Annotated in this window: 44 protein-coding genes and 1 riboswitch (2 of these 45 cut by a window edge); of the genes, 21 read left to right on the forward strand and 23 right to left on the reverse strand. The window is 66.9% G+C overall.

Annotated features, from left to right (window positions below; all coding sequences use genetic code 11):
- The 9 genes from ESP57_RS13385 to ESP57_RS13430 form a co-directional block, all read right to left on the reverse strand.
- Positions 1 to 176, reverse strand: the 5' end (the start) of a protein-coding gene (locus ESP57_RS13385) for an MFS transporter (RefSeq protein ID WP_129231929.1). 1144 nt of this gene lie to the left of the window's left edge; only the first 176 of its 1320 coding nucleotides appear in the window; its start codon is at positions 174 to 176; the stop codon falls past the left edge of the window.
- A complete protein-coding gene (locus ESP57_RS13390; protein WP_129231930.1) occupies positions 173 to 1762 on the reverse strand; it encodes a bifunctional hydroxymethylpyrimidine kinase/phosphomethylpyrimidine kinase in 1590 nt (529 codons plus the stop codon). The genes ESP57_RS13385 and ESP57_RS13390 overlap by 4 nt, the downstream gene beginning before the upstream one ends.
- Entirely contained in the window at positions 1759 to 2421 is a 663-nt protein-coding gene (gene thiE, locus ESP57_RS18745) for a thiamine phosphate synthase (protein WP_129231931.1), read from the reverse strand. Before thiE ends, ESP57_RS13390 begins: the two co-directional genes overlap by 4 nt.
- Positions 2418 to 3329 (reverse strand): hydroxyethylthiazole kinase, encoded by a 912-nt coding sequence (gene thiM / locus ESP57_RS13400; protein ID WP_207904547.1) that lies wholly within the window; start codon positions 3327 to 3329, stop codon positions 2418 to 2420. The genes thiE and thiM overlap by 4 nt, the downstream gene beginning before the upstream one ends.
- Positions 3320 to 3432, reverse strand: a riboswitch (TPP riboswitch). Its footprint overlaps the gene before it by 10 nt.
- Positions 3433 to 3494: 62 nt before the next feature.
- Positions 3495 to 4214 (reverse strand): hypothetical protein, encoded by a 720-nt coding sequence (locus ESP57_RS13405; protein ID WP_129231932.1) that lies wholly within the window; start codon positions 4212 to 4214, stop codon positions 3495 to 3497.
- 119 nt (positions 4215 to 4333) lie between these two features.
- Positions 4334 to 6418, reverse strand: a complete 2085-nt coding sequence (locus ESP57_RS13410) for a fibronectin type III domain-containing protein (protein WP_207904548.1) — start codon at positions 6416 to 6418, stop codon at positions 4334 to 4336.
- Positions 6419 to 6474: 56 nt separating this feature from the next.
- Positions 6475 to 7377, reverse strand: coding sequence for a fibronectin type III domain-containing protein (locus ESP57_RS18610; protein WP_207904549.1), 903 nt, complete (start codon positions 7375 to 7377; stop codon positions 6475 to 6477).
- Positions 7378 to 7403: 26 nt separating this feature from the next.
- Complete coding sequence (locus ESP57_RS13425; protein WP_165877475.1) at positions 7404 to 8804, reverse strand: dicarboxylate/amino acid:cation symporter; 1401 nt, start codon at positions 8802 to 8804, stop codon at positions 7404 to 7406.
- 240 nt (positions 8805 to 9044) lie between these two features.
- Positions 9045 to 9476 (reverse strand): hypothetical protein, encoded by a 432-nt coding sequence (locus tag ESP57_RS13430; protein ID WP_129231937.1) that lies wholly within the window; start codon positions 9474 to 9476, stop codon positions 9045 to 9047.
- A 78-nt stretch (positions 9477 to 9554) separates the two neighbouring features.
- Between ESP57_RS13430 and ESP57_RS13435 the strand changes: the two genes are divergently transcribed.
- Positions 9555 to 10106 (forward strand): hypothetical protein, encoded by a 552-nt coding sequence (locus tag ESP57_RS13435; protein WP_129231938.1) that lies wholly within the window; start codon positions 9555 to 9557, stop codon positions 10104 to 10106.
- Between the two features lie 98 nt (positions 10107 to 10204).
- Positions 10205 to 10762, forward strand: coding sequence for a dihydrofolate reductase family protein (locus ESP57_RS13440; protein WP_129231939.1), 558 nt, complete (start codon positions 10205 to 10207; stop codon positions 10760 to 10762).
- Between the two features lie 127 nt (positions 10763 to 10889).
- On the opposite strand, the gene ESP57_RS13445 is transcribed toward ESP57_RS13440, so the two are convergent.
- Both ESP57_RS13445 and ESP57_RS13450 read right to left on the reverse strand, forming a co-directional pair.
- Complete coding sequence (locus ESP57_RS13445) at positions 10890 to 11366, reverse strand: DUF4442 domain-containing protein (protein WP_129231940.1); 477 nt, start codon at positions 11364 to 11366, stop codon at positions 10890 to 10892.
- 115 nt (positions 11367 to 11481) lie between these two features.
- Positions 11482 to 12357, reverse strand: a complete 876-nt coding sequence (locus tag ESP57_RS13450) for an SDR family oxidoreductase (protein ID WP_129231941.1) — start codon at positions 12355 to 12357, stop codon at positions 11482 to 11484.
- A 98-nt stretch (positions 12358 to 12455) separates the two neighbouring features.
- Between ESP57_RS13450 and ESP57_RS13455 the strand changes: the two genes are divergently transcribed.
- The 4 genes from ESP57_RS13455 (at position 12456) to ESP57_RS13470 (ending at position 16900) form a co-directional block, all read left to right on the forward strand.
- Complete coding sequence (locus ESP57_RS13455; protein WP_129231942.1) at positions 12456 to 12821, forward strand: winged helix-turn-helix transcriptional regulator; 366 nt, start codon at positions 12456 to 12458, stop codon at positions 12819 to 12821.
- 22 nt (positions 12822 to 12843) lie between these two features.
- Complete coding sequence (locus tag ESP57_RS13460) at positions 12844 to 13248, forward strand: hypothetical protein (RefSeq protein WP_129231943.1); 405 nt, start codon at positions 12844 to 12846, stop codon at positions 13246 to 13248.
- Between the two features lie 153 nt (positions 13249 to 13401).
- On the forward strand, positions 13402 to 14790 hold the full coding sequence (locus ESP57_RS18750; protein ID WP_243648529.1) for a hypothetical protein: 1389 nt from the start codon (positions 13402 to 13404) through the stop codon (positions 14788 to 14790).
- Positions 14791 to 15097: 307 nt separating this feature from the next.
- Complete coding sequence (locus ESP57_RS13470) at positions 15098 to 16900, forward strand: LVIVD repeat-containing protein (protein WP_129231944.1); 1803 nt, start codon at positions 15098 to 15100, stop codon at positions 16898 to 16900.
- 112 nt (positions 16901 to 17012) lie between these two features.
- On the opposite strand, the gene ESP57_RS13475 is transcribed toward ESP57_RS13470, so the two are convergent.
- Positions 17013 to 17684: a DUF305 domain-containing protein gene (locus ESP57_RS13475; RefSeq protein WP_129231945.1), complete on the reverse strand. Its 672-nt coding sequence runs from the start codon at positions 17682 to 17684 to the stop codon at positions 17013 to 17015.
- 129 nt (positions 17685 to 17813) lie between these two features.
- Here ESP57_RS13475 and ESP57_RS13480 point away from each other — a divergent pair, with 129 nt between their 5' ends.
- Entirely contained in the window at positions 17814 to 18599 is a 786-nt protein-coding gene (locus ESP57_RS13480) for an IclR family transcriptional regulator (protein ID WP_056011567.1), read from the forward strand.
- Between the two features lie 246 nt (positions 18600 to 18845).
- Here ESP57_RS13480 and ESP57_RS13485 read toward each other — a convergent pair whose 3' ends face one another.
- On the reverse strand, positions 18846 to 19880 hold the full coding sequence (locus ESP57_RS13485) for a LacI family DNA-binding transcriptional regulator (RefSeq protein WP_129231946.1): 1035 nt from the start codon (positions 19878 to 19880) through the stop codon (positions 18846 to 18848).
- Positions 19881 to 20004: 124 nt separating this feature from the next.
- On the opposite strand from ESP57_RS13485, the gene ESP57_RS13490 reads away from it, so the two are divergent.
- From ESP57_RS13490 to ESP57_RS13540, 11 genes are all read left to right on the forward strand, one after another.
- Entirely contained in the window at positions 20005 to 20925 is a 921-nt protein-coding gene (locus ESP57_RS13490; RefSeq protein ID WP_129231947.1) for a carbohydrate ABC transporter permease, read from the forward strand.
- Between the two features lie 71 nt (positions 20926 to 20996).
- Positions 20997 to 21881 carry a carbohydrate ABC transporter permease gene (locus ESP57_RS13495; RefSeq protein ID WP_129232177.1) on the forward strand — a complete coding sequence of 295 codons (885 nt, stop codon included), beginning with the start codon at positions 20997 to 20999 and terminating at the stop codon, positions 21879 to 21881.
- An 81-nt stretch (positions 21882 to 21962) separates the two neighbouring features.
- Positions 21963 to 23306 (forward strand): ABC transporter substrate-binding protein, encoded by a 1344-nt coding sequence (locus tag ESP57_RS13500; RefSeq protein ID WP_056011556.1) that lies wholly within the window; start codon positions 21963 to 21965, stop codon positions 23304 to 23306.
- A 168-nt stretch (positions 23307 to 23474) separates the two neighbouring features.
- Complete coding sequence (locus ESP57_RS13505; protein WP_129232178.1) at positions 23475 to 25211, forward strand: glycoside hydrolase family 35 protein; 1737 nt, start codon at positions 23475 to 23477, stop codon at positions 25209 to 25211.
- 130 nt (positions 25212 to 25341) lie between these two features.
- Positions 25342 to 29628, forward strand: coding sequence for a family 43 glycosylhydrolase (locus ESP57_RS13510; protein ID WP_129231948.1), 4287 nt, complete (start codon positions 25342 to 25344; stop codon positions 29626 to 29628).
- A gap of 36 nt (positions 29629 to 29664) precedes the next feature.
- Positions 29665 to 30300: a hypothetical protein gene (locus ESP57_RS13515; protein WP_207904550.1), complete on the forward strand. Its 636-nt coding sequence runs from the start codon at positions 29665 to 29667 to the stop codon at positions 30298 to 30300.
- A gap of 155 nt (positions 30301 to 30455) precedes the next feature.
- Positions 30456 to 30959 (forward strand): pyridoxamine 5'-phosphate oxidase family protein, encoded by a 504-nt coding sequence (locus ESP57_RS13520; protein WP_129231950.1) that lies wholly within the window; start codon positions 30456 to 30458, stop codon positions 30957 to 30959.
- 137 nt (positions 30960 to 31096) lie between these two features.
- Positions 31097 to 32533, forward strand: a complete 1437-nt coding sequence (locus ESP57_RS13525) for an MFS transporter (protein WP_207904551.1) — start codon at positions 31097 to 31099, stop codon at positions 32531 to 32533.
- Positions 32534 to 32637: 104 nt separating this feature from the next.
- A complete protein-coding gene (locus ESP57_RS13530; protein ID WP_243648530.1) occupies positions 32638 to 33906 on the forward strand; it encodes an ATP-binding protein in 1269 nt (422 codons plus the stop codon).
- 61 nt (positions 33907 to 33967) lie between these two features.
- Positions 33968 to 35317 (forward strand): hypothetical protein, encoded by a 1350-nt coding sequence (locus ESP57_RS13535; RefSeq protein WP_129231952.1) that lies wholly within the window; start codon positions 33968 to 33970, stop codon positions 35315 to 35317.
- Positions 35203 to 36702: a hypothetical protein gene (locus ESP57_RS13540; RefSeq protein ID WP_129231953.1), complete on the forward strand. Its 1500-nt coding sequence runs from the start codon at positions 35203 to 35205 to the stop codon at positions 36700 to 36702. The genes ESP57_RS13535 and ESP57_RS13540 overlap by 115 nt, the downstream gene beginning before the upstream one ends.
- A 92-nt stretch (positions 36703 to 36794) precedes the next feature.
- Here ESP57_RS13540 and ESP57_RS13545 read toward each other — a convergent pair whose 3' ends face one another.
- From ESP57_RS13545 to ESP57_RS13585, 9 genes are all read right to left on the reverse strand, one after another.
- A complete protein-coding gene (locus tag ESP57_RS13545) occupies positions 36795 to 38492 on the reverse strand; it encodes a DUF726 domain-containing protein (RefSeq protein ID WP_129231954.1) in 1698 nt (565 codons plus the stop codon).
- Positions 38493 to 38750: 258 nt separating this feature from the next.
- Complete coding sequence (locus ESP57_RS13550) at positions 38751 to 39527, reverse strand: CBS domain-containing protein (protein WP_129231955.1); 777 nt, start codon at positions 39525 to 39527, stop codon at positions 38751 to 38753.
- Between the two features lie 219 nt (positions 39528 to 39746).
- The gene (gene brxL / locus ESP57_RS13555) at positions 39747 to 41795 is read right to left on the reverse strand and encodes a protease Lon-related BREX system protein BrxL (protein ID WP_129231956.1); all 2049 of its coding nucleotides are present in this window, start codon (positions 41793 to 41795) and stop codon (positions 39747 to 39749) included.
- A gap of 36 nt (positions 41796 to 41831) precedes the next feature.
- Positions 41832 to 44087, reverse strand: coding sequence for a BREX-1 system phosphatase PglZ type B (gene pglZ, locus ESP57_RS13560; RefSeq protein ID WP_129231957.1), 2256 nt, complete (start codon positions 44085 to 44087; stop codon positions 41832 to 41834).
- Complete coding sequence (locus tag ESP57_RS13565; RefSeq protein ID WP_129231958.1) at positions 44084 to 47293, reverse strand: Eco57I restriction-modification methylase domain-containing protein; 3210 nt, start codon at positions 47291 to 47293, stop codon at positions 44084 to 44086. The genes pglZ and ESP57_RS13565 overlap by 4 nt, the downstream gene beginning before the upstream one ends.
- An 11-nt stretch (positions 47294 to 47304) precedes the next feature.
- Positions 47305 to 50742 carry a BREX system P-loop protein BrxC gene (brxC, locus tag ESP57_RS13570; RefSeq protein WP_129231959.1) on the reverse strand — a complete coding sequence of 1146 codons (3438 nt, stop codon included), beginning with the start codon at positions 50740 to 50742 and terminating at the stop codon, positions 47305 to 47307.
- Positions 50739 to 51293 (reverse strand): BREX protein BrxB domain-containing protein, encoded by a 555-nt coding sequence (locus tag ESP57_RS13575; RefSeq protein WP_129231960.1) that lies wholly within the window; start codon positions 51291 to 51293, stop codon positions 50739 to 50741. The genes brxC and ESP57_RS13575 overlap by 4 nt, the downstream gene beginning before the upstream one ends.
- Positions 51290 to 52057, reverse strand: a complete 768-nt coding sequence (locus ESP57_RS13580) for a hypothetical protein (protein ID WP_129231961.1) — start codon at positions 52055 to 52057, stop codon at positions 51290 to 51292. The genes ESP57_RS13575 and ESP57_RS13580 overlap by 4 nt, the downstream gene beginning before the upstream one ends.
- 156 nt (positions 52058 to 52213) lie before the next feature.
- Positions 52214 to 53287, reverse strand: coding sequence for a DNA cytosine methyltransferase (locus tag ESP57_RS13585; RefSeq protein ID WP_129231962.1), 1074 nt, complete (start codon positions 53285 to 53287; stop codon positions 52214 to 52216).
- A gap of 79 nt (positions 53288 to 53366) precedes the next feature.
- Here ESP57_RS13585 and ESP57_RS13590 point away from each other — a divergent pair, with 79 nt between their 5' ends.
- Entirely contained in the window at positions 53367 to 53792 is a 426-nt protein-coding gene (locus ESP57_RS13590; RefSeq protein WP_279387796.1) for a very short patch repair endonuclease, read from the forward strand.
- 99 nt (positions 53793 to 53891) lie between these two features.
- A complete protein-coding gene (locus ESP57_RS13595) occupies positions 53892 to 55529 on the forward strand; it encodes a TIGR02391 family protein (RefSeq protein ID WP_129231964.1) in 1638 nt (545 codons plus the stop codon).
- A gap of 596 nt (positions 55530 to 56125) precedes the next feature.
- Here ESP57_RS13595 and ESP57_RS13600 read toward each other — a convergent pair.
- Positions 56126 to 56722 (reverse strand): HNH endonuclease signature motif containing protein, encoded by a 597-nt coding sequence (locus ESP57_RS13600; protein WP_207904552.1) that lies wholly within the window; start codon positions 56720 to 56722, stop codon positions 56126 to 56128.
- 85 nt (positions 56723 to 56807) lie between these two features.
- On the opposite strand from ESP57_RS13600, the gene ESP57_RS13605 reads away from it, so the two are divergent.
- Positions 56808 to 57671, forward strand: the 5' portion of a protein-coding gene (locus ESP57_RS13605) for a DUF2868 domain-containing protein (RefSeq protein ID WP_165877476.1). 651 nt of this gene lie beyond the right edge of the window; the window shows 864 of its 1515 coding nt (coding positions 1-864); the start codon lies at positions 56808 to 56810; its stop codon lies beyond the right edge, outside the window.

The raw sequence follows: 57671 nt of genomic DNA on the forward strand, positions 1-57671 counted from the left end.
GCGGGGAAGAACAGCGTCGGGAAGACGAGTGCCGCGGCCGTGCCGTAGAGGAAGAAGTCGTACCACTCGAGCACGGTGCCGAAGGCCGCCGCGGTGAGGGCCCGGCGGCTTCGGGTCGGGTCGGAGGCGGGACCCGCGGCGGGCGCGGTCTCGAGCGCCGTCGATGCGCCGCTCATGCGGTCACCCCCGCCGTCCGCTCGCCCGCCGGCTCGCGAGCCGGCACCGTCGCGAGCGGAGCCGCGAAGAAGGCCAGTTCGTGCCGTGACGAGGCGACGAACGCGCGGTGCATCCGCTCTCGTACGGCCGGCGTGGCGCGGGAGGCGGCCGCGGTCGTGATCGCGATCGCCTCCCGGGTCGCGATCGCGAACGCCGGGTCGGCGTAGGTCGCGAGCCATGAGGCGTACGGATGCCCCGGATCGAGCGCCTTCGCCCCGAACTCGCCTGCGGCGAGACGTTCTCCGAGGTCGGTGTAGATCCAGAAGCAGGGCAATAGTGCGGCGACCAGCACGGCGTAGTCGCCGCGCGCCGCCGTCGCGAGCAGATGGTCGAGATACGCCGTCGTCGCGCCGTCGGGTTCGGCGACCTCGCGCTCGCCCTGCCCGTCACGGGCGCTGCGCCCGGCCGCCGGGCCGAGCCAGCTCTCGTGCAGCTCGAGCTCGCCGACGATCGAGCCGTGCGCGGAGTTCGCCCAGAACGCCTGCGCCGGAGCATCCGGTGCGAGTCGCGCCGCCTCCGCGAGCACGCGGGCGTAGTCGTGGAGGTACAGGGCGTCCTGCGCGAGGTAGCCGAGGAACGGCTCGCGAGCGAGGGAACCGTCGGCGAGGCCGCGGATGAACGGCAGCTCGTCGATCTCCCGCCGCACGCCGGCGATGCCGGCCCACCATTCGGCCTCGACCTCGGTCTGCGTCGGCGCGGTGCGGGTGCCGCCGCGCTCCCAGAGGCCGGCGAAGTGGTTGATCGGGCCGTGCCCGCCGCCGACCCCGAGCGCCTCACCGTGGCGGAGCGATTCGCGGAGCCACCGCCGGGCTTCGGCGATCGCGGCCGGCCAGTCGCCGTGCTCGGCGGCAAGGGTCGCGATCGCCGAGGAGAGCGAGCAACCGGTGCCGTGGGTCGCCGTCGTGGCGATGCGTTCGCCGCCGAAGTCGACGATCGTCGCGGTACCGGCGTCGACGAGGGCGTCGGGTGCGGCGTCGCCGGGCAGGTGACCGCCCTTCGCGAGCACCCGCACGCCGTATCGCGCCGAGACGCTCTCGGCCTGCGCGATCGCCTCGGCCCACGTCGCCGCGACGACGGGAGGACCGTCGCCGGTACCCGCGAGCACCGCGAGCTCGCCGAGGTTCGGGGTGACGAGGTCGGCGAGCGGCAGCAGCTCCCGGATCGCCTCCTCGGCGTCGGCGTCGAGCAGGCGGTCGCCGCTCGTGGCGACCATGACCGGGTCGAGCACGACGATCGGCGGGCGGGTGCGTGCGAGCCACTCGGCGACGGTCCGGATGACCTCGGCGTTCGCGAGCATGCCGAGCTTCACCGCGTCGATCGTGATGTCGTCGCTGATCGCGTCGAGCTGTGCCGCGAGGAAGCTCGCCGGCGGCACGTGCACCTCGCGCACGCCCCGCGTGTTCTGCGCGGTGAGGGCGGTGATCGCGGCCATGCCGTAGCCGCCGACGGCCGAGATCGACTTCAGGTCGGCCTGGATGCCGGCGCCACCCGAGGGGTCGCTTCCGGCGATGCTCAAGACTCGTGCGGTCACCACTCGTGCGCTCATCGTGCCGCCTCCCATCGGGTCGTGAGATCGCGGGCCACGGCGCGCGGGTCGTCGGCCGTGCAGATCGCCGAGACGAGGGCGACACCGGCGGCACCGGCGCTACGGAGCGGTGCCACGTCGGACAGCGTGATGCCGCCGATCGCGACGCACGGCAACTCCGCCTCGGCGGCGAAGCGGGCGAAGCCGTCGATGCCGAGGGCCGGCGGATGGTCGGGCTTCGTCGCCGTCGGCCGGATGACGCCGACGCCGAGGTAGTCGACCGTGCCGCGCGGCATCCGGCGCAGTGCCTCGAGGTGGGCGGGCGCGTTCGCGGTGAGGCCGACGACGGCGTCGGGGCCGAGCCGGTCGCGGGCGATCGCCGCTGCGGCGTCGCCCTGGCCGAGGTGCACGCCGTCGACGGGCAGTCCGCTCGCCCGCGCGGCGATCGCGAGGTCGAGGCGGTCGTTCACGAGCAGCGCGGCGCGACCGTCGATCGCGGTCGCGAGGTCTTCGAGCAGTCGGAGCAGGTTGGAGGTGCTGTCGACCTTGTCGCGCAGCTGCACCACGCGCACCCCGCCGTCGACGGCCGCCCCGACCACCGAGGCGACACCGCGCTCGCCGCAGAGTGCGGCATCGGTGACGAGATAGGTCGAGAGGTCGAGAGCGGTGCGGGCGCTCACGAGCGCACCAGCGCAGCGGCGGCGTCGGCGGCGTCGATGCCCGTGACCTCGCCGGCGACCCCGCTCGCGTCGACGGTCGTGACGCGCACCCGTGCGCGTTCGACGACCTGTTCGGCCGTGAGCTGCGCGAGCGCGTCGAGGAAGCGCGGGGCGAAGGTTCCCGGGCCCACGGTGCCCACTCCGCCCGGATCGGCCGCGGCGATCTCGGCGGCCACCGTGTAGACGAGGGTCGCCGCGACGGCGCCCGCGAACGGGTCGTCGCTTGCCGCGAGGAAGGCCGCGGTCACCGCCCCGAGCGCGCAGCCGCCGCCCGTCACGAGGGTGAGGAGCGGGTCGCCGTTCGCGACGCGGGCGATGCGGCGGCCGTCGGTGATGAGATCGACCGGGCCCGACACCGCCACGACCGAACCGTGCGTCGCCGCGAGGTGAGCCGCGGCATCCGCTGCCGAGTCGGTGGCATCGGAGGCGTCGACCCCGCGGCCTCCGGCCCCCGCTCCGGCGAGCGCCATGATCTCGCTCGCGTTTCCGCGGATCACGGTCGGCCGACCGGCGAGCAGTTCGTGCGCGAGCGCCGTGCGCACGGGCAGCACGCCGACGGCGACAGGATCGAGCACCCACGGGGTGCCGGCCGCGTTCGCCGAGGGCACCGCCTCCCGTGCAGCGTCGCGCTGCTCCTCGGTGGGGGTGCCGAGGTTCACGAGGAGACCCGAGGCGATGCCGGCGAACACGCCGGCCTCACCGCGGATGTCGACCATCGCGGGCGCCGCGCCGAGCGCGAGCAGTGTATTGGCCGTCACGTTCGTGACGACCTTGTTGGTGATGCACTGCACGAGCGGCGTCGCCTCGCGAACGAGGTTCAGCAGTTCGGCCGAGTGCCGGGCAGGGTCGATGGACAGACGATCGCTCAACGCGACATCCCTTCGCTAGTTCGAACTAGATCAGGTTCGACGGGTGTGTTCTCAGCCATGCCCGCTTCGGGTGAAGCGGCGCACGGCACCCCGTGTCACTGCGGTCTAGCCTAGTGGGCGGCGAGGTCGGCTCGAGTGAGCGGATGTCTCAGAGGGTCATGCCGTTCAGCGCGCCATGCGCAGCGGGTTGTCGCGAGCGAGCTCGACGACGATTCCCCGGTCGGCTCCGGGGTCGGCGCGGTCGTACCAGAGCCGTGTCGTGTCGCCGACCTTCACGTCGCCGGCCCGGCGGATGAGCATCGTGCGCTCGACCCAGCGCTGCGCGCCGGAGGCATCCGTGAACGTGAAGGTCACCGCCGCCCACAGTCCGCGGCTGGAGGGGTTCGGCCCGGGCGGCACGCGGGTGACCGTCGCCGTGGTCTCGACGCCGTCCGTCAGCGTCTGCAGCTCGCGCGCGGAGCGGCGGCGCTGCCGACCGCGAGCGACGAATGTCATGACCCACACGAACACGCCGAATGCGATGAACAGCAGTCCGAGCCAGCCGGGGAAGTCGAGGAGCGAGGCTCCGCGCTGCAGCACCGGCCAGGCAAGCCCTGCGCCGAGCAGGAACAGCGCGAGCCCGAGCACGAGGGGCCCGTTGCGCCACGACCCGAACGTCGCGATCGAGAAGATGAGGAATCCGCCCCAGGCGATGATGCCGCTCACGATGGCGACGACCTGCAACGCGGCATCCGCGGTGTCGATGCCGTCGACGAACAACCGGCCCCAGACGAAGCCGGCCGTCGCGAACGAGGCGAGGAGCACGGCGCTGACGATGTTGCGCACGACGGGCCGGCGGCGCTCGGTGCGGAGGCGGCGGGTCTCGCTCGGGTCGGTGAGGCTCATGCCTCATCCCAGCATGGCGAGGGGACTCACGGCAACGAGGGTGGCTTCGCCGCGGCGGGGCCAGCACAGAACGGGGGCAGATGCCACGTGGCACCCACCCCCGATCGGTGTGTGTCGGCTCAGCTCGCGCGACGAGCCCGCACGCGGACGATCCCGTACGCCGCACCGCCGGCGGCGATCAGCGCGAGCGCCAGCCATCCGAGCAGGTCGACGAGCGGAGCTCCGGTGGAGGCCAGGCCCGCGTTCGCCGAGGCCGCGCCCGCCGCGGCGATCGTGATCGACGACCTCGCGACCTCGACGCCGTCGATCGTCACGACGATCGAGTGCGCCCCCGTGGGCGTCGACGCGGGGATGGTCCCCGTGAACGTGAATCCGCCGTCGCCGTTCGTCGTCACCGAGCCGAGCGTCTGCGGCGTCGAGTGGAGCTCGACCGCGACGTCGTCGACTCCGGGCGCGAGGTCGCTGCCGACGACCGTGATGCGGCCACCGGGCACGAGGTCGCCGGTCACCTCGACCGAACCCTTCACGGTGGTCGGGTCCACCGCGGGCGGCGCCACCACGGTCACGGCCGCCGACGAAGCGGATGCCGCGGAGGTGCCGACGGTGTTCCGTGCGGCGACGGTCGCCGTGTAGTCGCCGCCCGCGAGGCCGGTGAAGGTTCGCGTCGTCGTGCCGGCGGGCACCGAGACCGGGGCGGCGCCGTTCAACGAGACGAGGTACTCCGTGATCGGTGAGCCGCCGTCGGCGGGCGCCGTCCACGACACGGCTACGTCGGTGCCGGTGACCGTCGCGACGGGGGCGTCGGGCGTCGCCGGTGCGGTCGCGACGACCTCGGGATCGTACGGCAGCGCGCTGAAGAAGGTGCCGACCGCCGCGATCGCCTCATCGGCGAAGGCGAGCTGCGCAGCGAGACCCGCGGGGTCGGGCCGGTCGGCGTATCGCCCGGGCAGGTCGTTCACGTACCACCACTCGGTCATGTACTCCTTGTAGGTGCCGTCGCCGTTGGAGTGGATCCACTGCTGCGCGATCGGTGCCGGCTGGCCGCCGACGGTGCGGGAGCGGTCGTACTCGAGCAGGTAGGGCACCTGGAGCTTCTTCGCCGTGGCGAGCGCCTTCGAGGTGTCGCCGCCCGGGAAGTAGTCGACCTGGCCGGAAACCCCGGGAACGTACTGCGTCGCGAGGTTCGGCAGGTACTTCGTGACGAGGTCGCCGTAGAAGTCGGCGAACTCCGAGCCCGTGTCGCGGATGTGCAGGTCGTTGCCCGAGTTGCCGTCGAGGCGCAGGTCGAAGAAGTAGACCTTCGCGACGTCGTTCGCGACGGCCTGCCGGTTGACCTCCTTCAGCACGGCGCGGGTGTTGTGGCACCACGTGCCGCCGAAGAGCAGCACGTAGTCGCCGTCGCTCTCGAGCAGGTTCACGAGCTCGGGGTAGGTGACCGTCTGCACGCGCCAGTCGGCATCGGCATCGTCGAGCACCGTCGCCCCGCCGTAGACGTCGCGGCCGCCGTAGGCGGAGGCGTGCTTGGCGTTCACGACTTCCGAGGTGAACGTGAACTGCGAGCTCGTGTCGAGGTCCGCTGCCGTGCCGAGCACTGCGGCGACCTCCGCCTGGTAGGCCGCGAGCGCGGCCGGGTCGGCGAGCTGCCCGGCGGTGACCGGTGCCGTGATCGCCGAGACGATGCGGTCCTCGGCACCGTCCGCGAGGTGAGAAGAGTCGTAGACGAACAGCGTCGGGTCGTCGCCCCCGTCGAACGGGGTCTGCGTGTCCTTGCCGAGGGCGTTCGCCACGAGCCGCGCCCAGAGCGGGGCCACGTCGGCATTCGTCGTCGTGCGGATGTCGAGGCGATTGCCGTCGAGACGCGGGTCGAAGTTGTAGATGCGCTCGACACCCGCGGCCTTCGCGACCTCGTTGATCGGGCCGACGGTCGCCGCCGTCTGGGCGTCTTCGGGTCCGCCGATGAGGAACGCGAAGCGCCCCTCCTGGCCGAGCAGGTACTCGAATCGCTCGAAGGTGACGGTCTCGTAGACGCTGTCGGAACCGAGGCCCTCGTACGCGTCGGCGAAGTAGTCGACGGTGTCGGTCGGGCTCTCGGGAGCTGCAGTCGCCGGAGCGGCCGCGACACCGCCGAGCACGACGGTGCCGGCGATGGCGAGCGCCGTCAGCATCGCCGCCCGCCTCGGGGTGGGGCGCTGGTGGTCGGGCACGGTGCTTCCTCTCTGTTGGGGGTGGAGCTGGGGCTGTCGGAGACGGGACGGGCCGGTCATTCGGGCACGGATGTCTCGTCGGGCTGGTCGGCCTGGGGCGACGCGATCGCGCGGCGACGGGCGAACAGCCGCTGGCCGAGCAGTGCGAGGGCTCCCACGGCCACGAGGGCGACGAGGATGCCGGCACCGGCGAGCCACTCGGGGGTGCCGCCGCTCGAGGCCGCGGTGTTCTCGACGGCCTGCGCGGTGGGCTTCGCGGTCGATGCGCTGATGGTCACCGACTTCGACACGCTCGACACGGGGGACTCGCCGACGGCGTTCACGGCGACCAGAGTCGCCGTGTAGGCACCCGCGCCGAGCACGGTGAAGGTGTGCGAGGTCGCCGTCGCGGCCAGCGGGATCGCCGTGCCCTTGTTGAGCGAGAGCTTGTAACCCGTCACCGGGGATCCGCCGTCGGCCGGCGCCGCCCAGGTCACGGTGAGCGAGCTGCCCTTGGCGGCCAGACGCGGGGCGGCCGGGGCGAGGGGAGCGGTCGCAGCGACAGCCGCCGGTGCGGCAGCGCCGGGCTCCGACGCGCTCGCCGATTCATCCGACTCGCCGGAGTCGCCCTCCGACGTGCTCCCGGAGCTGCTGCCGCCGGAGGTGCCCGGGTTCGGGGCGGGCGCCGGTGCCGGTGCGGGCGCGGGGGCCGGGGCGGGTGCCGGCGCAGGTGCCGGGGCGCCGCCACCGCCGAGCGCGGGCGGCGGATCCTCCTGCGTGCTGTCGTACGGGTAACCACCCGCGTCCTCGCAGGCTCCGAGGTCGAAGTTGATGGAGCAGAGGTCGCAGACGTCGCCGGCGGCCTGCGCCGAGCTGCTGCTGAAGAGCACGAGCGTCGGCACGCTGATGGCGAGCGCGAGGGTCGCCGCGAAGCCGCGGAGGCCGCGAGCGCGGCGAGCGAATCGGGGTCGGGAGGTCATGAGGGTCTTCCTTCTGGTCGGCCGGCTCAGCGGCTGGCGGCGAGTTCGGGGGAGTGGGAGGTGATCGTCTCGGGGAGGTCCGGGTCGTCGAGGTCGTCGCGGTGCACCGCGCGGCCGGCGAAGATCTCGTCGTCGAGCGCGCCGGCCCGGCGTGCGACGATCGCGGCACTGGTGGCGGCGGCGGTGACGTTCGCCATCGTGCTCGCGGTGCCCGCGATGGCGCTGATCGGAATCAGCAGCACGAGCACTTCGATGGGCAGCCCGACCGCTGTCAGCACCGCCGTCGCCGTCACGATCGCGGTGCCGGGCACTCCGGCGGTCCCGAGCGAGACGAGGAGGCCCAGCACGACGAGCACGACGTAGTCGAGCACCGTGTACTCGATGCCGAGGGCGTTCACCGTGAAGACGGCGACGAGCGTGGGCCAGATGCCGGCGCATCCGGGCATGCCGATCGTCGTGCCGATCGGTGCGGTGAAGCCGGCAACCTCGTCCGAGACGCCGATCTTGCGGGTCAGCGTCGAGATCGTGAGCGGGAGCGTGCCGATACTCGACTGCGTCGTGAACGCCGTGTACTGCGCCGGCGTCAGCAGGCGGAAGAACCGCAGCGGGTTCAGGTCGGCGAAGACCCGCAGCAGTACGCCGTTGACGAGGTAGGCGTCGACGAAGCACGCGACGAGCGCGATGACGAGCACGCCGACGAGGGCGAGCGCCGTCTCGATGCGCGCCACCGCCGTCGAGGTCGTGACGGCCACGAGGGCGAGCACCGCGTACGGGGTCAGGGCGATGATGAAGCCGACGGCCTTGAAGAGCACCCGGCGCGTGGCATCCACGAACTCCTTGAACGGCCGTACTTTCTCGGCGTTCTTGTCGGCGACGATCAGGTACGAGACGGCGATCAGCAGCGTGAACAGGATGATCGCGATGATGTTGTTCGACGAGATGTCGCCGACGACGTTGTTCGGGAAGAGCCCGACGATGACCTCGTCGAGCGGCGCGAGCAGGCCGGTGAGGGCCGAGCCGTCGACGCCCGCGAGCTCGAGGTTCGCTCCCTTGCCGATGCCCGTCGCAAGCGCGAGCCCCAGCGTCAGCAGGATCGCGATGAGGTTCGTCGCGAGGAGCCAGAAGACCGAGCTCAGGCCGATCGTGCGGAGTTTCGCGAGGCTGCCGAGCGAGGTGACGCTCGAGAGCACCGAAACGATGATGAGCGGCGCGACGACCGCCGTGATGACGTTGACGTAGATCGTGCCGATGACGTCGACGTAGTCGAGGTGCCCCTGGAAGAGGAGGCCGACACCGATGCCGACGACGAGCGCGATGACCGTGAGCAGGGTGAACTTCGCACCCGCTCGGCGCAGCAGGAACAGGCCGACGAAGAGCACGGCGATGAGGGCGAGGGCGGCGAGCGAGAGCCAGTCGAGGTCAGCCACGACGGCCTCCGAGCGGCGCGGATGAGGTGCGGATTCGGTGCATGGGCTCGACGGTATTGACCGACGGATGCCTCGGGGCATCGGGTGTCGCACTGTGAATGCCTATGACGGCATACGTCGCTGAGCGTGCTGAATCGGCGTCACTCGATGTCGTTCGGTGGCGTTCCGCGACGTCGGATGACGCGGGCCTGCGTCGCCCATATGACGCTCTGCGTCATCGCCGGTCGAGGCGAGCGCGGGTCAGACGTTCACGCCGCTCGGCCCGGTCGGCTCGCCGAACCAGTACGCAGGAGCCGGGAGTTCGACGCCCACCGACGCGAGTGCGATCGCGGCGAAGGCGTAGATCATGATCGCGATCGTCAGCACCCCGAGCGCCATCGTGATCGGAACAGCCGGGGAGACCCTCATGCCTTCGCGGCGATAGCGCGGCGCAGCCATGAATGCGATCCACATCGAGGTCGCGGCGAAGCCCGTGATCCACACCGTGCGGAACGCATCGCCCTCGAGCGGTGCCACGAGGGCGATCACGAGCGAAGCGATCGACATGAGCAGCCCCGTGTACGCGAAGAACCGAGCGAACCCGATGCCGCCGACCTCGTCCTCACCCGTCCACCACGGCCCGTCGGGCCGGTCCGACTCCTCGGACCCGTTCGGCTCGCGCGCATCGCCCATGCTGCGATCGTAGAGCGGATGCCCCCAGTTGGTGTGGGTTCGCTCGATCACCGATGAGCCCCACAGTACGTTCGGAGAATGAGACGCGACTCCGGACACGGGTACAGCTTGAGCGATATGCAGACTTACGGAGCCGAGGATGCCTCGGACCTCGAGACGATCCTCGACGCACTCGACGGAGGCGAAAGCCAGCGCCGGCCTGCTGAACCTGGCAAGGCCTGGAAGAGTATCCTCCGTGCGCCCCGACATGCACTCGGTGCTCTCGACCTCGCCAGCGTGCCGACCGATCCCGGTGTCTGCGTCGTCTTCGATGGCGATGAGCCGGTGTTCGTGGGTCGTGCATCAGGACGGGAGGGCTTGCGCGGGCGCCTTCGGGCACACCGGGCGACCGATACCGACCTGAGCCGAAGCACTCTCCGCGCTAGCGTCGCCGTCGACGTGCTCGGAATCAGCAGGTGGACGGCTCGACAGCGCCCGAGCGTCATCTCCGAGAAGTTCATCGACCCCGTGAATGGGTACCTCGCCGACTGCGTCGTGGCATGGGTCGTGTGCACCGATGAGCCTGCCACCAGGCAACTCAAGTCGCGTCTTCTGGCCGAGTACGTGCCTGAGTACAACCTGGAGGCGTGAGCTGCCCGGTCACGCGATTCCTGACCGATGTCGATCTGCCGCTTCCCCGTTCGACGCCAGAATGAGAGCGGAGATACCGCCTCGGAAGGAACACGAACATGCGCACCCTCATCGTCACCGAGTTCATCAGCCTCGACGGGGTCATCGACTCGCCCGGTGGCGGCTCGCACCCGCGGGCCGGCTGGACCTTCACGGACATCCCGTTCGTCGAGGAGGCGTACGAGCTCAAGGGCCGCGAGCAGCTCGAGGCCGGTGCGATGCTCATCGGCCGCGTCAGCTACGACGAGTTCGCTCCCGTCTGGCCGACGATGGTCGACGACTTCGCGGAGTACAACGCGATGCCGAAATACGTCGTCTCGAGCACCCTGACCGACCCCGAGTGGAACAACACGCACGTGCTGCGCTCGCTCGACGACGTCGCGAAGCTCAAGGAGGGCGACGGCGCGCCCATCATCGTGCACGGCAGCGCCACCCTCGCGAAGGGCCTCGCCGCGGCCGGCCTCGTCGACCGTTACCACCTGCTCGTCTTCCCGGTGCTGCTCGGCGACGGCAAGCGCCTCTTCGGTGACGGCGACCCGTATACGCACCTCGACCTCGTCGAGTGCGAGGCCTACTCCAACGGCATCATCAAGCAGGTCTTCGACGTCAAGCGCTGAGCGCCGGCAAGCGCTGAGCCTCACGAGCAGCGGATGCCGCGGCATCCGTCATCTCCTTCCGAAACGGCCGTGTGAGTTCCGCCTCATGTGAGGCGGAGCTCACACGGCGATTCGAGACATCCGTTCGTCACGCGGTCGGACCCGGACCGGTCACCCGCTTCTTCTCGCGCACGTAGACCTCTCGGCGCACTCGGGCGACGACGTCGCCGTCACGATCGGTGATCTCGGTCTCGAACCACTCGAGCACCTTTGCTCCGCCGCGAGCGCGTTCGCGCAGCTCGGCCGTCTTCTCGGGCGACACCGCGAAGTGCGCGGTCAGCACGCCCCGGCCGGGCTTGACGAACTCGATCTCGCCGCGGGTGTCCCACACGATGTAGTCGCGCCCGATCTGGTGCATGACGAGCATGAAGAAGTAGGGGTCGGTCATCGCCGACATCGATCCGCCGAACGCGGTCTTCACGTAGTTGCGGGTGAAGACGTTCACGTGCAGCTCGACGGTCGCACTCGTCCAGTCGGATGCGAAGCGCTTCACGCGGATGCCGCTGAACAGGTTCGGGATCCACAGGCTCATGCCGAGGGCGAGGCGTCGAGGTGTCACGGGCATGTCGACGAGTCTTGCGCGGACCGGTCGGATGTCGCGAGCCGCTTGTAGGCCGTCGACAAGCCCGGCCGGCCGGCGGGTGGGCGGCACGCACGCGCCGCCCACCCGCGCCGTGCGATCAGGCCGCGGCGTCGGCGACGTCGACGACGGCGCGCAGTCCGTCGACGAGCGAGGTCGTGGGGCGGCCGATGAGGCGCGAGAGCGTGCCGTCCGTCTCCGAGAGCGCGCCCTCGCGGATGCCGGAGTCGAGGGCCGCGACGAATCCGGCCGTGTCGGCGTCGAGTCCTGCCGACTGCAGCGCCGCGACGTGCTCCTCGGTCGTGAGCGGGGTGAAGACGACCTCGCGGCCGACCACCTCACCGGCGGCGACAGCGAGTTCGGGGAAGCTCCAGGCGACGTCCCCGCCGAACTCGTAGACCTCGCCGAGGTGACCGTCTTCGAGCAGCACCACGGCGGCGCCCTCGGCGAGGTCGGCGCGGGTGGCGCTCGCGATGCGCCCGTCGCCCACGGACGACGCGATCACGCCGGTCGATGCGGCGCGCGTGACATCCGCTGCGTAGTTCTCGGTGTACCAGTTGTTGCGCACGATCACCGCGGGAACGCCGGAGGCGGCGATCGCCTCCTCGGTGGCCTTGTGATCGGGGGCGAGCACGAGGCTCGTGGTGGTGGCGCGGGGCGCGCTCGTGTAGACGAGCTTCGCGATGCCGGCGGCCTTCGCGGCGTCGATCACGTTCTGGTGCAGCGCGACGCGGCCGCCGGGCACCGATGCCGAGATGAGCAGCACGGTGTCGACGCCGTCGAGTGCCGCCGCGATGGTCTCGGGCCGCGCGTAGTCGAGCTCGGCGGTGCGGATGCCGCGGGCGGCGAACTCCTCGAGCTTCGACGTGTCGCGGGCGGTCGCGACGATGTCGGCGGGGGCGGCGCCGCGGGCGAGCAGCGACTCGACGACGAGGCGGCCGAGCTGGCCCGAGGCGGCGGTGACGAGGATGGTCATGGGTGGTGGTCCTTCCGGTTGCGGTCACCATGGGTCAACCGGATGCTTCGCACCAACCTTCCCTCGCGGTGGTACCCACTTTCAAGTAAGGTACCTACATGGTGGTAAGTCTTGCGGAGATCCGGGAAACGTCGGGCGAAGTATTCACCGACGGGTGCCCAACCCGCGTCGTGCTCGACCACATCATGAGCAAGTGGGGCGTGCTCGTGCTGCTCGCGCTGACCGACGGCACCCACCGCTGGGGCGAGCTGCGCCGCGAGGTGCAGGGCATCAGCGAGAAGATGCTCGCCTCGACGCTGCGCACGCTCGAGGCCGACGGCATCGTCGCGCGCACGTCCTATCCCGAGGTGCCGCCGCGCGTCGAGTACGCGCTGACCGAGCTCGGCCGGGAACTCATGGACCACATGCTGCCCCTCGTGCAGTGGGTGGCGCTGCGCGCCGACGGCATCGTGCGCGAGGCCTGACGCGGCCACTACTCTCGTCACCGTGACCCTTGCTCATGGCGCCCCGCAGCAGCCCGCTCCCTTCCTCGTGTCCATCGGCAACATCCATGCGACGCAGCACCACGCCGTGACGCCGGGCGGCACCTGGCCCATCGGCGAGATCAACGTGTCCACGGCGGACCAGACCCAGGTGACGACCCACACCCCGGCGTGGGCGATCGTCATGGTGGTGCTGTTCATCTGGTTCTTCCTGCTCAGCCTGCTGTTCCTGCTCGCGCGTGAGAGCCGCATCTCGGGCTTCATCACGGTCACCGTCTGGGGACCGGGCGGGCAGTCGTACGTGGAGCACCTCCCGGTGGCGACGGAAGCGCAGCGCGTCGACGTGTTCAACCGGGTGACCTACCTGCAGTCGCTCATCGGAGCGGAACGCCACCGCCTCGGACGTTAGCCGCCCACCTCGGCGCGCACGGCGACGCCCGGCTGAGATGCGTGCGTTGTGCGCCGAACCGCCCTACCATCGGAGGAGCGCACCGGCACCCCCACCCGACGTCGCCACGAGTCGGACCCCCCGCCCTGTCGGTGCGCCAGCCCAGGAGCCCGAGTGACGACCCATCCCGACGACCAGCCCGTGTTCGGGTTCGGCGCGTCCGACGGCGAGCTCGCGCCACGGCCGGGTCGACGCAGCGCCGACGCCGGCGGCACCCTCCGCCCGCGACGCCTTCCGGCACCGGAGTGGGGCAGGCATCCGTCGCCGCGCGACGTGCAGCGCTACTACCTCTGCAGCGAGGAGCCGAGCGGCGAGTTCGTCGAGGTCATCATCCCGGTGACCGATGCCGGTCGCATCCGCTACTTCACGACGAGTGACGGCGACGAGCTGACCGAGGTCGACGAGGACTACTTCGTGCGCCGCCGCGAGGGCAACGCCCGGTCGCTGCTCGAACTCGACGCGCGCGAGATGGCCGAGCTGCAGGCTGAACTCGACTTCGTGCGTCCCGTGCTCGGACGCGATCCGCTCGCCGAGGCAGCTGAGGCAGCCGAGTCGGCTCCGACAGCCGAGTCGGCTGCGGCCGCCGAGTCACGCGAGACAGCGATGGCGGATGTCGCGGAGTCCGCGTCGCTCGCGCCGACTGACGACGACGACCAAGCGCTCGCCGAGGGCGAGCCGACCGAGGTCATCGAGCTCCCGTTCCCGCTTCCGGTGAACGTGCCGGCGTTCGTGCAGTACGTCGAGCCGACGCCCCAGCCGGCAGCCGAAGTGAAGCCGGCAGTCGAGCCGACAGCCGAAGCGGAACCGACGCCGGAGCGAGAGCCGGAGCCGGTGCCGACGTCCGAGCCGCCCGCCCTCGAGGCGGACCCCCGAGACCGTGATGACGATGACGACCAGATGATCGAGGAGTACCACCCAGTGATCGGTTCCAACAGGTTCGAGCAGGTCGAGCCCGGGGCATCCGCGATGCCCGCCAATGTCACCCAGATGCCGATCTCGGTCACCGGACCCGTCGCGCCGCTCGCGCCTGCGGTTCCGGCGGCCCAGCCCGGGCAGGACGTCGACGCTGCGGCCCAGGTCGCGCTCGCCAAGGGCATCGCGTTCGCCGCGCACCGCGGCCAGCTCGACCAGATCGGCGCCGAGTACATCGATCACCCCGGCCGTGTGGCCGAGCGCTTCGACCCCGTCAGCGAGCCGGTGCTCGTCGCCGCCGCGTGGTTGCACGACGTGCTCGAGGACACGGCGGTCACCGCCCAGAACCTGCTCGAGGCGGGCGTGCAGCCCGAGGTCGTCGAGATCGTGCAGCTGCTGACCCGAACTCCGGATGTCTCGGACGACGCGTACTACGCCCGCATCGCTCGCCACCCCGTGGCCCGTCGCGTGAAGCTCGCCGACCTCGATGACAACACCGCCCCGTGGCGGGTGCGTCGCCTCGAGTACGACGTGCAGCTGCGCCTCGCCGAGAAGTACCGCCACGCGCGCGAGGCGCTCAGCGCGAGCTGATCCGCCTTCGCGGTGCCCAGGCTGGCACCATCCTTCGCCCGATTGCGTATGCCAGTTCCCCCTCAGCACTGAGGCGGAATTGGCATATGTGGTTCTCGAGCGGAACCCCCCGGGATGGGGCATTGACATCGGCGCCGACAGGGCGTTGAAAATGCGCGTGCGCGAAATTCGTAGCTGCGCCGAACCGCTCGGCCCCGATACGTTGGAGCCAGAGATCGGCCTCCTGGGGCCGCGAGCGGGCACGATGTCGTGCCCGGCTCGCACGTCGGAGCGTTCGATCGCATTCGAAGCGAGAGGGGAATCACCGATGAGAACCGCACCCCGCAACATCCGATGGCGCCGTCGCGCCCTAGCCCTGGCCGGAGCTCTGCTGCTCGGCTCATCCCTTGCGACGGCCACCGCGGCCGTCGCAGAAGACGATCCGCGCATCGACCTGCCGCCGGGCTATCTCGACGCGCAGACGGCGACGAGCAACATCGAGTTGCTCGCGAGCCTGCCGCGGGTCGCGCCGTTCGACGCGAACCCCGGCAACTTCGGCTTCGTCAACTCCGACCTCGCGTTCTCGGGCGACAACGCGATCGTCGGCAACTTCAACGGCTTCCAGGTCTACGACGTGTCGGATGCCTCGGCGCCGACGCTGCGCGGCTCGTTCGTGTGCCCCGGCGGTCAGGGCGACGTCTCGGTCTACGGCGACCTGCTCTTCATGTCGGTCGAGGAGACTCGCGGTCGCATCGACTGCGGCACGCAGGGTGCATCGGGCGCCGTGAACCCCGAGCGGTTCCGCGGCGTGCGCATCTTCGACATCAGCGACATCGACAACCCGGTGCAGCTGCCGGGCGTGCAGACCTGCCGAGGTTCGCACACCCACACGCTCGTCGCGGACCCCGATGACACCGAGAACGTCTACATCTACAACTCGGGCACGTCGGGCGTTCGCTCGCCGCTCGAGCTCCCCGGTTGCGAGAACGCGCCGGCGAGCCAGACGCCGGTCACGACGGGCAACCCGACGCAGTGGCGCATCGACGTCATCAAGGTGCCGCTCGCCGACCCGGCCTCGGCCGCAGTGGTCAGCCAGCCGCGCATCTTCAGCGACCCGGTGACGGGTGCGTTCAACGGCCTGCAGAACGGCCCGACGCAGCCGCTGCACCCGTCGGGCACGCCGTACTCGCCGAACCCGAACACGAACACGTGCCACGACATCACGGCGTTCCCCGAGATCGGGCTCGCCGCGGGTGCCTGCCAGGGCAACGGCATCCTGCTCGACATCTCCGACCCGGTGAACCCGGTGCGGCTCGACGCGGTCGCCGACGCGAACTACTCGTACTGGCACTCGGCGACGTTCAACAACGACGGCACCAAGGTCGTCTTCACCGATGAGTGGGGCGGCGGCACCGCCGCTCGCTGCCGCGTGACCGACCAGCCCGAGTGGGGCGCCAACGCGCTCTTCGACATCGTCGACGGCAAGCTCGAGTTCAAGAGCTACTACAAGCTGCCGGTGCCGCAGACGGCGCAGGAGAACTGCGTGGCCCACAACGGCTCGATCATCCCGGTGCCCGGTCGCGACATCATGGTGCAGGCCTGGTACCAGGGCGGTCTCTCGATCATCGATTTCACCGACACGTCGAACCCGACCGAGATCGCCTACCTCGACCGCGGGCCGGTGAACACGCCGAACCCCGCCGGGCTGAACCTCGCGGGCTACTGGTCGACCTACTGGTACAACGGCAACGTGCTCGGCAGCGAGATCGCGCGCGGCTTCGACAGCCTCGCGCTCACCGCGAGCGACCAGCTGTCCGAGAACGAGATCGCCGCAGCCGGAGAGATCCAGCTCGACCAGTTCAACGCGCAGCTGCAGACGAAGCTGGTGCACGCGCCGAGCTTCGCCGTCGCGCGTTCGTACGTCGACCAGGCCGAGCGCGACGGCAGCCTGAGCGGCAACGCGCTGAAGCAGGTCAACAAGTCGATCGACCAGGCCGAGAAGCTCTCAGACGGCCCGGCGAGCGGCTCTGCCGTGGCAGCCCATCTCGCCGGCGCTGCCACGAAGTCGGGCGCTGCCGCGGACTCCGCGCTGGTGGAGGCGCTGAACGCGCTGGCGGCAACCTTCGAGTGATGCCATGCGGGAGGCCGCTCGTCGGCCTCCCGCACCGCGAAGTGCCCAGCGGCCACGGCTGCTGGGCACTTTCACGTGCGGCGTCAGGTCTCAGCGCGAGAGCGAGTTCTTCTCAGGAGGAGCGAGCCGCGAGCAACTGCTGCATCTTCGCGATCTCGACGCCCTGGTCGGACTCGACGTGGCGCGCGAACTGGTCGATCTCCGACTCGTGCCCGCCGCCGGCGGCGTAGAGCTCGGTCACCATCTGCACGGCACCCTGGTGGTGCTGGATCATGTACGCGAGGAACAGCCGTTCGAAGTCCGCTCCGTCGGCCGACTCGAGTTCGTCGAGCTGCGCCTCGGTGAGCATGCCGGGCATCGCGTGCCCGTCGCCGTCGTGGTCGTGCCCGCCCGCGCGCGCGTCGTTCAGGGGCACCACCCGGTCTTGCAGCCATTCGGTGATGAGATCGAGCTCGTCCTCTTGGCTGACACGCATGCGTTCGGCGAGCAGTCGGATGTCGCGGTCATCGGTTCGCTCATCGACGAATCCGGTCATCGTGATGGCCTGGTCGTGGTGCGCGATCATGTCGAGCATGAACTGCTCATCGGCCTCGGTGTGCTTCGGGGATTCGAGGTCCAGCGATTCGCCGGGGGCGAGGGTGTGGTTCTCCTCGCCGGGGGCGCCGAGCTGCACGACCGGGCTCGTCGGAGCGAACTCGTCGGTGCCTCCCGTACAGGCGGCGAGCCCGAACACGAGCGCGAGCGCCAGGCAGGTCGCCGGGCCGGTGCGTTCCGAAGCCGTCATCCATGTACCTCGTCTTCATCGAAGGGGCAACGCCAGTGCCGCCGAGCAGCGCGTCGGCACTGCAGCAGGTTACGTCCATCTAAGTCGATGCGGTGGCGCACGGGCTACCATGGGCGAGGGGGGAAACCGATGCCGTCACCCGACGCCCGCGACTCGGATCCGACTCTGATCGGCTCGGTGCAGCGCGCCCTTCGCCTGGTCGAGATCGTCGCGAACGAGCCTCGGCCGATGCCCGTGAAGGCGCTCGTCGCGAGGAGCGGCCTCACCCCGGGCACGACGTACAACCTCGTGCGAACGCTCGTGCACGAGGGATACCTCGCCCGCGAGCCCGACGGTCTGCTGCTCGGCACTCGTTTTCCGGCGTTCGTCACGAGTGATGCCACGCACGGCGTCTTCCTCTCGCGGGTGCGCACGGCGCTGCGCGGGGTCACCGACGAGCTCGGCGCAACCGCGTACCTCTCGCGATTCGAAGACGGCGAGGTGCATCTCGTCGACATCGTCGATGCCGTGCACAACCCGCGCGTCGAGCTCTGGGTCGGGCTGCACAGCAGCGCGCACGCGACGGCGCTCGGCAAGCAGATCCTCGCCGTGCTGCCCGAGGAGGAGCGTCTCGACTACGTGTCGCGGCATCCGCTCGCCGAACTCACCCAGCACACCATCAGCGACCGGCGCGTGCTGCTGGACCAGCTCGAGCGCTCGCGCGAGAAGGCCGTCGATCGTGAGGAGTACGCGATCGGCTACACGTGCATCGCCGTGCCCGTGACCGCCGCGGGCATCACGGCGTCGCTCGCCGTCTCGCTTCCGACCGAGGCCGCGGCGCACGCCGACCCCGCCCTCGTGCACCGCCTGCAGGAGGCCGCGACGCGCCTCGCCCTGCAGATCGGCACCGACCGGCTCGGCAGTTCGGGCGCCTGAGCCGGCGGCTTGGATGCCTCGGCTCGCGCCGGCGGCATCCGCTGTTCACCATCTGAAATCCTGATGTTGCCGCGGCACGCCCGTGACGCATAGCGTGACGAACACGCGACAGAGGGCGCGTTGCTCCATCACCACCTGATCGCTCGTGCGATCGACCATCGGGGGACGGTTCGGATTCGTACGCCGAGGTGGAGATGGCGATTGCGCGGGAAGAGTCTTCGGGTTCTCTTCCCGCGCATCTCTCGTTCAGGCTGCGGACTTGGGCGCCGCCGTGCTGTCGCGCACCACGAGCCGGGTCGGCACGAGCGTGCGTCCGGGCGTGTGGGTTCGCGTCTCAATCTCGCGCATGAGGCTCTGGATGCAGAGTCGGCCGACCTCGGTGAAGTCCTGGTGCACGGTCGTCAGCGGCGGCCAGAACGCCTTCGACTCCTCCATGTCGTCGAAGCCGACGACGCTGATGTCTCCGGGCACCTGCAGCCCGGCCTCGTGGAACGCGGTCATGGCACCCAGGGCCATCTGGTCGTTCGCGGCGAAGACGGCGGTGACATCGCCCCGCGCGACGATCTCCTTGCCGATGCGGTAGCCCGAGTCGGTCGTCCAGTCGCCGACGAAGACGGGCGGGGGAGTGATGCCGCGTTCGCTGAGCGTCGCCGCCCACGACTGCGCCCGATGCAGGGCCGAGAAGGATGCCTCGGGGCCCGAGATGTGCCAGACCGTCTCGTGCCCGAGGTCGAGCAGGTGCGCAGTGGCTTCGCGGGCGCCGGTCGTCTGGTCGGTGTCGACGACCGTGAAGCCGTCGCCGGCGTTGGAGTCGACGACGACGACGGGCTGATCGGTCGGGAGGGTGATCTCGGCGCGGTCGAGCAGGTGCGCCTCGAAGATGATGACCACGCCGTCGACCGCCTGCTCGCTGAGCCGCCGGTACGCGCCCGAGACCGTGCCCCTGGTCGGGTCGGGGATGCGGATCACGGTCACGGTGTGGTCGACCTCCGCCGCGGCCGCGGTGATGGCGTCGAGGGTCTTCATGTTGCCGAAGGTCGAGAGCGTGAAGACGATGACGCCGATCGACTTGAAGCGCCCCGTGCGCAGCGCCCGGGCGGCGTGGTTCGGCTGGTAGCCGACCTCCTTCATCGCCTCGAGCACGCGTTCGCGCGTTGCGTGATCGACGTTGGTCTTCTCGTTCGCGACGCGTGAGACCGTCTGCGACGAGACACCGGCGACCTTCGCGACATCCGCCATCGACGCGCCGCGTCGAGCTTCGGGGCGAGAGAGTCCGGTCATCTGCAGATACCTCCAGTGGAGCGCGCGCTCACGCGCACGTCGGGATGTTCACGTAGACAGCGTAGAGGAACTGTGGTAATTGTTTACGTGAACATCTTGCAACAGATCGAAGGAACCCCCCGGCATGACAACGACGTCGATAGTCACAGCCCGTCGCGGCCCGTTCATGCGGCGCGGCGGAGCGCGATGGACCGGGTGGCTGTTCCTCGCCCCGTTCATGATCGTCTTCCTGCTGGTGCTCGTCGCACCGGTCGTCTACTCGATCTACCTCAGCCTCTTCCGCGAGCAGCTCATCGGCGGCACGAGCTTCGTCGGCCTCGAGAACTACGCCCTGGCCCTCGGCGACCCCAAGTTCTGGGACTCGCTCGGTCGGGTCGTGATCTTCCTGCTCGTGCAGGTGCCGATCATGCTCGTCATCGCCCTCGCCGCCTCGCTCGCGATCGACAGCGCGCGGCTCCACCTGTCCTCGTTCTTCCGCATCGCGATCTTCCTCCCGTATGCCGTGCCCGCCGTCGTCGCGACGCTCATGTGGGGCTTCATGTACGGCACCCGGTTCGGCCTGTTCGGCAACATCACCGACGCCTTCGGGCTCGACCTGCCGGCGCCGCTCTCGTCGAACTGGGTGCTCGCCTCGATCGGCAACATCGTCACGTGGGAGTTCGTGGGCTACAACATGCTCATCTTCTACGCGGCGCTCCGGGTCATCCCGACCGACCTCTACGAGGCGGCGTCGCTCGACGGGGCGGGTGCGTTCCGCACCGTCTGGAGCATCAAGATCCCGGCCATCCGGGGAGCGATCGTCATCGCCGCGATCTTCTCGGTCATCGGCAGCTTCCAGCTCTTCAACGAGCCCAACATCCTGAAGACCCTCGCCCCGAACGCGATCAGCACGTACTTCACGCCCAACATGTACGCGTACAACCTCTCGTTCTCGGGTCAGCAGTTCAACTACTCGGCGGCGATCGCCATCATCATGGGCCTCATCACCGTCGTCATCGCGTACGTGGTTCAGCTCTCCGGATCACGAAAGGTTGGCCGAGCATGACCGCGACGAAGGCGATCACGACACCTGGCGAGCATGTCGGGCGCGCCGGGCGAACCGGGCGAGTCGAGCGGATGCCTCGTGGCGGCCGTCTCGCTCCCGCCGGCACGGGTCCCACGACCCGCAAGTCGGTGTGGCTCACGATCATCATGGCGCTCCTCGCGGGCTACGCGCTGCTGCCCCTGTTCTGGCTCGTCGTCAACTCGACCAAGACGCAGCGCGACCTGTTCTCGACGTTCGGCCTGTGGTTCTCGGGCGACTTCGCGCTCTGGGACAACATCGTCCAGACGCTCACCTACGACGACGGGGTCTTCCTCCGCTGGTTCGGCAACACCCTGCTCTACGTCGTCGTGGGCGCCGGCGGCGCCACGTTCCTCGCGACGCTCGGCGGGTACGCGCTCGCGAAGTTCGACTTCCCGGGCAAGCGGGCCGTATTCGCCGTCGTGCTCGGCGCGGTGGCGGTGCCGGGTGCCGCGCTCGCCGTGCCGACGTTCCTCATGTTCAGCCAGATGGGCCTGACGAACACGCCGTGGTCGATCATCCTGCCGTCGCTGATCAGCCCGTTCGGGCTCTTCCTGGTCTGGGCGTTCGCGGTCGACGCGGTTCCGACCGAGATCCTCGAGGCCGCACGCATCGACGGCGCCGGTGAGTTCCGCACGTTCTTCACGATCTCGGCACGGCTCCTCGCCCCCGGCTTCGTGACGGTGCTGCTGTTCACGATCGTCGCGACCTGGAACAACTACTTCCTCCCCCTGATCATGCTGAGCGAATCCACGTGGTACCCCCTGACGGTCGGCCTCAACGCGTGGAACGCGCAGGCCGCCACCGCCGGCGGCGAGGCGATCTACAACCTCGTCATCACGGGCTCGCTCCTCACGATCGTGCCGATCATCGTCGCCTTCCTCTTCCTGCAGCGCTACTGGCAGTCGGGGCTCGCGGCCGGAAGCGTCAAGCAGTGACCCGGTTCACCGCCTGAACGAGCAACACCAACCCTCCGAGCAGTCCTGCTCACATCCACACATTGCAGTGAAAGGAACATCATGAGGAAACACAGCATCATCCGGTGGACGGGAGTCGCGATGGCCGCGGCGCTGGCCACCTCGCTCGCCGCCTGCGCCCCCAGCGGCAGCGCCGAAGACGTGACCGGTGCGACCGCCGACGAGATCGCGGCGGCGCTCCAGGAGGAGTCGAGCATCACGGTCTGGGGCTGGGCTCCCCAGCTCGAGCCGATCGTCGAGGCCTTCGAGGAGAAGTACCCGAAGATCGATGTCAAGCTCGAGAACGTCGGCACCGGCAACGACCACTACACGAAGCTGCAGAACGCGATCAAGGCGGGCACCGGCGCTCCCGATGTCGCGCAGGTCGAGTACTACGCACTGCCGCAGTTCGCCCTCTCCGGCGCGTTCGCCGACCTGACCGGCTTCGGTGCGGGCGAGCTGGAAGACCAGTTCACCCCCTCGACCTGGGGCTCGGTGTCGCTGAACGACGGCATCTACGCGCTGCCGCAGGACTCCGGTCCCATGGCGATGTTCTACCGCGAAGACGTCTTCACGAACCTCGGCCTCGAGATCCCCACGACGTGGGACGAGTACATCGCAGCGGGCAAGGCCATCCACGCGGCCAACCCCGACGCGTACATCACCAACGACGTCGGCGACGCCGGCTTCACCACGAGCATGATCTGGCAGGCCGGCGGCAACCCCTACGTCGTCGACGGCACGACGGATGTCACCGTCGACTTCGCCGACGAAGGCAGCACCAAGTGGGCCGACACCTGGAACCAGCTCGTGCAGGAGGACCTCGTCGCGCCGATCTCCTCGTGGAGCGACGAGTGGTACCAGGGCCTCACCGACGGCAGCATCGCGACGCTCGTCATCGGCGCCTGGATGCCCGGCAACCTCGAGTCCGGTGTTCCGGATGCCGCGGGCACGTGGCGCGTCGCGCCGATGCCCACCTATGAGGAGGGTGTCGCGGCAGCGGCCGAGAACGGCGGCGGCGGCGACGCCGTGCTCGAGCAGAGCGAGAACAAGCTCGTCGCCTACGGGTTCCTCGAGTTCCTGAACGGCGAAGAGGGCGCGGCCATCCATGCGGCCAACGGCGGGTTCCCGTCGACCGTGGCCGACCTCGAGTCCGACGAGTTCCTGAACTACGAGAGCGACTACTTCGGCGGTCAGAAGATCAACGAGGTGCTCGTGCAGGCCGCGAAGGACGTCGTCCCCGGCTGGAGCTACCTCCCCTTCCAGACCTACGCGAACAGCATCTACGGTGACACGGTCGGACAGGCGTACGCCTCGAAGTCCGACCTCAACGAGGGTCTCGCCGCGTGGCAGGAGGCGACCGTCAAGTACGGCGTCGAGCAGGGCTTCACCGTCAACGGCGAGTAAGCCGGCAACGAACGGGTGCGCCCGCCGGTCACCCCCGGCCGGCGGGCGCACCGCTTCACCAGATCATCCTGAGGGAACCACGTGTCAACACCCACTCTCGAAGAGTCCCGCGATCGACGGACTCCGACCTCCGAGGCGCCGACGCCGCTCGGCTCGCGCTCGTTCGCCATCGGGGACGAGGACTTCCTGCTCGACGGGCGGCCCCACCGGATCCTCTCCGGTGCGCTGCACTACTTCCGGGTGCACCCCGACCAGTGGGCCGATCGCATCCGCAAGGCGCGGCTCATGGGGCTGAATACGATCGAGACCTACGTGGCGTGGAACGCGCACGCGCCCGAGCGGGGCGTCTTCGACACGAGCGGCGGCCTCGACCTCGGGCGGTTCCTCGACCTCATCGCCGCCGAGGGCATGCACGCGATCGTGCGCCCCGGTCCGTACATCTGCGCGGAGTGGACCAACGGCGGCCTGCCGGCCTGGCTGTTCCAGGACCCGTCGGTCGGGGTGCGCTCGTTCGAGCCGCAGTACCTCGCGGCGATCGAGGAGTACCTGCAGGCGCTCGCGCCGATCCTGGTCCCGCGGCAGATCGACCGCGGCGGGCCGATCGTGCTCGTGCAGATCGAGAACGAGTACGGCGCCTACGGCGACGACGCCCGCTACCTCGAGCGGCTCGTCGAGCTGAACCGTGCGATCGGCCTCACCGTGCCGTTCACCACGGTCGACCAGCCGACGGCCGAGATGCTCGAGGCCGGAAGCATCCCGGGCCTGCACAAGACCGCGTCGTTCGGGTCGCGCTCCCTCGAGCGGCTCGCGACGCTGCGCACCCACCAGCCCGACGGGCCCCTCATGTGCTCCGAGTTCTGGGACGGCTGGTTCGACCACTGGGGCGCGCACCACCACACGACGGATGTCTCGCAGGCGGCGGGCGAGCTCGACGACCTGCTCGCGACCGGCGCCTCGGTCAACCTCTACATGTTCCACGGCGGCACGAACTTCGGGTTCACGAACGGCGCCAACGACAAGGGCGTCTTCCAGCCCCTCGTCACGAGCTACGACTACGACGCCCCGCTCGACGAGGCGGGGAACCCGACGGCGAAGTACTGGGCGATGAGGGACGTCATCGCCCAGTACGCGCCCGTGCCCGAGGAGCGGCCGAGTGCCGGGTCGCCGGCGCCGCGGTTCGAGGTGGAGCTCGACCGTGCGGCCGCGCTGTTCGACGTCGTCGAGTCTCTCGGCACCTTCACCGCGCACGACCATCCGCCGACGATGGACGAGCTCGGCCAGTACGAGGGCTTCATCCTCTACCGTGCCGAGATCGACTGCGTCGGGCCGGCCGTGCTCGAGGTCGACGAGGTGCGCGACCGGGCACAGGTGTTCTTCGAGGGCGACGGCATCGGCGTGCTCGCACGCACGCATCACGTCCACTCGCTCTCGCTGCCCCGCGACGCTCGCGGCACCGTCGACCTCCTCGTCGAGGACCAGGGCCGCGTGAACTACGGCAGCCGCATCGGCGAGCCGAAGGGACTCATCGGCGCGGTGCGACTCTGCGGCGAACCGCTCGGCCGCTGGCGAGCAGCGGGGCTGGATGTCGGGCGCCTCGACGTCGTCCGTCGGGCACTCCGTCCGGTGGCGCCCATCTCGGGCCCGTCGTACCGCGCCGGCACCTTCTCGCTCGACGAGTCGCGGGACCTCTTCCTCGACACCTCGGGCTGGGGCAAGGGCGTGGTCTGGGTCAACGGCTTCTCGCTCGGCCGGTACTGGTCGGCTGGGCCCCAGCGCTCGCTCTACGTGCCGGCACCCGTGCTCCGGGCGGGCGAGAACGAGATCATCGTCCTCGAGCTGAACGGGGTGCCGCATCGGCCCGCCGTCTTCACCGAGGGACTCGAGCTCGGGCACACCGAGTTCTGACGGTTCGCGTCGGCAGGGCTGCCGGCGCGAACTGTGAAACATGCTCGACAACCACCCATCCGACCGATATGGTTACGTCAACATCCCAGGTGTTGACGTAAACAATCCTTCCTGATTGGAACAGACAACGGTGTCCTCCTCACAGAAGCGCCCCCGCGCCGCCGCGAGTCTCGCGGCTGCGGCCGTGGTGGCCGGCTCATTGCAATTCATGCCCATCGCGGCGCCGGCGGCCTCGGCCGCTGAAGCCGACGCGGTGCTCACGCCCAATCCCGCCGTCACCGGCCCCGCGTTCGACGGGTGGGGAACCAGCCTCGTGTGGATGGCTAACGCGACCGGCGACTACCCGGCCGAGCTCCGCACCGACCTCATCGACACGGTGTTCGGCGACGAGGGCCTGAACCTCAACATCGCCCGCTACAACATCGGCGGCGGCAACGCGAGCGACGTCGCCGACTACCTGCGCCCCGGTGGTGCGGTTCCCGGCTGGTGGAACGCCGAGGCCCCGCTCAGCGACGCGCAGGGCGCCATCACCTCGAGCTACGCCGACCGCGCGCGGTTCCTGGCGGCATGGAGCGGCGACGCGGCATCCGACTACGACGTCGAGACGGATGCCGCGCAGCTCGCGTGGGTCGACGAGATCAAGGACCGCGTGACCAAGTGGGAGGCGTTCAGCAACTCGCCGCCCTACTTCATGACCGAGAGCGGCTACGTCACCGGCGGGTTCGACGCGAACGCCGAGCAGATCAAGCCCGCGGCGATCGGCAAGTTCGCGACGTACCTGAAGACGGCCGCGCAGCAGGTCGAAGACGCCTACGGCATCTCGTTCGACACGATCGATCCGCTGAACGAGCCGAACACGAACTACTGGGGCACGACGATGGGCGGCAACGGCCAGCCCACCGGCGGTCGCCAGGAGGGCGCCCACGTCGGACCGGCCCGGCAGGCCGAGGTGCTCACCGCGCTCGCGGCCGAGCTCGCCGAGGAGGGCACCACCACCGAGGCCGCCGTCTCGGGCCCCGATGAGACCAACCCCGGTCGCTTCATCGAGGACTGGAACGGCTGGAGCCCCGCGGCCAAGCAGGTCGTCGGCCAACTGAACGTGCACACCTACGGCACCGGCGACCGGCTGCAGGTTCGCGACATCGCGAAGTCCGCCGACAAGCCGCTGTGGATGAGCGAGGTCGAGGGCAACTGGGGCGGCAACTGGTGGAACCCCGCCTCGATCGACAACGGGCTCGGCATCGCCCAGCACGTCACGGCCGACCTCCGCGAGCTCGACCCCTCGGCCTGGGTGCTCTGGCAGCCGGTCGAAGACCTCTACAACATGGAGAAGAGCGAGAAGCTCAACTGGGGCTCGGTCTTCATCGACTTCGACTGCAACGAGAACGGCGACTCCGTGCGCCGTCTCGCCGACGGCGACGCCGACCCCTCGTGCAAGGTCGTGACGAACACGAAGTTCGACACCCTGCGCAACTTCACCCACTACATCGAGCCGGGCGACCGCGTCGTGCCGACGAACAACGACCAGACCACCTCGGCCGTGAAGGCCGATGGCTCGGGTGCCGTGCTCGTGCACACCAACGCGTCGGGCGACGCGAAGACCGTGCGCGTCGACCTCTCGCGTTTCGCCACCATCGGTGCCGGCGCGACCGTCACGCCCGTCGTCACGACCGAGTCGCCCGCCGGCACCCCGTCGGCGAACGCCCTCGTCGAGGGCGCTCCCGTCGCGATCGATGCCGCAACGAAGTCGGCCGTGCTCACCGTGCCGGCGAAGTCGGTCACGACGTTCGTGGTCTCCGGGGCATCCGGCGTCGCAGCCGACGCGCCCGCCATCCACGACGGCGAGTCCTTCCGCCTCGTCGGCACGCAGGCCACCAAGCCGGTCGCCGCGACCACCGGTTCCCCGGCGATCGTGCTCGGTGACGCGGCATCCGCCGACGCCGACGCGACCCAGCTCTGGACCGCGACCCGGCTCAGCGAAGGCGACGGCACCTCGCGCGACCGCTTCGCGCTTCGACTCGCCGACGGGCGAACGCTCACCGCCACCGCGAGCAACGGCATCGCGCTGCGCACCCTGACCGACGCAGAGGCGGCAGCGGATGCCTCGGCGCAGTGGATCGCGTCGAGCACCGACGGACGCACGTTCTCGCTGCTGAACGCCGCTCGCGAGCGCGTGCTCGACGTGGCCGGCCAGTCGACCTCGGTCGGCGCGTCGGTCGGTCTCTGGACCTCGAACGGCGGCACGAACCAGACGTTCGCGGTCGTCGCGCCCGACAGCCCGGTCGGCCCCACCTACACGAGCTTCCGCCCGGGTCAGGCGTGGCTCGACGACAACGGCAAGGTGATCCAGGCGCACGGCGGCCAGGTCGTGCCCTCGAAGGATGACGCGGGCAAGACGATCTACTACCTCTACGGCGAGGACCGCACGAACGGCTACCACTCGTCGCCCGGCGTGCACGTCTACAGCTCGTACGACCTCTACAACTGGACCGACCGCGGCGTCGCCCTGCGCGCGCTGGCGTCGAAGTCGCAGTTCGGCGACCCGTACTTCGACGCGCTCTACGGCGACTACACCCAGGCGCAGAAGGATGCGGTGTACCGCGACCTCGGCACCACGCCGGTGTCAGGCGTGACGCCGCCGATCATCGAGCGGCCGAAGGTGATCCACAACGAGGCGACCGGCAAGTGGGTCATGTGGGCGCACATGGACGGACCCTCCGCGACCTCGAGCGCGCAGTACGCCAAGGCGAAGGCCGGCGTCGCGATCGCGGACTCGCCCTTCGGCCCGTTCCGCTACATCGACAGCTATTACCTGAACTCCTCGCCCGAGGGCTGGGACACTCCGGGCATGGCGCGCGACATGAACCTCTTCGTCGACGACGACGGCACCGGGTACATCATCTACTCGAGTGAGGGCAACGCGACGATGTTCATCTCGAAGCTCGACGACGAGTACACCGCCCTCGCGACGCCGGCCGCCGAGGCGGTCGAGGGTGTGGACTACAACCGCATCTTCGTCGGCGCCTCGCGCGAGAGCCCGGCGATCTTCAAGCACGACGAGCGCTACTTCCTGATCACCTCGGGCACCACCGGCTGGTCGCCGAACCCGTCGCGGTACGCGAGCGCGACCGACATCATGGGCGACTGGACCGAGCAGGGCGACCCGTTCCCGTGGTGGGCGCAGTCGAACTCGTGGAACACCCAGCCCTCGTCGGTGATCCCGGTCGACCGCGAGCAGGGCAAGTACATCTACATGGGCGACCGCTGGAACGGCGGCTCCGACGATGCCCTGCGCAACGCCCCGCTCGTCTGGCTGCCGCTCAACCTGGGCGAGGGCGGCGACACGCTCGCGGTCGAGGTCTACGACGAGTGGACGCTCGACCAGCTCGACCAGTGGGCGGCGTGGGATGTCTCGGGCGTGCCCGCCAGTGTCAAGGTGGGGGAGCCGTTCGCGGTGCCGACCGTCACCGTCACCCGGGCCGGTGCGTCGACCACGCAGGCCGTGACCTGGAGCTTCGACGGGTCGTTCGACCAGGCCGGCGTCGTCACGGCGACCGGCACCCTGCCGGGCTTCGGCGGCCACACTTTCACCCGTGAGATCGCGGTCGTGCCCGACAACGTCGTGTACGCCGTGAACGCCGGTGGTCAGCGCACCGACGACTGGGAGGCGCTCGTCGACGCGGCGACCGCGCAGCATCCGCTGCAGAACAGCCGACCCGACCAGAAGTACGCGGCCGATGCCGGAACGAACTCGGCATGGGGTTACGTGGGCGACCAGAACGCGGTCGCGGCCGAGGGCGACACGATGTTCAGCACGCTCCGGTACGCGACCGGCGGTGCGGCCCTCTCGTACCGCTTCGACGACCTCGCGCCGGGCACGTACACCGTCTCGGCCGGCTACTTCGATCCGTGGGCGCAGTGGGCCGACCGAGGTGCGAAGGTCACCGTCAACGGTGCCGTCGTCGAGGCCGACCACGACTACTCGGCGGCGAACCAGACGGCGAGCTACGGCGGCGTCGTCGTCGGCGCCGACGGTCGCATCGACGTCTCGCTCAGCCAGACGCGTGGCCCCGACGTGCAGTTGAGCTGGCTCATCGTCAGCTCCGACGCGCCTCCCGCACCGGCCATCGCCGCCACGGTCACGGCGACGACGAAGTGCGTCTCGAGCAAGGTCGTGGTGAGCGCACTGCTGAAGAACGAGTCGGCGGTGCCCGTGAAGGCGACGCTCAAGTGGGGCACGACCAGCAAGACGTTCAACGCGGTCGCGCCGGGCGGCAACGCCGTGCACGCCTTCACGACCAGGCAGGCATCCGTGCCGGCCGGCGTGGTGACGGCGACGGTCGAGGCGACGGTCGGCGGCCAGCCGGTCACGAAGACGGTGGAGGCCGCGTACGCCGCGGCGTCGTGCCGATCGTGATGCGAGAGATCTGACGGAGAAACAGGAGTGATGAATATGAGAAGCAGACGACTCACCGCGGGCGCGTGCGCCGTCGGCCTCGGGGCGATCATGCTCGTCGGTGTCGCCGGCATGGCGGCGGCCGAGGAGCAGTACGGCGACGGCGAGGTCGACGTTACCGTGCAGATCGCCGACATCAGCGAGCCGGGCGTGCTGGCGATGACGGTGGCGAGCACGTCGACGACGCTGACCGAGAACGGGTCGACCGAGGTCGAGCGTCAGTTCACGGGGCAGCTGCCCACCGTGACCATCACCGACACCCGTTCGGCGGCGGAGATCCCCGCCGGCGCCGGCTGGTACGTGCTCGGCACGGCGAGCGACTTCACCGGCGATGCCGGGCAGCCGGCGATCGGGGCAGGTCACCTCGGCTGGGCGCCGAACCTGATCGACGGCGGCGAGGCCGGCCTCGTCTCCGAGGGCGACGTCGTCGACACGGTCATGGACGCGGAGGACCCCGACGCGCAGCTGCCGTTCGGCCTCGTCGACCAGGAGCTGCTGGCGATGGCGCACGGTTCGGCCGAGATCCTCCCCGAGGGCCAGTGGACGGCCAATGCGGCGCTCTTCCTGCGCACGCCGGCGACCGTCGCCGCCGGTGGCTACACGGCCACCCTCACGCTGTCGCTGTTCGAGTAGGAGCCGCAGCGACGATATGCCAGTTCCCCCTCATCGGCACAGCAACGGTGAGGGGGAACTGCGGCGTCAGCGAGGCATCCGCTGGTCGGGCTCGTCCGCCGGTTCCAGGCGCGGATGCCTCGTGGTCGCCGTCGTACTCGGCTACCGTGTCGCCCATGCAGAACGACACGGCAGCGACCTCGCCCGAGACGCCGGGGGAGACGCCGGCTGAGACACCGACCGACACGGCCCGACGTCTGATCGAGCAGAACACCTATCTGACCCTCGCCACGGCCGACGCCGACGGGCGCCCGTGGGCGAGCCCGGTCTGGTTCGCGGCGCGCGGCCTCTCGGAGTTCTACTGGGTGTCGCGAATCGTGAGACGTCACTCGCGCAACCTCGAGGTACGCCCCGAAGTGGCGCTCGTCGTCTTCGACTCGACGGCGCCGGTCGGCCGGGCCGAGGCCCTGAACGTCGATGCGGTCGCCGGCCAGGTCGACGACGCCGATCTGGCCGCTGCGCTCGCCGTGTACAGCGGGCGATCGGTGGATCGCGGGCTCCCGCCTTGGGATGAAGCGGCTGTCACCGGCGACGCACCGCACCGCCTGTACGTGGCACGCGCGACCGACGTGTTCGTGCTCGACGAGACGGAGGGGCGGGTCAGCGTTCCGATGAGGTGATCGGGCGTTCGGGTGATCGCGCCGAGATGACACGCGAGATCGAGCGCGCCCGATGTCGATCTCGCCCGCTGCGAATCGACGCATGAGTAGAGGCATCCGCTTCTGAGGTATTCGCTCTCATGTCGTAGGAGAAGATCGTGTCGACTCCCCGGGCTCTTCGGCCGCTGCGCAACCCCGCCTATCGCTGGCTCGCGGCGGCCCTCGTGTCATCCCTCGTCGGTTCCGGCATCTGGCTGGTCGCGCTCGTCTGGCAGATCGTGGCGATCGGCGGCGGTGCAGCCGAGCTCTCGCTCGTCGCGGGCGCGTCGGCGATCGGCATGCTGCTGACGACACTGCTGGGCGGCGCGCTCGCCGACCGTATTCCGCAGCGGAGGATCCTGCTCGTCGTCGAGGTCGTGCGCACCGCGAGCGTCGGCATCGTCGCGCTGCTCTCGCTCACGGGCACGCTCGCGGTCTGGCAGCTCGCCGCGGTGGCCCTCGTCGGCGGTGTCATGGCCGGGCTGTACTACCCGGCCTACTCGGCGCTGCTGCCGAGCGTCGTGCCCGAAGACCAGCTGCTCGCCGCCAACGGATTCGAGGGCATGGCCCGGCCCGTGCTCATGCAGGCCGCAGGCCCGGCGCTCGCGAGCGCGCTCATCGCCGTCTCGTCGCCCGGTGCGGCACTCGCCGTCGCCGCGCTGACGGGGGCTGCGGCGGTCGGATGCCTCGTGAAGGTGCCCGACCTGCCGGTGCGGGGTGAGCAGGCCAGCGAGCATGGCGAGCAGGCAGAGGCCGAAGCGAGCGGCGGCAGCTCGCGGCATCCGGCGCTCGCATTGCTCGTCGACGTGCGCGAGGGCTTCGTCTACATGGCCCGCACGCCCTGGCTGCTCGTCACGCTCGGGTTCGCGTCGCTCCTGATCCTCTTGATCATGGGACCGTTCGAGGTGCTCGTGCCGTTCGTGATCAAGGATGCCGCCGGCGGCGGCCCGCAGGAGCACGCGCTGATCCTCGCGGCGTTCGGCATCGGCGGCGCGGTCGGCTCGATGGTCGTCGCCTCCCTCAGGCTGCCGCGTCGCTACCTGACGGTCATGAACCTGCTGTGGGCATTCGGATGCCTCCCGCTCGCCGTCTTCGGACTGACCGACCAGATCTGGCTCATGGTGGTCGCGGCGTTCGCCGTCGGCGCCGCGTTCAACGGTGGCGTGGTGATCTGGGGAACGCTGCTGCAGCGCCGGGTGCCGTCGGCCATGCTCGGGCGGGTCTCGAGCCTCGACTTCTTCGTCTCGCTCGCGTTCATGCCCGTGTCGATGGCCATCGCCGGGCCGGCGGGGGAGACGGTCGGGCTGCCAGTGGTGTTCCTCATCGCGGGGGTCGCCCCGCTCGTGATCGGTGTGGTCGCGATCGTGGCGGCGCGGATGACGCGCGATGAGATCGCGCACCCGCTCGATGCTCTGTTGGTTGAGCCTGCCGAAACCGAGCCTGTCGAAACCGACCCGGCCGAACCCGAGCCAGTCGCTCCCCTGCCGGTTGAGCCTGTCGAAACCAATGCTGCCGGAGTTGCGGATGTCCCGACCGACGACCTCGTGCCGGTCTGAGCCTGATCGTTCGAGGTGAATTCGATCATCCCCTTGTCTCTGAATTGACGACCCGGTACTCTACAAATTGACGACCTGATGGTCTACAAATTGACGACTGGCTCGTGCTTCAACTGGCGACCGAGGTGCACATGGCATATGTTCCGCGTCTTGCAGACGGCGAGCTCACCGCCGCGCTCGCGCGCGCTGGCGCGGTGCTCATCGAGGGTCCAAAGGCGTGCGGCAAGACCGAGACGGCACTGCAGCAATCGGCGAGCGTCGTGCACGTCGATACGGATCCGAGCGTCGATCAGTTGATGGCCGTCGATCCGGCACTGCTGCTCGAGGGTGACACACCGCGGTTGTTCGATGAATGGCAACTGCAACCGCGGCTCTGGAATGCCGTGCGCCGAGAAGTCGATTCGCGGGGGAGCCGCGGCCAGTTCATTCTGACGGGCTCGACGGCACCATCCCGTGACGCGAGCCGTCACTCCGGTGCCGGGCGGTTCGCGCGGCTCCAGATGCACACGATGACCTTGTTCGAAAGCGGGCACTCGAATGGAAACGTGTCGTTCGGTGCGCTCCTCGAAGGCGCGGCGCCTCGTGCTGTAGATCCCGGTCTCACCTTCGACGCGTTGATCACGCGTATCGCGGTCGGCGGATGGCCGGGGTTCGTTGGGTCTTCCGCGACCGACGTGCTCGCAGGGCTGAGAGACTACGTCTCATTCGTCGCTGAAGTCGACATACAGACAGCCGGTACGGCCCGCGATCCGCGGAGAGTCCGCAGGCTCATGACCTCGCTCGCTCGTGCAACAGCAACCGAGATCTCCATCTCCACACTCGCGCGCGACGAGGCATCCCTCTCTCGGGACGCGGTGCGCGAATATCTGGATGCGCTGGCTCGAATCTTCGTTGTCGAGGACCAGCCCGCGTGGTCGCAGCATTTGCGCTCATCCGCCACGCTGCGGAAGGAGCCCAAGCGTCATTTCTGTGATCCGTCGCTCGCCGTTGCCCTACTGGGTGCCGATGCAACGGCGCTTCGAAAAGACCTCGCGTTCCTCGGCCAGCTCTTCGAGTCCCTCGTCGTTCACGAGCTTCGTGCGTTCTCGCAGGCGACTGGTGCTGACGTGTTCCATGCACGCGACTCGACAGGACGCGAAGTCGACGCCATCGTGCAGCGACGAGATGGCAGATGGGCCGCGTTCGAGGTGAAGCTCGGCAACAGCCCCGAGACGATCGAGGCGGCTGCAAATTCGCTGCTGCGGTTTGCCGGCGACGTCGATACACGCACCGATGCGTTGGCGCCCACCCTCGGCGTCATCGTGGGCAGCGGCCCTTCATACCGCCGCCCCGATGGGGTGGATGTCATCGCGATCGGCGCGTTCGGGCCTTGAGGAAGGAGCTGGTTCGACCGCGCATCAGCCACCTCCCAGCCGCGCCCATAGGATCAATGGCATGGCCGGATTCTGGGGCAAGCGAAAGCGCGAAGAGCAAGAACTCGACGCTCAAGATGCCGTTCTGGCGCAGCGGGCGGGAACGGCCCTCGTCGCCGCCGACGAGCGCGTGCGCGTCACCGCCGACGAGCTCGCCTTCGCCGATGCCGAGCTCGGCCACGAGGCGACCGCCGAGCTGAGCACCGCGCTCGCCGCGGTGAAGGAGCACCTCGGCGAGGCGTTCCGGCTGAACCAGCTGAACCACGACGAGATTCCCGACACCGCCGAAGAGCTGCGGCAGCGCAACGCCCGCATCGTGCAGCTCTGCGACTGGGCCGAAGACGTGCTCGACGAGCACATGTCGACCCTCGCCGACAAGATCGCACGGGCGCGCCGGGCTCCCGAGATCATCGCCGGAGTGCGAGCGGATGCCGCGCGCGTCCGCACCCGCATCCCCACCGCCCGTGACACCATCGGCCGACTCGCCGCCCGCTACGCGCCCGAGGCGCTCGCCCAGGTGGAGGCCAACCCCGCCCAGGCCGAACAGCTGCTCGGATTCGCGGAGCACAGTGCCGGCGTCGCCGAGCGCCGCCGTGAGGCCGGGCAGCGCGAACAGGCCAACCTCGCGCTCGAGGCGTCGACCGAGTCGGTGCGCCGCGCAGCGACCTTGCTTGACGCCGTCGAGACCTTCGAGGTCGAGGCGCTGCGCGCCGAGTCGACGTTGTCGGCGATCATCGAGGACTCCCGCGGCGACCTCGCCGTCGCCCAGAAGGAGCCCCAGACGCCTGCGGTCACGGCCGCGATCGTCGCGTTGCGGGGTGCCCTCGCCGCTCTCCCGGCGGCCGGCGTCAACACCGACCCGTTCGCGCAGCTCAGTAGCCTCCGCGATGCGAACTCTGGGCTGGATGCCGCGATCGCCGCGGCCCGCGAGCGCGCTGCGCGCCCGATCCCGCCGCTCGAGCACGTGCACCACGCCATCGACGACGCCGATCGGCAGCTCGCGGTCGCTCGCGACGTCATCGCCGGCCACCGCGGATGGATCGGCGCCGACGCCCGCACCCGACTCGCCGAGTCCGAACGCGTACGGGTCGACCTCGACCGGTTCCTTGGTTCACCTGCGGCGACCGTCAGCGTCATCGACGAAGACCATCGCGAGCAGGCGATGCTGATGGCCCGTCGCGTCGCGCACCTCGCGGCCGAGGCGCTGCAGCTCGCGCAGCGCGACATCGACTCGTCACGCCCGCAGGATCCCGGTCAGTGGGGCGGCGACGGCTGGGGCGGCGGTGGTCGACGCAGCGGTGGCGGCGACATGATGGGCGGCATCCTCGGCGGCCTCGTCATCGGAAGCGTCCTCGACGGCATCTTCGACTGACCTCTGGTCTGGTTGAAGTCCGCCTAGCTGTCAAGGAAACGTTGACATGCGGGTTGCGAACACCGATCGTTGGATTCACCATGGCCGGTTTTCGGGTCAGATGTCTCCGGGTCGGGCGCACACGCGGTGCGTCTGAACTCGCGGTTCGCGACGCCGACCTGGCGAAGCGGGCCGGATCGGCCCTAGTCGCCGCCGACGAACGCGTCCGCGTCGCGGTCGACGATCTGGGGTTCGCCGAGGCGGAGCTCGGGTCCGACGCCACGACGCAACTGCGCGAGACGCTCGTCGAGGTGCGCACGCACCTGAACGACGCGTTCCGACTGCACCGGCTCAATCATGACCCGATGCCCGGCAGCGTCGACGAGGTACGCGCCCGCAACCTGCGCATCGTGCAGCTCTGCGAGTCGGCTGAGGATGAGCTCGAACGGCACACCACCGCCCTCGCCGACCGGGCTAGGCGGGTGCGGCGCGCGCCTGAGATCGTCGCAGCCGTGCGAGCCGACCTCGAGCGCCTGCGCGCCCGAATCCCGAGCGCCGGCGACACCCTCGATCGGCTTGCCGCCCGGTATGCCCGCGAGGCGATCGCTCGGGTGGACGGCAACCCTGCGGAGGCCGATCGACTGATCAAGTTCGCCGAGCACAGCGTGGCTGTGGCCGAGGTGCGACATGCGGCCGGTCACCGTGAGCAGGCGAGCGTCGCGCTCGAGGCATCCACGACTTCTGTGCAACGGGCAGTCAGTCTGCTCGATGCGGTCGAGACCTTCGAGGTCGAGGCATTGCGGGCGGAGGCGATGCTGGTGGCGCTCGTCGAGGAGTGCCGTCGGGATCTCGCGGCCGCACTCGAGGAGCCGCGATCTCGCCGCGTCGCGGATGTGGTCGGCGAGCTGCAGGCAGCCCTCGCCGCCATCCCGCAGGCTGGGGTGGACACCGACCCGTTCGCCCATCTGAGCCGACTGCGCGAGGCGCGCGCGACGTTGGTTGCCGCCATCGCAGCGGCCCGCGAGCGCGCGACGGATCTGATTCCACTCGTGGACCACGTGCACCATGCAATCAGGGACGCCGACCGACAGCTCGATGTCGCCCGCGATGCCATCGCCGCTCACCCGGGTTGGATCAGCCCCGAGGCGCTCACGAGGCTGGCCGAGTCCGAGCACGCCCGTATCGATCTCGGCCACTTCCTCGGCGGCTCAATGGCGGTCATCACTACAACGGACCAGGATCACCGACAGCAGGTCATCGCGATGGCCCAGCGGGTCGCGTCGCTCGCGAGCGAGTCCCTGCGCCGTGCCCGGCACGACATCGAAGCGTTGCGGCGTCATGGACGACCGCTCGGGTCGCGTAGCCGGGCCGGATCGCTCGCCGACGAACGACGAATCGCCGGCTGAGCGGTTCGAGGGTTCGTGAGCCGGTGCGACTGAGCGTGCCTGAGCGGAGGGTTCTTCGGTGGCGGGCAATTGCGAGTCGCGGTCATCGAACCTCACAAGAGCCGTGCGTTGTCCTGATACTCGAAGTGACTCTTTACGCGGTCGGATACGTCGACGTTCTGCAGCTTGCTCGACACCGGAGTGAAGCCAAGGAGTCCCGCTGCGGCCTCTCCTGCCTGTGCTGTCCTGTAGACGAACTTCAGGACGTTGTCGTTCGTCGAGTGATAGCCATAGACGACCTCGTCGACGGCGGCTGTCAACGCGTCCCAGTTGCTCTTTGCACCGATAGCAGCACCGAGCAGGTGCGCAGATTCGATTCGAGGACCGCCTGGCTTGGTACCAAGGGACTCAGCGGCGACGACCATCACCCGTGCTCCGAGGCTGTGACCGATGAGCACGTAGGACTCCGCGTCGGTGCGGGCCAGCAGGTCACCGAGGATGACACCTGTTTTGTCCGCGCGACTCTTAGCCACGTGCCAGGGATTCTTAGCCAGGTCGGCGGTGATCATCGCCGGGCCGACGACGTTCCCCAGGAACCTCGCTCCAGCTTTGGTGCCAACGGCTGCTGCTGCTTTGGCAGCGGCGACGCCTCCAGCTTTCCCCAACGCATTCGCTCCGAGTACACCGAAGTCGCGGAGTTCCTTTGCGCCCCACCACACCCGATAGACCGGGGAGTCCGGGTACCGCTCGTTGACGATCGGCTTCCAACTTCCCCACTTGTCACCCTTGCCGTCGGTGAGGAAGCCGTTGGCGACGAGCACGGGCACGCCGCCCTTGCCGGGGCGGAGCAGTTCGATGCGGAACGACTTGTCTTCGCGAAGGTATGCGTTCGCAACGGAGGCGCCGAGCGCACCCCCGACGGCGGCGCCGACGGCGGTGACGACGGCGGTGCCGCCAGCCATGCCGAGGCCGCCGGCGGCGAGGCTGCCCCCGCCGAGGAGGGCTAGTCCGTGAGAAGTTGCTGCGGCGCCGGAGAAGCCGCCAAACATGCCGAGCGATCCGATTGCGCCCCCGATGGCGGGTGCCGCAAGGAATGCAACGGGGATCGCAAGCCCCACCGCGAGGACGCCGCTTACGGCGAGCTTGGATGCCTTATCGAGATCGGGCTTGTCGTACTGGAGGAACTCCTCGTAGTCGTGAAGCTCGCCGATCGTACCCTGAGCTTTCTCGAATCCCGGGATGTCGCGGCGATGCTCGGCGCAGAACTGTGGGACACGGATTGCGCCGCGTACCCGCACTGCCATGTTGTCGCAGCCGACCGCGACGCACGGCAGAGTCGGAGACCCGCACCCCTGACATACATACACGGGAAGTTGACCTGCCGGACGGTTCGACTTCCGATGCTCAGTCAGGAAGAAGCACGACGAGCACCATCCATGCTCGACCTCTAGCAGCGAGACGTCGTCAGCAACGTCCGCGATCCACTGCGCTGTCTTCGCGTAGGCATCGGACTGCTTCTGGGCGATCCGCTTCGTCTCCTCCACCAGCTTCAAAGCCACCCTCTGCTCGGCCGGATCGGCCAAGCTGAGCGCGCGCGCATTCGACGTCGTGCGCGCGGTGTGCCAGGTCTTCGCGTATGCCCACATATTGCTTCGCAACGCAGGATTGCTCTCGAGGACGCCACCGCTGTCGACGGTCGGCTCCATGTCGGTGAGCTCTCCGACCAGCGACAGTGTCGCCCCCTGATCCGAGACCACATCAACTTTCAGGCGTGTTCCTTCGAGGACATGGGCATGGAGAGAGCCGGGCATGGCTAGATCGTCCCACAACCGCAGACACGAGACCGCGCACACCACCCTCGGCAACACCGCCTGCCGTCGACGACGAGCGACCAACGCTCACGCACACTTCGACCAATGCCCCTGGGCGCCAGTGATCACGGGCCCGTGTGGGTGCCCATTGTGGGCGCGGGTGAGCGCCTGGTTCCGACTCCCGGTGCACAGCTGCGCAACTCCGCATTCTGGTGGCTTGCGGTCGCAGTGGGGTGTTCCTAGGCACATGCCACTCAACTAGGTCTGGTTCGTCGCCTCAGGTCGGAACTCATCTGACAGATTGCCAAGGACGTCGCGCACGAATGGGAGTCGCCGCACGATGTCCCTGTCGCTTCCTTCCAGTGTCCGAAAGTGCATGATCTTGTTGCGGAGTTGCGTCACCTCGCCGAGCGCGCGGTTCAGAGTCGACCGGTCGTACTTCGTGTCGAGAGCCTTCCAAGCGCCATCAGTGGCAAAAACATTCGCGAGGTCGCCGAGAGTGAGAGACGCTGGGTCGCCGCCGTACCCCTTCGCCGAATCCTGCAGCGCGCGCTGGACGTCGCCCTCCGTCACATGCCTTCCATCCACGAGCCGCTGAACGATGGCGCGGAGCAGCTCTTCGATTTCCGATAGAAGAAGGTAGGGGCCTGCGATGTCGGCTAGTGCCTCGCCGAGGTCGGCGCTGGTGATGATGCCCGAGATGCTCCCATCGTCGTTCACCACCAGCACGTAACCCTTCGCGTTAATCGATGCGATCGATGCCAACAAGTCGCCGTCGAGTTTCTTTTTCTCAACCGGCGTATCGATGCACTCAGCGAGCTCTGCATGTGGATTCTTCAGCAATGCCCTTCCGATTGACTCCCAACTCACGACACCAATTGGACGGTTCCCGCGCATCACTGGAAGCTGCGAGAAGCTGTGAAGCTCCATAAGCGTCCGAGCGCGGTTCAACGAATCCGATGCCTTTACTGTGATGACGGGGACGATCGAGGCGCTTGGGATGTAGTCGATTCGGAGGCGAGTTGCTCGGGGCATGCCCCCATATTCGCAGGTGGGAGCGGTGCCACATTGCAGCGGGGATTCCACGAGCTTCGATCGGGCGAGAGGCGAACGTGGTGCCCCTTATCGGCAAGAGCGCGCTCTAGGCGGGCCCCGCCCGATAACAGCCACCCCCGAGGCTCTCGTGGCATAACGAAACCAGCTCAATCAACGTCCGCGGAGATTCGAACGGGAAGCGTAACACCAGTTACTCGATCAGTCGGCGAGCGACTTCACCAGTGCATCGACCGCATCCGAATAGAAGACGAACGACAGTTTCGTTGCGACTTCATCGCTGACGTCAAACAATTGCTTCCGTGCAGAGACGGGTAGTAGCAATGTCTCTGCGCCCTTCTCCATGGCGATCTCCGCGAGCTCGGCTGCGTTCATTACACTCTCGATGCCCCCACCGAGTGTGAGGTTTCCAATCGTGATTAGCCCACCCTTAATGCTGCGTTGAAGGAGTGAACTGCATAATGCCAGCAGTACAGGGAGACCCAACGATCCGCCCGACTTCGAGGCATCGAGTGCGCGTACCTGCACATTGAACTCGTGTTCGCGCGGAGACTTATCGCCGACGAGGCCGCGAGCCTGTGCGATGAGGTTCTGTTCTGCGACGTGAATGCTCTCGCGGAGAGCGGCGGGCGTTGGCCGGTTGACAATTCGTACGCCGCTGCCGGCAGTCTCCGTGACGTCGATCCGGTACAGGCCGGAGGGCTCGTCGCCGATGCCGGGAGTGATACCCCAAACCTGGCCTGGTGGCAGTGGGTCGAGGCCGATCGTGTCGGGACTCTGCAACTCAGGGGTTACGACGAATTTCTCGATCCCCTCTTCGCCGACGCGATACCCGAACTGAGTGTTGCGGAACTCCGCGGAACCGATGCGGCGCTGTTGCTCTTTCACGCGTCGCCGGCATTCCAGCGCCAGTTCTGCAGCCCAAGCGATGTCTTCATCCGCGATCTCGGTCTCTGGATTCGGATACAACAGCTTCAGCAAGCCGTCGATTGTTTTGAAAACTGCGGTGGTATCGCGACCGCTGAGGGCATCCCCCAGATGGATTCGGCCTTGAATGAGCGACAGACGGCTCTGTGAACGCAACTGCGACCAGCACTCTGAGAGAAAGTCGCTCACCAACCCAAAGTGACCCGTGAAGTAGGCAGGGTTGAGTTTCGGGACATCCCAGCCCGGCAGGTAGGCGTGCAATCGATCCATGAAGGCCGTGTCGTCACGCATCTCCGGCGGCAACGGCGATAGCAGGTGTCCGACCCGCTGCTGGTGGGCGACATCGACATCGAAGTTACCGACCAGGACGATCGATCCGTCCGCACGGATGCTCTCGCGGCCACGGCTGAATTCGCCGGACTCCATGTACCCCTTCATGATGTTCACACCGTCCTTCTGATCGAAGGAGACGCCAGAGATCTCGTCGAAGCACACGACGTCGTGCTGGGCCACAAGCCCGCGCTGTCCCGTCGAGTTGTTGACGAACATGCGGGCCACGGTCGCCTTGCCGCCCGAGATCAGGTGCGAGTGAGGTGAGACCTGCTGGAACAGGTGTGACTTGCCGGTGCCGCGTGGGCCCAGTTCGACCATGTTGTAGTTCTTCACGACAAACGGAATCATCCGCATCAACAGGATGTCCTGTTGGCGGTCCGTCAATTGCGATGGCTCGAAGCCAACACTCCGGAGCAGCAGTTGTTTCCATTGCGATGTGGAGAAAGCGGCCCGGCCATGCGCCAGATCACCGAGTGCGGACTTCGTCGATAGTTGGATGGGACGCAGACCGACGATTCCAAATGGCTTGCCTGACGACTCGCCAGCGATCGCTGCGTCATACTCCAAATCGATCTCGGCGTAGAAGCCGCCCGTCAGCATGCGCTCGTTGTTCGCGACGAGTGAATCGTCGATGCGCACGTCGGTCAACATGAGGCTCGGCAGTGTCGCTACGTACGCGTTCGCCTTTGGATCGAGCTTCGCTTGGATGAGGTCGATGAGCTTGATTGCGCCCTGCTCGCGAGCACGCGATTTGAAGAGCTCCTCCTCTCCTGCGCGCACCGTCCGGTCGCGCAGGAGACGCTCCACAATTGCGAGGCCTTCGGCGATTTCTTCTTCATCCGTCGTGGCGCAGTAGCGACCCAGGAGAAACTCGCCCACGTAGGTTGGAACAGGGTACGCGCCCTTGAATTTCTGAGCGAGGTCTTTTCGTACCATGAAGCCGTCGAAGGCGAGGGCTGCAGTGCGATCGAGGTCATCGAGCTCTTGCATGTGGTCCCTTCTCTTGCGATGCGGAGCGCGTACTCATCATCCTCCGATTGTGGTCGTCGTCTGGGCGATGACCACGCCCGCCGAATTGATGATCACGATGTGGGCGGAGGTGCCGAGGAGCGCATCATCCGCGACCAGCAGGGACGTCCCATCCGGTGCCCAAGGCTTCGGCGCGACGATTGATGTACCCGCATCAGCCGGCTTCAATCGCATGTCGCTGAATAGATCGGGCGACAGCCCCTCACCGCTGATGCGACAGCGCATTCCCTTCCACGTCGCTTCTTCGATGCGCACGAAAGACGCAGGCGCAACCTTCCCTGCAATCAGATAAGGAATGATCGTCTCCTGAGGGCTAACCCCGCCGTGGTCATAGACTCTTCCGGACTCGAAAGCAGCGATTCCGCGGGGAATCGCGACACGGACCGACGGATCCCACGTCCAGGGAAACTCCGGTTGATCGATTCCTCCCGCGTGTGAGCCGAGTTGGGCACACCGAGACTTCTTGACAACGGTCTTTGCCATCTCGATCCCCACGACCGGAAGGCCACCCGGCATGAGAAGCCATCCGTGGTCCGTGACGACGTGAACGCGCGTCCATCCATGTTCAAGCAATCCGTGGACACGGTCTGCAATCTCTGCGATTTCCCCGTCGAGGTGATCGGCCATCTTGAGATCGACCTTGTGACCGAGCGCGTCGAGGTCGGCGGCTTCTGTCCACCCCTTGCCGGTTGTGTCGCCGTGCTCGGTCGCAGCGAACGCGGTCACACCGTTGTTCGCCATGGCAGTACGCAGGTTGGCGGCATCCATCGACTTGCCACCGAGTTCAGGTACAAAGCCTGACCCACCGTGCGGATTCGACGCCAGTGGTGCAACTGCGGGCTTGCCGGACGACGTCATCGAGGGAAATGGTGAGAGCCTCGAACGAAGCTCAACTGCGGTTCCCATCTCAGCCAGGGTTCGTTCAAGGCGACGCCCGACGTCGTATCGAAGGCCGTCGACGAACAGCGCGCACTCGCCGACTCCGAGTTCGAGGCCTGTGTCAGAGAGGGTGCCTTCGTCAGCGAGCAGATCCTGCCACTTGCGTGCGCCGGCATCTGCCCAGTCCCTGTATGTCGCGCGGATGACGCCGCTGACGGCGGCCCGGCGGGGACCTTCCGGAACCGACGCGATCGCCGACAGCACGAGGTCGTCAACCGCTGATCCAGCCGTTACGTACCACTCGCGAAACTCCGCGACTGATTTTGGGGAAGCAGTCGACTTTGTCTGGTCGGCCAGCGTCGCAAGGTAACCAATCGCATTGGCCAGCGGGGTCTGCCGCAGTTGCGCCCAAATGGATGCCCTTCGGTCGGCGTGGGCCGCTTCCAGCGACGCGACCCTCGTGCGTACCTCGGAACTCGTGCCGAGGCTGGCGGCCGCGATCAAAGCGGTTGAGAGCTCGGCTTCGGCCGATTCATTGTCTTGCGGCCACGAATCAGGATGCAACGTGACGAACACGCTGTCCCGCGCTTGGCGTAGCCGAGCGAGGATGCGTGGGTAAGCCGAGGGCGCCTCGGAGAACCGAGCCCAAACCTGGGCCCACTTCGCCTCCCGTTCGCCGAGCCGGGCAACGGCCGTGAGTACACCGTCCTTTGCTGGATCGATACCGAATTCCTGCTTACAGGTGCCTGCGAACGCCTTCCATTTAGGGCCGCTCTGATCTTCGCCCTCCGAGTCCATCCACTTCAGGAGGGACTTGACAGGGTCCGGAACCAGGAGCGTGTTCAGGTAATCGGCATCGACGTACTTGCGGGCAACGAGGGACTCGAATGGAACAATCGACAGTTCGGAGAGCGCAATCGAGAGCGCCTCCGCGGTGGCATCATCGGAGCTGACGCGGATGCCCGCGCTTCGAAGATATGAGACGGGCGTCCACTCCGAATCTCCGCTTGGCGACCACCAGACGCTTCGGAACTGCAATTCTGCAATCGGCCGGAGAGTCGGGGGACAGTCCTCCAGGGCTCGCAATGACGCGCGATCAATCCCCGGCAGGTAAATGATCGTGGGATCTTTGTCATCGCCTGCTGTGACGGTCTTCGATCTGATCCACAGGGCGGGACCCTGCGACGACTCCGGGGAGAAATCGCCGAGAGTCAAGATATCCACGCCAGAATGTCGAAATAGCGACACAACGGGTCCCCACGATTGCGTGGGGTCGGGCCACAGGATCGCGGCGGGCGCATCTTCGTCGGCCGGGTTGAAGGCGCCAGCTGCTTTGACCGACTCGAGAACGAACTCTGCGAACGTCGCGGTCATTCGATCTCGCCGCGAGCTTGGTGCTTCTGGGTGTTGGTGTGGTGGAGGTTGTTATGGCGTTCGGTACCGTCGGGATTGGTGCCCCGGTCTTTGTTCCAGTTGATGGTGAATTTGGTGCGGAGGATGCCAGCTTCGACGAAGGGGCGGATGTTCATGCGGACGCCGTCGTCGAGGTCTGGGTCCCAGCCGATGGGCTGTTCGGCGAGACTCTTCCAGCGGACGTAGATGTCGTACGGCGGTTCGCCTTCCAGGATCAGCTCGAGTTTGGTTCGGAGTTGTTCGGCGGCGGCGAGGCGGGCGGCGGCGCCGGGGATGTCGTTGCTGGCGTCGTCCTTCTGTTTCTGGATCCACCAGCCCAGGGTGGTGTAGGTGAGTTTTTCCAAGGTCTTCCGGTCGAGGCGGTGGTAATTGATCAGGGCGGAGAACCCGTCGGCGCGGCCGTCCCAGACTTGCCAGATGAACGGGCGGTTCTGGAACACCTTGGCGTGGTGTCTGAAGACGCCGTCCCGTAACCAGCCATCCAGGTCGCCGGGTTTGCCGCCAGCAGCGGTGAGGAGTTCGTCGAGTTTGCCGGTGGACCAGTCGGATCCGTATGCAGTCGCGAGGAGAGTGCGGAGCCGTTCCCCTGCGGATGCTTCCCCGGCGATCGGTTGAAGACACGCGATCCCGTCGGCGTCGGCGAGGGTGTCGAGAGTGTCAGGTTCCTGGTCGGGCCACGAGAACCCGAGCAGCCGAGCGACCGCGACCTGCATCGGTTCCGTTGAACCGGTCACGACACCCTTGAACAACCACTGCGTCGGATCATCCGAGAACGGCTCGGGCAACCCAACCGGGAACCGCTCCGCTGCCACCCGGCGCCAGTAATCTGCATCGAAGGGCACCTTGAGCAGGGTCTGGTTTGTGATCTTTAGAGAGGTATCAATCTCTCGCACTGCCTCAGAGAACGTTTCGGATGAACAATAGGCCCATATCGCAGGAAGGTCGGCGGGGTTCTTCGGCACAATCGCTGCGGTGTTGTTGTCCAACAGGTTGCCTTCGAATATCGTCGCGGAAAGCCGCCCAGTCTGCGAGATTGCCACCCCTCGAAGCCCAACAAAATTCAGACCTCTGATCCAAGCGCCTTCGCGGCCAGCGCCAAGACGTTCGGTAACCGACTTCATTAGCGCACCCCGCCCGTTGTCCCAGCGAAGAACGCCCTCCCGTCCACCGAACTCGATCAGTCCGCTGACCGTGCTCTGCTGGGGTTCCCAGCCGTTGTCGATTTGCCCTAGTTCCCAATGCATCCGACCAAAGCGGGGAATGTCGCCAGTGCAGATGCCCTGCGTTGACTCTGAGTGCTCCGACAGCTGCGGAAGGTTGCTGTGCTTTCGGAAGGCCACGCGCCCATCGGGGTTCTGGAGCTGGTCGAGTTGGTTGAAGGGCAAGACTGCAGCTGTACGCAGGTTCGACTCTTTTTGGGTTGGGGACGAAAACTCGCTGAGATCAAGCCCAAAGAAAGAATGCGAGGTCGATGGTTGATGAGTTGTATACAGGAACATGCAGACGTTGACAACTTCACCGCTGATGGCGCGGAAAGCGGCGGAACCGAGACGAACGAGAACGCCCAAAGTCATTGTGGCTAGGAAACTATTCCGGAACTTCTTGAAGCTCCCGAGGGAGAGCCAACTCTGGGGTGTTACTAGGCCTACCGATCCACCGACAACAGCAAGTTGCGCGGCCCGACTCGTGAACGCCGTCGAGAGGTCGCCCTTTGCGTCGCCATAGCTCGTGCGGAGGTTGGCGCGAAGGAGTTCATCTTGTTGCCCGACATTCAGGTAGGGCGGGTTAGTGACGATGAGGGTGTAAGTGCGGGTGAGGAGTTCGGCGGCATGGGCGATGCCGGCGGCCGCGTGGCCGAATACGGCGGCGGCCCGGTCGGTGTGGTTTTCGTTAGTGAGGGCTTGGTCGAGTAGGGGGGAGACCGTGTCCCAGTCGACGGCGAAGAGATCGTCTTGTTCGGCGGCGCGGCGGGGGTCGATGAGGGAGCCGAGGGTGTCGGCGTCTTTGAAGAGTTCGTGCAGCCGAGTGAGGGCGGTTTCGAGTTTCAGGTCGCCGTCGGCAAGGACGGTCCACTCGTGCAGCGGGGCTTTGGCGGGGATGCCGGAGCAGGCCACATTCGGCACCGGCAGTTCCCGGTAGCCGCCTTGCTTCCAGGCCTCCAAGGCGATGTTGAACATGGCGATCTGGGTGCAGCGTGGGTCCAGCTCCAGCGCGTACAGGTTCTCGCGGAGCACGGCGTCCTGCGCGTCAGCGGGAGAGAGCCCTTCGGCTTCGGCACGCATCCGCCACAGCATCCCGAACGCAGCAACCAGGAAGTGCCCGGACCCGCAGCACGGGTCCATGACGGTGACCTGGTCGATGCTGGCAGGCCAACCGTCGAATGACCCGGCGGCAGGGAACCCGCCCTCATCGAAACGGAGGTAGTCCCAGTCGGCGATCAGAGGAGAGTGCGGATGGCGGGCCGCCCACCAGGCGCCAAGGGAGTTCTCCAGCAGGAACCGCACCATGTAGTCCTCGGTGAACAACTGCGTCACCGGGGAGATGTCGGCGCTGCCGATCTTGCGGCCGGAATCATTGACGGCCTTCTTCTGCTTGGACTGCCAATACTGGTACACCCAGCCCAGAGCGTCGTTCGCAGTGAAGATCTCGGAGGGCAGACTGGTGACGATCTTCTCCAACGCCAACCGGTCCTCCGGCGCCAACCGGACCAGCACGGCGGGGTCGTCGAGGCGGAAGATGCCGGGCAGGATCTGCGACGCGAACCGGGCTGCGACCGACCAGCCGTCGGGCTCGCTTAACGAGGCGGCTAGGTCCTCACAGTCTTCCAGTGTGACCGGGGCCCCGTACGCGGGGTGCATGAGCAGGTTGTTCATCGCAAGGAACCGGGCGAAGAGCAACCGATGCCACTGCTCGTATGCGACCTCCCCGATCAACAACGGGACGGCATCCTCGACCGCGCCACTGGTGCGCGGATCTCCCAACTGGGTCGCCCGCGCCAACAGACCCTCCCGCAGGTCGATCTCGTCCGCCGTCAAGTACGCCGGCGACGCCGCATCCATCACACCAAGACGGGACAACGCCGCCGCTGCACCCGCCTCAGCGGCGGCACGACCATCACCCACGGCCCGCTCCAAGATCGAACGCAAACCCGACGACAACACCGACATGCGGATACTCCCTAGATGACGATGGACTTGTGCTCGACCAGTGCCGAGGACAGGGTTGCGTGAACCTTCTCCACGTAGGCGTCGACGTCGCCTTGTGTTTTCAATATCGCATTCGGGAGCGGCACCTTCACAGCCTCGGGCTCCAAAAGCACCCTCGCTCGATCGCGTGCTTCAGCGACGCGCGAAGGTAACGCGGCGAACAAGTCCTCCCACGAACCAAGGGGACGGTGCACGAGCGATGTCAGAACCAGTTCGGTAGTGCCAAGGCCAGGCAACGGCGGAGCTATGAGCTTCTGTTCGCTGACGATGTTCGATCTCTGGGCATCCGTGAGCTGGCTCCACGAGGCATCCGCCTGAAGCCCCGTCAGGGCATCGGCAACGGCCGCAGCGTAGAGCGCGTGCTGGGCCGACACCGAATCACGCAAGAGCTCCGTGGCCGTCGCGACGATCGGTGCGACGGGATCTGGTGAATCCAGGATGCCGCGATTGGCCGCGACCGCCTCCAGCTGGTCGCGAAGCTCCGCTGCGTCAGACGGCAACTGTGCGACTAGAGCCTCGGCAGCGCGGTAGCTCTTCAGGGCGTTGTCCTTCTGCCCAGCGCGCGTCCTTGCGTTTTGAGCGAGGTCCTTGAGCTGGGAGTCGTTGTGTGCCACGAACTGCACCAGTTCCGCACCCGACCTTGACTTGAGCTCGTCGATGAGCTCGGAGCTCATTGGCGCGGGCAATGGAGATTCACCCCCAGCCGAGCGCAGGAGTACGTCGAGCGACGAGCTGAGCACGCTGCACGCTGGTGCTTCTTCGTTCGGCGTGAAGCTGATTCCGAGGGCGGCGAGAACCCCTCGTGCTTTCAACCGCGTGGACATATCGAGCGTGACCGATTCCTTGCGGAAGACGGTCTTTCCGATGGACGTCGACTTCAACTCGGACGCGGCGATATCCGCCCCGTTGAGCTGCGCATTGATGTTTCCCGCGAGCAGGAGGATCGCGATAGCGCCGTCGATCGCGTCGCGGGGCCAACCATGCGGCGGCGCCGTGAGCTTGGTCCGGATTTCGCTTCCCTGAGCACCATGGGCCGGGATCGTCGCAAGAATTTCCTTGCAGACGGCATTCTCTGCAGCTTCACCGATGTGTCCGACTGCGCCGAGAGCGTCCGGCTTTCCTGCAACCGCATGGGAGAGCACCAGATGCCATGAACTCGAGTCGGCGACGGAGAACTTCGGGTAGAGGCGATCGAGTGACTTCTGAACGGCATTTTCGACAGCTTGTGTGAACCCCGTGCCGCTGACTGGAGTTCCTCCCGCCTGCCGCACGATAGCGTGCTTCGTTAGTTCATTTGACAGTCGCTTGATCGCTGCCTCTGCAGTTGTGACGATGGACTGAATCGCCTTCTTAGCCTCTTGGCCCTCATTGGTGGTGGGAGCTATCCGCTGTGCGATCGTGTCCGCCCCTCCGGCGCGGCTCGCCATTGCATCCGTGAGATCGTCGCCCGGGAGCTTCGGGATGAACACGTGGATGACAGCGGAATCAGTCGGAGCTGCGGATGCGGTCGCTTGGTAGCCCGCCTCGCTTGTCTCCCAGCCCGTGCGCACCCAAACCGGGACGTCGCCGGAAATTGATGGCGCATTGGTACCGAAATGAACAGTGATCGGACGAGGCGTCTTCGATGCGCCTTGCAAGAAGGTGCGAGGAATCAGTTGCTCTAGCTCTTTCCGCACGAGGGTGTCCCGGTCGGTAGCGACACGCGCGAGGTCAGCTTTATACGCCGCGACGCGGTTCTTGTAGTCCTGGTTCCATTCCTGCCCGGTCTTTGACTGCAGGATGTACTCGCCGTCTACGAGACTGAGCTTGGATTCGCCGCGGAGCTCCTCGAGGATCGTCGGCACGATCTTTCGGAGTGCTTGACCAGAGGATGAAAGGTCATCGACAAGCAGGTCGGAGATGTGGTCGGGAGTTGCGCGGACGCCCGTATCAGCAAACCCCTCCCGCGAGAGGCGTGAGATGAGAAAGACCAGCGACAGAATGCGACTGCGCAGCGGGCCATTGGCGCCGTTCCCCCGTTCGGCGGCGATTAGATCCCGTACCTCCCGCAGAAGGACTCCGGACATGATCATGCCGGGCTCCTGCTCTCCATACAAGAAGTCCGCTGCTACGACAGTGCCAATTTCGTCGTCGGCGATACTTCGCACGGCTTCGTGCACCATTCTGAGTTGGGAGCGCAACTGGCCGGCTGTTCCACCATGGTCGACTGCTTGCAGAGCCTTCTCCCAGAATCGACGGCGGCTGGGGAGTATCGGGTAGTCTGCCACGAGGTCGCTAGCGTCCCCAGCATGCGGTGCGATGGCGGCGCCGCCGAGTTCACGATCGATCTCGCCAACGTTCTTGTTCAGAACAACTTGCAACTCTGCTGTGCGGTCTGGGCGCTTCATCAGAACGACTTGCCGGACGACCTGATCGACGTCATTGTCGGACAGTTGTTGTCGTGCATTGAACCGGTCCGTGAGCTTCTGCAATGTCGGTGTCGCGCTGAGTGCGGATTGCCCGGTCGCGACGATGAACAGCAAGCCATCGAACCGAGTCTGGCAAGCCTCGATCAGACCCTGTACCTCGCCTGCCCGTGCCGCGTCGTCATTAAGAAATGCCTGCATTTCGTCGAGGACGATCAACGTTGCCGGGTATTTGCCATTTTTGTCGCTCGCGTACTGAAGAACCGCGTCGACAAGCTCGAGCAGCGAAGGCAAGTCGACCGATTCTGTGTGCGGAAACTGATTCCACAGCTGATTGCGTGCCATATCCGGGCTCGCAGCCCACCCGGGTTTCGCCTCGAGGATTCCCTCAGCCAGTTCCGAGACGTGCATATTGCTCAAAACGAAGGTCCAGTCGAGATCCTGCTCGAGAACATACTCAAGCACGGTGTCATGAATGCCTTCACGCACCATCCATAGGATGCACCGGGCCGCAGCGACATCGGTTGGAAGTCCGACGGCTCGAAGTAGAACGGTTGCAAATGCGACGTTGACGCTTTGTGGCCCGTTCAGGAGACTTCCTGCTGCGGCAAGCCGCCCACCGTTCCGCTTGCCAATGGCATCGAGCTCGACCAAGAGGTCATTGATCTCGCCTAGATTCGATACGAGCCCTCGCGGCGTTGCCCCGTCCGGAAGCGGTTTATCGCTCCAGAGGTGTTCCAGGACTTTTACAAGGTGCGACTTACCGCTTCCATAGAAGCCACTTACCCAAGCGGCCGTTTGCTGTGAGCCGACATGTTGGAGATACGCGTAAAGGATCTTGTTCAAGCCTTCGCGATACGCGCCATCGCAGACAAAAGTCTTGAGCTCGTGACGGAGAGCTTGGATTCCAGCATCGTCGTCGCTAGCGTCCACCTTCGCGACGCCTAGGTTCGGGATGGTGCTCTCGCGGGGGTCATCAGCGAACAATTCCCAGTTCTTGGTCATGCTTGGTCCTCGCTCGTGGTGATGGGAAGCGCAAGGTAGTTCCAGCCTTCGCGCGCTTCAAGGAGTCGGTAGTTGTTGTTGCGGTACTCGCCGGGGAAGAAGACAGCGAGGCGCCCGGCAACGTGAGGCGCGAGTTCGTTGAGAAGCCAGCTCGTCTCGGTGATTCCGAATAAGGATCCGGCCCCCAGGACGGCGACGACTCCGTTCGGGTCGTGCGCGTTCGTTGCTTGCTCACGGATACGGGTCACGAGCTGAGCGCGAAACTCTTGCAGCGCGGCAGTCGAGAGCACTTCGGGCTTTGCGAAGTAGCGGTTGGCGAAGGGGTGCTCACGGATCCAGCGCCCGGGCTCGTCGGTGATGTCTACGAGCTGCCACGACTTGGATGCCTTGTGCGTTGCATTCTCGAACGCCTGCACGCGAGCACGAAGTCGGCGTTCGTCCGTCGGCGGATAGACGATCATCCAGCACCGTTGAGCCGGGGCGAGATTTGACGCCCATGGGTTGGCGACGTGCGTGCTGTAGTTGGCGATGAGATTGTCGAGATCCGTCATGTTCTCACTCCCGCCATCGGGCGCAGGAGGTGGCGGAATCCGACCTCGACGACATTGCCTCCGGACTTGTATTCGAGGTAGCCCTTCCGAGCGCCTTCCAACGCGAGTGCCTCACGTTCGCCTGTGGGAACATCGAGGAAATCCACCCAGAGCGTGTCAAGAAGCGGACGGCCGCGGAGGCCCTGCAAATGGCCGAGGAACATTGCGTAACTCATCGACACCGGCGTCGCCGTGACCAGAACTCGTTCTTTATTCGTACGACCGACAAGATGGCCGGTTTGACTCCACGACGCAGCCGTATTGCGGCCGATCTTCTCCGTGCTCGGTCGGCTGTACCCGGGAAATGCGTTGCCGAGCGAATCCGCCATCATGCCGTTGGTGATGGTGTCTCCGGGTTTCGCCGTGAGGATCAGGGGAGATGTGGCACGGAAGGAGCTGTCCCGGGCGAGCACACTGAGGCCAGCCAGAAGTGGCTGCGCCAGCGGGTTCTCGACCCAGAGATCGCGAAGCGCGCGGAAGAGGATGCGATCCCGATCGAGCAGGTACATCTCGCGAAGGGCGCGGAACGTCCGCTTGCGACCTTCGAATGAGTCGCGTCCTAGGACGTTGAACTCGACTGCCTGACGCTCGTAGTCGTCGAAGTTTGCGGAAGCGGGCAGCGATGAGAGAAGGGACTGTAACGTGGGAAGCAGCATCGAGCCGCTAGTGTTCGCGCCACCCGGTGAGGAACCCTCGATGATGTCGCGATCATCGAACTCCGTCATATCGTTCCCGTCCTTGAGTGGTGGTGCGGCATTGTCGCCGCCAACGCGACCTCTCCATAATGGCCCGACTCACCGGCGATGAGTACAGGCACCGCCTGCTCGCCATCCCCTCTGGCGCCAGAACGCCGCCCCGCACAGCCTCATTGCGGTAGCGGGCTAGATGACGGCCGCTATGGATTCGGCGATCGCTCGTCCGAGCTGGATCGGTACGGCATTTCCGATCTGACGTGCGATAGCAGTCTTCGAACCCACGAACTTGAAGTCGCATGGGAATCCCTGGAGGACCGCTGCCTCCAAATGCGTGATCGCGCGATTAGCGACGGGGTGAAGGTATCGACCCTTCTCTGGTTTGAAGAATTCTGTTCGAACAGTCACCGACGGCTTGTCCCAGTGAAGTCGGCCCATAACGTCTCCGGAACCGCTCGTGTGGGAGCGCCAGCAAGGTGCTTTCAACTTATCGGGGAGGTTGAAACGATTGCCGCCGACAGGTATCGCAGCGAACCGTTCGAGGGAGAGATCGGTGTAGTTGCGTCCGAAGTGGAGTTCGCGCCCCGCGTAGGGGCCGCTGAGGCGCTTCCCCTCGAAGGTGATAGATCGTTTGGCGAGACCGTTTGGATCGCTTGCGACGTGGGGAATTCCGGCGAATGCCTGTTGAACAGTTCTCGGATCTGAGCTGTGTGAAGGTTCGGGCCAGGCGGGCTTCGCAATGTCGTTCCGGTGACCGATCATCACTGCACGCTTTCGGGCTTGCGGTGCTCCGTAGTCCGCGGCATTCAGGATGCGCCAATCGATCGAATACTCATGAAACGCGGTGTCTTCTTGCAGCGTCGCTTGGAATTGGGCGAACTGTGGAGACTTCGCGAAGGCGGCTACGTTCTCAACAATGAAGACCTTGGGCCGCGTTCGTCGGATCGTTTCCGCGTACTGCTCCCACAAGAAGTTGCGCTCGTCCTCGATATCTTGTTTCCCGAGGGTCGAAAAGCCCTGGCACGGCGGACCGCCGATGATGAGATCAATCTCTTGTTTCCAGGCATCCGTCTCGAGCCAGTCCTGGATGCGACCGGCGAAGACGCGGGCGTTGGGGAAGTTCTGCGCGAACGTCGCGGCTGCCGCGACATCCATTTCGACCGCCTGCGCCGTGACGAATCGCTGCGACGCCTCGTGTACTCCTTGGCTGAACCCGCCGGCACCGGAGAAGAGGTCCAGAACGCGGATCGGATTCGCTGTCACGTCTTTGATCCTAGATGCGGCCGCCGACCTCGTAGGGCCGGCTCGCCGCGTCTTGTCGCCCCGGGGTAGCGTCAGGTATGTGGGCGAATCGTCGTGGGCTTCATCGCACGGAGTTCGGCGCTCGATGCAGTCGAACAAAGGGCGCGACACCTCAATCGAGTTGCGCGTTCGGAGGATTCTCTTCGCTCGTGGATATCGCTATCGCGTGAATTTCCGACCGATCCCATCACTTCGACGGACGGCGGATATTGCCTTCACGAGAGTGAGGCTTGCAGTCTTCATCGACGGCTGTTTTTGGCACGGGTGCCCGGAGCACTTCATTCAGCCGAAGCTCAATTCGACGTATTGGGGGCCGAAGATCGCCCGCAACGTAGAACGAGACCGGGAAACCAATGAGGCCCTGATTCGCGCCGGGTGGCGGGTTGCTCGCTTTTGGGAGCATGAGCCGGTCGATCGGGTGGTTACGACAATTGAGTCATTGATTAGCGAGCCCATGCGCACATAGCACGCGAATCCGATTCGGTGACCCTAACCAGCGCGCCGCGCGAGTAAGCGGCGGTTGCCCGAATACTCTGCGAGGAATGTCTCTCGAGGGGAATCGATCATGGCGGAGTCCGAGCCTTTGGTGTTGAAATTTGATCCTCAGACGGTAGATCATCTGGGCGCAAAGATGTACTCCCATCTTCCAAATGCCGTCGCGGAGCTCATCGCCAATGCTTACGACGCTGATGCTACGCACGCTCGTGTGATCATCGGCGCTGACGCAACAATCGAGATCCATGACGACGGCCATGGAATGTCTAGGTCAGACATTTCGGACAAGTATCTGCGTATCGGACGGAATCGCCGCCACACAACTGAGTCTTCGAGAACGGAGGGCGGACAGAGAGCTGTATCGGGAAAGAAGGGCCTCGGAAAACTCGCTCTCTTCGGAATTGGGAGGCATGTCACCGTTTCAACAACGCGAGCGGGATCTTCGGAACGCGTTGTGGTCGAACTCGACTATCTGGACATGATGGGCGCGAAGGGCGAGTACAACCCGATCGACTCCACGGTGGTCGCGGATCCGGTGCAACATGGGACGACAGTTCGGCTGGGCGACCTGAAGCGTACGACGCCCATCGATGCGAAGGAGCTTGCAGTCAGTCTTTCTCGAATTTTTAACTACGTCGATGAGGACTTCCGAGTGACCGTGGTCGGGACGGATGGTCACGAGTACGAGTTGTCAGCAGACCTGCGGCTCAGCGCGGTGGATGTCGAGTTCAAGTGGTCTTTCCCTGACGCCTGGGCCGACGGCGACGAAATCGCGAACGAACAGGGGCTCTCCGGGACGATTGTTTCGTCTCATTCGCCACTGCGTCACGGGATGCGTGGAATCACCCTCTACGTGAATGGGCGCCTCGCAAACGAACCTGAATTCTTCGGCGCCTCGGAATCGAGTTACGCCTTCTCCTATCTGACGGGCTATCTCGACGTGGATTACCTGGACTCTATCGAGCCGGACGTCATCGCGACTGACCGGCGAGCGGTCGACTGGGAGACTCCCGAGACGGAGCGCCTCCGGATCCAGTTGCAGGCACTGATGGCACGCCTTGGCCAAGAGTGGCGCATCCGACGAGCTGCCGCCAAGCGAGCGAAAGTGGAGACAACGATAGGTGGGTCTACCGAGGCTTGGGTGTCGACCATCAAGGCAGAGGAGCAGTCGACTGTACGCGAGCTTGTCGCTGCAATTCAATCCGACGATGTCGACATGAGCGTTGTCCAGCAAGGGGACATCATTGCGCTGGTGAAGCGGGTGGCTCCGCCTCACGCCGAATACGTTTGGCGCCATCTGCACCCTGAAATCCAAGCCGTGACCCGGACATATTACGAGGAGGCGAACTACTATCTGGCGGTTCAGGAGGCAATGAAGCGTTACGTGAAGATTGCGCGCAACCGCTCAGGAGCGAATCAAGAATCAGACTTCAGCATGCTGGGCGCAGCCTTCGGGGACGCGGGGCTGTATCGCGTGTTTCGGTCGCTGGCCGCTCAACACGGGTTCTCAGAGCAGACCGAGAAGAATGTCGAGAATGGGCAGAAGCATATCTCGATGGGATTGGTCGCCGGATTTAGGAATCCGCTCGCGCACGAGGAGATCGAACTCCTCAATTCGTCTGGAGCGTTTACCAACGACGACTGCCTTGACGCGCTCAGCATAATTTCCCACCTGATGAGACGACTGGACGTGGGGCAGCTTGCCTGACTAACCCGTGAGGCCATGTAGAGCATTGACAGTCGGAGTGGCTCGCGCCCCGCAAATTCGTCGAGTGTCTGCATTCGCAGGGTGACGGTGGCGGCGGTTGGCCACTAGCGGGGGGCTCGGTCCGTCTTAGCGGGTAGGCACGGTCACCTTTGCCTGACAGCGCCCACCGAAGCGATAGGCCGACCTGAATGGAGCAGCGGATGGCGGATCGAATTCCCCCTGCTCGTTGCACAAAGGGTCCTGCGGAGGTTGGTTACCTCAACTCAGCCCACGTGGATTTGCACCATAGTGTTCCCGGGACAATCGAACGTTGCCTCGGTTCAGGTTCTCTCGTGCCCGCAGGCTGGTTCGAGGAGGAACGCCGCAGCTGACAATGGGTTCGAGCTCGGTCAACTGAGAGAGAACGCGGACTCCGATATGGCGAGTACCTCGAAGGCTTGCGACGGCCAACAATGACAGGCAGGCCGGCTCGCCCGGTCTCGGTAAACGCCGTTGAGGCCTATGCCACGGCACGGTGCCCTATCAGAACGGGCATCGCGACACCGAGGATCGGAAGCTACCCGGCATCGACCGGTACAGCGACGGAGTCGCCCACGTCAGAGGCTGGTGAGCTCGATCGTGCTGCCAGTGCTTGCGCCCGCAACACGTTCGCGGATCAATTCGACCGTAGCCTCGGCGTCCCGCAAGGTCTGCAGGATCGCAGCGTGGTTGCGCCAGTGCTGCGCCCACAACTCCTCGCCCACGACTGATCCGAAATCGATGCGGGTGGGTGTTTGCCACTGTTCGTATGAGGCAAGGTGCTCCGCGCGTTCTGTCAGCCCCTTGATTCCGCGGGTTGCGGGCGACAGGCGAGCGGAACTGAACATCCACTCGCGCCATGGCTTGTTGCCCTTGCTCTGATTGCACTTGCCGCAAGCGGGCACGAGGTTGTGTATCTCCGAGATATACCCGGTCGGTTGCTTATCCACGACAAGGGGGCGAAGGTGATCCCATTCGCTCGCCGTATCCCCGCAGTATGCGCATCTCACCGCATCATCCATTCCGAGGATCCGCAACGCCTCGTTGATCTGCTCGGCGGTGGGAGTCACGACTGGAATGATTCCGTTGACGAACGAGTTCGTGATGCTTGATGAGCGGCCCGTGATGCGGACCGGCTTCGGCATGGCAAATCGGAACACTACGGGGTCGGTCACAGGGATGAGCTTACGTTCACCGGCGATCCAAGAACTTCGGGCTCCTCCCGGACTGATGCCCATTGCCCGGCATAGACTCCGCAACATGGACGAGTCCGCCGCCCTCGAGACGACCGCGGCGCGTGCTGTCGAGACCGCCGACCGCGATCGCGTGCTGTGGTCCGATGCCGACCGCGAGTGGGCGAGCCGCGCGGCGGCGGCGATCGTGGGGGAGCGGGCGAGCGCCGAGGAGTTCCTCGGGCGTCGCGCGCAGCTCGTGCTCGAACGCGTCGGCACCCGTCAGCCCGCGGTGACGCGCACGGTGCGCGGCATCCGGTGGCGGCCGTGGGTGGGCGTCGTGACGGTGATCGCCGCGTTCGTGTTGGGCCTGCTCATCGACCGCATCGGCGGCGGATCGAGCATCAACCTGCTCGCACCCCCGGTGTTCGCCCTCGTCGCGTGGAACCTGCTCGTCTACGTCTGGCTGCTCGTGCGTCCGCTGGTGCTCGGGCGCGGGGCGGCCGGGCCGGTGCGGACGCTGCTCATCCGGGTCGCGTCGGTGCGGGCATCCGGCGACAGCAACCGAGCGGATGCCTCCACCGCCGCCAGGCGCACCGTGCTCGCCGCGCTGCCCCGCGACTGGGCGCGCGTCGCCGCACCGCTCTACACGGCGCGCGCCGCGCGCGTGCTGCATCTCGCGGCGGGGGCGACCGCGCTCGGCGTGATCGCCGGCCTCTACCTGCGCGGGCTCGCGTTCGAGTACCGCGCGTCGTGGGAGAGCACGTTCCTCGGCGCCGAGCAGGTGCAGGCGCTTCTCGCCGTGACCTTCGCGCCCGGATCGTGGATCACCGGCATCCCGGTGCCCGACGTGGCCGCGATCGAGGCGATCCGCGCGCCCGCGAGTGAGAACGCCGCGATGTGGATGCACCTCATGGCCGCCACGGTCGCGCTCGTCGTCATCGTGCCGCGG

This window comes from Agromyces fucosus, from assembly GCF_004134865.1.
GTDB lineage: Bacteria > Actinomycetota > Actinomycetes > Actinomycetales > Microbacteriaceae > Agromyces > Agromyces fucosus.

What these genes read in the sequence shown, in the direction of transcription:
- ESP57_RS13515 (WP_207904550.1), top strand. Translation starts at nt 29,665, where the DNA reads ATGAGAAGCAGACGACTCACCGCGGGCGCGTGCGCCGTCGGCCTCGGG.
- ESP57_RS13430 (WP_129231937.1), bottom strand. Translation starts at nt 9,476, where the DNA reads ATGGGCGATGCGCGCGAGCCGAACGGGTCCGAGGAGTCGGACCGGCCC.
- ESP57_RS13535 (WP_129231952.1), top strand. Translation starts at nt 33,968, where the DNA reads ATGGCCGGATTCTGGGGCAAGCGAAAGCGCGAAGAGCAAGAACTCGAC.
- brxC (WP_129231959.1), bottom strand. Translation starts at nt 50,742, where the DNA reads ATGACCAAGAACTGGGAATTGTTCGCTGATGACCCCCGCGAGAGCACC.
- brxL (WP_129231956.1), bottom strand. Translation starts at nt 41,795, where the DNA reads ATGCAAGAGCTCGATGACCTCGATCGCACTGCAGCCCTCGCCTTCGAC.
- ESP57_RS13520 (WP_129231950.1), top strand. Translation starts at nt 30,456, where the DNA reads ATGCAGAACGACACGGCAGCGACCTCGCCCGAGACGCCGGGGGAGACG.
- ESP57_RS13545 (WP_129231954.1), bottom strand. Translation starts at nt 38,492, where the DNA reads ATGCCCGGCTCTCTCCATGCCCATGTCCTCGAAGGAACACGCCTGAAA.
- ESP57_RS18610 (WP_207904549.1), bottom strand. Translation starts at nt 7,377, where the DNA reads ATGACCTCCCGACCCCGATTCGCTCGCCGCGCTCGCGGCCTCCGCGGC.
- ESP57_RS13480 (WP_056011567.1), top strand. Translation starts at nt 17,814, where the DNA reads ATGCCGTCACCCGACGCCCGCGACTCGGATCCGACTCTGATCGGCTCG.
- ESP57_RS13495 (WP_129232177.1), top strand. Translation starts at nt 20,997, where the DNA reads ATGCCTCGTGGCGGCCGTCTCGCTCCCGCCGGCACGGGTCCCACGACC.
- ESP57_RS13445 (WP_129231940.1), bottom strand. Translation starts at nt 11,366, where the DNA reads ATGCCCGTGACACCTCGACGCCTCGCCCTCGGCATGAGCCTGTGGATC.
- ESP57_RS13435 (WP_129231938.1), top strand. Translation starts at nt 9,555, where the DNA reads ATGAGACGCGACTCCGGACACGGGTACAGCTTGAGCGATATGCAGACT.
- ESP57_RS13550 (WP_129231955.1), bottom strand. Translation starts at nt 39,527, where the DNA reads ATGCCCCGAGCAACTCGCCTCCGAATCGACTACATCCCAAGCGCCTCG.
- ESP57_RS13405 (WP_129231932.1), bottom strand. Translation starts at nt 4,214, where the DNA reads ATGAGCCTCACCGACCCGAGCGAGACCCGCCGCCTCCGCACCGAGCGC.
- ESP57_RS13455 (WP_129231942.1), top strand. Translation starts at nt 12,456, where the DNA reads ATGGTGGTAAGTCTTGCGGAGATCCGGGAAACGTCGGGCGAAGTATTC.
- ESP57_RS13475 (WP_129231945.1), bottom strand. Translation starts at nt 17,684, where the DNA reads ATGACGGCTTCGGAACGCACCGGCCCGGCGACCTGCCTGGCGCTCGCG.
- ESP57_RS13485 (WP_129231946.1), bottom strand. Translation starts at nt 19,880, where the DNA reads ATGACCGGACTCTCTCGCCCCGAAGCTCGACGCGGCGCGTCGATGGCG.
- pglZ (WP_129231957.1), bottom strand. Translation starts at nt 44,087, where the DNA reads ATGACCGCGACGTTCGCAGAGTTCGTTCTCGAGTCGGTCAAAGCAGCT.
- ESP57_RS13565 (WP_129231958.1), bottom strand. Translation starts at nt 47,293, where the DNA reads ATGTCGGTGTTGTCGTCGGGTTTGCGTTCGATCTTGGAGCGGGCCGTG.
- ESP57_RS13500 (WP_056011556.1), top strand. Translation starts at nt 21,963, where the DNA reads ATGAGGAAACACAGCATCATCCGGTGGACGGGAGTCGCGATGGCCGCG.
- ESP57_RS13450 (WP_129231941.1), bottom strand. Translation starts at nt 12,357, where the DNA reads ATGACCATCCTCGTCACCGCCGCCTCGGGCCAGCTCGGCCGCCTCGTC.
- ESP57_RS13580 (WP_129231961.1), bottom strand. Translation starts at nt 52,057, where the DNA reads ATGACGGAGTTCGATGATCGCGACATCATCGAGGGTTCCTCACCGGGT.
- ESP57_RS13575 (WP_129231960.1), bottom strand. Translation starts at nt 51,293, where the DNA reads ATGACGGATCTCGACAATCTCATCGCCAACTACAGCACGCACGTCGCC.
- ESP57_RS13490 (WP_129231947.1), top strand. Translation starts at nt 20,005, where the DNA reads ATGACAACGACGTCGATAGTCACAGCCCGTCGCGGCCCGTTCATGCGG.
- ESP57_RS13440 (WP_129231939.1), top strand. Translation starts at nt 10,205, where the DNA reads ATGCGCACCCTCATCGTCACCGAGTTCATCAGCCTCGACGGGGTCATC.
- ESP57_RS13470 (WP_129231944.1), top strand. Translation starts at nt 15,098, where the DNA reads ATGAGAACCGCACCCCGCAACATCCGATGGCGCCGTCGCGCCCTAGCC.
- ESP57_RS13390 (WP_129231930.1), bottom strand. Translation starts at nt 1,762, where the DNA reads ATGAGCGCACGAGTGGTGACCGCACGAGTCTTGAGCATCGCCGGAAGC.
- ESP57_RS13595 (WP_129231964.1), top strand. Translation starts at nt 53,892, where the DNA reads ATGGCGGAGTCCGAGCCTTTGGTGTTGAAATTTGATCCTCAGACGGTA.